General features: G+C 45.9%; 54 protein-coding genes. 47 read left to right on the forward strand and 7 right to left on the reverse strand.

Annotated elements, in window-relative coordinates; translation table 11 throughout:
* Positions 1–98 precede the first annotated feature (98 nt).
* The 4 genes from B9A22_RS18815 to B9A22_RS18830 all read left to right on the forward strand — a co-directional run bounded on the left by B9A22_RS18815 (position 99) and on the right by B9A22_RS18830 (position 7,070).
* Positions 99–5,171, forward strand: coding sequence for a hemagglutinin repeat-containing protein (locus B9A22_RS18815; RefSeq protein WP_217805993.1), 5,073 nt, complete (start codon positions 99–101; stop codon positions 5,169–5,171).
* 14 nt (positions 5,172–5,185) lie between these two features.
* Positions 5,186–5,461: a hypothetical protein gene (locus tag B9A22_RS18820; RefSeq protein ID WP_217805994.1), complete on the forward strand. Its 276-nt coding sequence runs from the start codon at positions 5,186–5,188 to the stop codon at positions 5,459–5,461.
* A gap of 367 nt (positions 5,462–5,828) precedes the next feature.
* Entirely contained in the window at positions 5,829–6,695 is an 867-nt protein-coding gene (locus B9A22_RS18825) for a transposase (protein ID WP_084577487.1), read from the forward strand.
* Positions 6,696–6,854: 159 nt separating this feature from the next.
* Positions 6,855–7,070, forward strand: coding sequence for a hypothetical protein (locus B9A22_RS18830; protein WP_084577488.1), 216 nt, complete (start codon positions 6,855–6,857; stop codon positions 7,068–7,070).
* 375 nt (positions 7,071–7,445) lie between these two features.
* On the opposite strand, the gene B9A22_RS26370 is transcribed toward B9A22_RS18830, so the two are convergent.
* Positions 7,446–7,901 (reverse strand): CBO0543 family protein, encoded by a 456-nt coding sequence (locus tag B9A22_RS26370; protein ID WP_281252408.1) that lies wholly within the window; start codon positions 7,899–7,901, stop codon positions 7,446–7,448.
* Between the two features lie 70 nt (positions 7,902–7,971).
* Between B9A22_RS26370 and B9A22_RS26375 the strand changes: the two genes are divergently transcribed.
* Both B9A22_RS26375 and B9A22_RS18840 read left to right on the forward strand, forming a co-directional pair.
* Positions 7,972–8,100, forward strand: a complete 129-nt coding sequence (locus tag B9A22_RS26375; protein ID WP_281252409.1) for a hypothetical protein — start codon at positions 7,972–7,974, stop codon at positions 8,098–8,100.
* 166 nt (positions 8,101–8,266) lie between these two features.
* On the forward strand, positions 8,267–8,446 hold the full coding sequence (locus B9A22_RS18840; RefSeq protein WP_084577489.1) for a hypothetical protein: 180 nt from the start codon (positions 8,267–8,269) through the stop codon (positions 8,444–8,446).
* Positions 8,447–8,526: 80 nt separating this feature from the next.
* Here B9A22_RS18840 and B9A22_RS26380 read toward each other — a convergent pair whose 3' ends face one another.
* Positions 8,527–8,658: a hypothetical protein gene (locus tag B9A22_RS26380; RefSeq protein WP_281252410.1), complete on the reverse strand. Its 132-nt coding sequence runs from the start codon at positions 8,656–8,658 to the stop codon at positions 8,527–8,529.
* 18 nt (positions 8,659–8,676) lie between these two features.
* A complete protein-coding gene (gene glgC, locus B9A22_RS18845; protein WP_084577490.1) occupies positions 8,677–9,909 on the reverse strand; it encodes a glucose-1-phosphate adenylyltransferase in 1,233 nt (410 codons plus the stop codon).
* Positions 9,910–10,258: 349 nt separating this feature from the next.
* Between glgC and B9A22_RS18850 the strand changes: the two genes are divergently transcribed.
* The 7 genes from B9A22_RS18850 (at position 10,259) to B9A22_RS18875 (ending at position 14,932) form a co-directional block, all read left to right on the forward strand.
* Entirely contained in the window at positions 10,259–11,431 is a 1,173-nt protein-coding gene (locus tag B9A22_RS18850; RefSeq protein WP_084577491.1) for an ATP-binding protein, read from the forward strand.
* Between the two features lie 130 nt (positions 11,432–11,561).
* Entirely contained in the window at positions 11,562–11,891 is a 330-nt protein-coding gene (locus B9A22_RS18855) for a PadR family transcriptional regulator (RefSeq protein ID WP_217805995.1), read from the forward strand.
* Positions 11,888–12,439, forward strand: a complete 552-nt coding sequence (locus B9A22_RS18860) for an HAAS signaling domain-containing protein (protein WP_084577492.1) — start codon at positions 11,888–11,890, stop codon at positions 12,437–12,439. Before B9A22_RS18855 ends, B9A22_RS18860 begins: the two co-directional genes overlap by 4 nt.
* 3 nt (positions 12,440–12,442) lie before the next feature.
* Complete coding sequence (locus B9A22_RS18865; RefSeq protein ID WP_084577493.1) at positions 12,443–13,372, forward strand: DUF4097 family beta strand repeat-containing protein; 930 nt, start codon at positions 12,443–12,445, stop codon at positions 13,370–13,372.
* A gap of 49 nt (positions 13,373–13,421) precedes the next feature.
* Positions 13,422–13,901, forward strand: a complete 480-nt coding sequence (locus B9A22_RS18870; RefSeq protein WP_139796305.1) for a hypothetical protein — start codon at positions 13,422–13,424, stop codon at positions 13,899–13,901.
* Positions 13,885–14,406: a hypothetical protein gene (locus tag B9A22_RS25580; RefSeq protein WP_176215599.1), complete on the forward strand. Its 522-nt coding sequence runs from the start codon at positions 13,885–13,887 to the stop codon at positions 14,404–14,406. Before B9A22_RS18870 ends, B9A22_RS25580 begins: the two co-directional genes overlap by 17 nt.
* 1 nt (position 14,407) lies before the next feature.
* On the forward strand, positions 14,408–14,932 hold the full coding sequence (locus B9A22_RS18875; RefSeq protein WP_176215600.1) for a carbon-nitrogen hydrolase family protein: 525 nt from the start codon (positions 14,408–14,410) through the stop codon (positions 14,930–14,932).
* Between the two features lie 119 nt (positions 14,933–15,051).
* Here the strand turns inward: B9A22_RS18875 and B9A22_RS18880 are convergent, their stop codons facing one another.
* Positions 15,052–15,273: a hypothetical protein gene (locus B9A22_RS18880; protein ID WP_084577496.1), complete on the reverse strand. Its 222-nt coding sequence runs from the start codon at positions 15,271–15,273 to the stop codon at positions 15,052–15,054.
* Positions 15,274–15,461: 188 nt separating this feature from the next.
* Between B9A22_RS18880 and B9A22_RS18885 the strand changes: the two genes are divergently transcribed.
* From B9A22_RS18885 to B9A22_RS18895, 3 genes are all read left to right on the forward strand, one after another.
* Positions 15,462–16,376, forward strand: coding sequence for a DUF2156 domain-containing protein (locus B9A22_RS18885; RefSeq protein WP_084577497.1), 915 nt, complete (start codon positions 15,462–15,464; stop codon positions 16,374–16,376).
* A gap of 241 nt (positions 16,377–16,617) precedes the next feature.
* The gene (gene speD / locus B9A22_RS18890; RefSeq protein ID WP_084577498.1) at positions 16,618–17,460 is read left to right on the forward strand and encodes an adenosylmethionine decarboxylase; all 843 of its coding nucleotides are present in this window, start codon (positions 16,618–16,620) and stop codon (positions 17,458–17,460) included.
* 37 nt (positions 17,461–17,497) lie between these two features.
* Positions 17,498–18,091: a cytochrome b/b6 domain-containing protein gene (locus tag B9A22_RS18895; protein ID WP_084577499.1), complete on the forward strand. Its 594-nt coding sequence runs from the start codon at positions 17,498–17,500 to the stop codon at positions 18,089–18,091.
* Here B9A22_RS18895 and B9A22_RS18900 read toward each other — a convergent pair.
* Positions 18,054–19,547, reverse strand: coding sequence for a Mur ligase family protein (locus B9A22_RS18900; protein ID WP_176215601.1), 1,494 nt, complete (start codon positions 19,545–19,547; stop codon positions 18,054–18,056). The genes B9A22_RS18895 and B9A22_RS18900 overlap by 38 nt on opposite strands.
* Positions 19,548–19,640: 93 nt before the next feature.
* Between B9A22_RS18900 and B9A22_RS18905 the strand changes: the two genes are divergently transcribed.
* From B9A22_RS18905 to B9A22_RS18945, 10 genes are all read left to right on the forward strand, one after another.
* Positions 19,641–20,450 (forward strand): VanW family protein, encoded by an 810-nt coding sequence (locus tag B9A22_RS18905; protein WP_084577501.1) that lies wholly within the window; start codon positions 19,641–19,643, stop codon positions 20,448–20,450.
* A gap of 42 nt (positions 20,451–20,492) precedes the next feature.
* On the forward strand, positions 20,493–21,527 hold the full coding sequence (locus B9A22_RS18910) for a SpoIID/LytB domain-containing protein (RefSeq protein ID WP_084577502.1): 1,035 nt from the start codon (positions 20,493–20,495) through the stop codon (positions 21,525–21,527).
* Between the two features lie 28 nt (positions 21,528–21,555).
* Entirely contained in the window at positions 21,556–21,690 is a 135-nt protein-coding gene (locus B9A22_RS26385) for a hypothetical protein (protein ID WP_281252411.1), read from the forward strand.
* Positions 21,691–21,732: 42 nt separating this feature from the next.
* Positions 21,733–22,596: a methyl-accepting chemotaxis protein gene (locus B9A22_RS18915; protein ID WP_084577503.1), complete on the forward strand. Its 864-nt coding sequence runs from the start codon at positions 21,733–21,735 to the stop codon at positions 22,594–22,596.
* A gap of 187 nt (positions 22,597–22,783) precedes the next feature.
* On the forward strand, positions 22,784–23,272 hold the full coding sequence (locus tag B9A22_RS18920) for a YwiB family protein (protein ID WP_245824058.1): 489 nt from the start codon (positions 22,784–22,786) through the stop codon (positions 23,270–23,272).
* On the forward strand, positions 23,262–24,929 hold the full coding sequence (gene argS, locus B9A22_RS18925) for an arginine--tRNA ligase (RefSeq protein ID WP_084577504.1): 1,668 nt from the start codon (positions 23,262–23,264) through the stop codon (positions 24,927–24,929). The genes B9A22_RS18920 and argS overlap by 11 nt, the downstream gene beginning before the upstream one ends.
* A 62-nt stretch (positions 24,930–24,991) precedes the next feature.
* Positions 24,992–25,420, forward strand: coding sequence for a DNA-directed RNA polymerase subunit delta (rpoE, locus tag B9A22_RS18930; protein WP_084577505.1), 429 nt, complete (start codon positions 24,992–24,994; stop codon positions 25,418–25,420).
* Between the two features lie 97 nt (positions 25,421–25,517).
* Positions 25,518–27,134 carry a CTP synthase gene (locus tag B9A22_RS18935; protein ID WP_084577506.1) on the forward strand — a complete coding sequence of 539 codons (1,617 nt, stop codon included), beginning with the start codon at positions 25,518–25,520 and terminating at the stop codon, positions 27,132–27,134.
* 117 nt (positions 27,135–27,251) lie between these two features.
* Entirely contained in the window at positions 27,252–28,178 is a 927-nt protein-coding gene (gene sppA, locus B9A22_RS18940) for a signal peptide peptidase SppA (protein ID WP_084577507.1), read from the forward strand.
* 14 nt (positions 28,179–28,192) lie between these two features.
* The gene (locus tag B9A22_RS18945; RefSeq protein WP_084577508.1) at positions 28,193–28,774 is read left to right on the forward strand and encodes a Yip1 family protein; all 582 of its coding nucleotides are present in this window, start codon (positions 28,193–28,195) and stop codon (positions 28,772–28,774) included.
* On the opposite strand, the gene B9A22_RS18950 is transcribed toward B9A22_RS18945, so the two are convergent.
* Positions 28,771–30,510 carry a DUF6044 family protein gene (locus B9A22_RS18950; protein ID WP_084577509.1) on the reverse strand — a complete coding sequence of 580 codons (1,740 nt, stop codon included), beginning with the start codon at positions 30,508–30,510 and terminating at the stop codon, positions 28,771–28,773. The genes B9A22_RS18945 and B9A22_RS18950 overlap by 4 nt on opposite strands.
* Before the next feature lie 335 nt (positions 30,511–30,845).
* Between B9A22_RS18950 and B9A22_RS26390 the strand changes: the two genes are divergently transcribed.
* The 6 genes from B9A22_RS26390 to B9A22_RS18975 all read left to right on the forward strand — a co-directional run bounded on the left by B9A22_RS26390 (position 30,846) and on the right by B9A22_RS18975 (position 34,956).
* Complete coding sequence (locus tag B9A22_RS26390; RefSeq protein WP_281252413.1) at positions 30,846–31,067, forward strand: response regulator; 222 nt, start codon at positions 30,846–30,848, stop codon at positions 31,065–31,067.
* Positions 31,068–31,105: 38 nt separating this feature from the next.
* Positions 31,106–31,264 (forward strand): response regulator, encoded by a 159-nt coding sequence (locus tag B9A22_RS26395; RefSeq protein WP_281252414.1) that lies wholly within the window; start codon positions 31,106–31,108, stop codon positions 31,262–31,264.
* Between the two features lie 173 nt (positions 31,265–31,437).
* On the forward strand, positions 31,438–32,073 hold the full coding sequence (locus B9A22_RS18960) for a hypothetical protein (protein WP_084577510.1): 636 nt from the start codon (positions 31,438–31,440) through the stop codon (positions 32,071–32,073).
* Positions 32,074–32,116: 43 nt separating this feature from the next.
* Positions 32,117–32,761 carry a fructose-6-phosphate aldolase gene (gene fsa / locus B9A22_RS18965; RefSeq protein ID WP_084577511.1) on the forward strand — a complete coding sequence of 215 codons (645 nt, stop codon included), beginning with the start codon at positions 32,117–32,119 and terminating at the stop codon, positions 32,759–32,761.
* A gap of 104 nt (positions 32,762–32,865) precedes the next feature.
* Positions 32,866–33,831: a class II fructose-bisphosphatase gene (gene glpX, locus B9A22_RS18970; protein ID WP_084577512.1), complete on the forward strand. Its 966-nt coding sequence runs from the start codon at positions 32,866–32,868 to the stop codon at positions 33,829–33,831.
* Between the two features lie 228 nt (positions 33,832–34,059).
* Positions 34,060–34,956 (forward strand): peptidoglycan DD-metalloendopeptidase family protein, encoded by an 897-nt coding sequence (locus B9A22_RS18975; RefSeq protein WP_425441425.1) that lies wholly within the window; start codon positions 34,060–34,062, stop codon positions 34,954–34,956.
* A gap of 284 nt (positions 34,957–35,240) precedes the next feature.
* Here the strand turns inward: B9A22_RS18975 and B9A22_RS18980 are convergent, their stop codons facing one another.
* Positions 35,241–36,173: a bifunctional UDP-sugar hydrolase/5'-nucleotidase gene (locus tag B9A22_RS18980; RefSeq protein WP_084577514.1), complete on the reverse strand. Its 933-nt coding sequence runs from the start codon at positions 36,171–36,173 to the stop codon at positions 35,241–35,243.
* Positions 36,174–36,488: 315 nt separating this feature from the next.
* On the opposite strand from B9A22_RS18980, the gene B9A22_RS18985 reads away from it, so the two are divergent.
* The 15 genes from B9A22_RS18985 to B9A22_RS25585 all read left to right on the forward strand — a co-directional run.
* Positions 36,489–36,887 carry a hypothetical protein gene (locus tag B9A22_RS18985; protein ID WP_084577515.1) on the forward strand — a complete coding sequence of 133 codons (399 nt, stop codon included), beginning with the start codon at positions 36,489–36,491 and terminating at the stop codon, positions 36,885–36,887.
* A 17-nt stretch (positions 36,888–36,904) separates the two neighbouring features.
* The gene (locus tag B9A22_RS18990) at positions 36,905–37,153 is read left to right on the forward strand and encodes an anti-sigma-F factor Fin (RefSeq protein ID WP_084577516.1); all 249 of its coding nucleotides are present in this window, start codon (positions 36,905–36,907) and stop codon (positions 37,151–37,153) included.
* A 109-nt stretch (positions 37,154–37,262) separates the two neighbouring features.
* Entirely contained in the window at positions 37,263–40,562 is a 3,300-nt protein-coding gene (mfd, locus tag B9A22_RS18995) for a transcription-repair coupling factor (RefSeq protein ID WP_084577568.1), read from the forward strand.
* Positions 40,563–40,751: 189 nt separating this feature from the next.
* On the forward strand, positions 40,752–41,318 hold the full coding sequence (gene spoVT / locus B9A22_RS19000) for a stage V sporulation protein T (RefSeq protein ID WP_084577517.1): 567 nt from the start codon (positions 40,752–40,754) through the stop codon (positions 41,316–41,318).
* 339 nt (positions 41,319–41,657) lie between these two features.
* Positions 41,658–43,259, forward strand: a complete 1,602-nt coding sequence (locus tag B9A22_RS19005; RefSeq protein ID WP_084577518.1) for a putative polysaccharide biosynthesis protein — start codon at positions 41,658–41,660, stop codon at positions 43,257–43,259.
* Between the two features lies 1 nt (position 43,260).
* Positions 43,261–44,730, forward strand: coding sequence for a bifunctional methyltransferase/pyrophosphohydrolase YabN (gene yabN, locus B9A22_RS19010; RefSeq protein ID WP_084577519.1), 1,470 nt, complete (start codon positions 43,261–43,263; stop codon positions 44,728–44,730).
* Positions 44,731–44,825: 95 nt separating this feature from the next.
* Positions 44,826–45,101, forward strand: coding sequence for an HU family DNA-binding protein (locus B9A22_RS19015; protein ID WP_084577520.1), 276 nt, complete (start codon positions 44,826–44,828; stop codon positions 45,099–45,101).
* Between the two features lie 148 nt (positions 45,102–45,249).
* The gene (locus B9A22_RS19020; protein WP_084577521.1) at positions 45,250–45,945 is read left to right on the forward strand and encodes a response regulator; all 696 of its coding nucleotides are present in this window, start codon (positions 45,250–45,252) and stop codon (positions 45,943–45,945) included.
* Positions 45,946–46,172: 227 nt separating this feature from the next.
* Complete coding sequence (gene pstB, locus B9A22_RS19025; RefSeq protein WP_084577522.1) at positions 46,173–46,928, forward strand: phosphate ABC transporter ATP-binding protein PstB; 756 nt, start codon at positions 46,173–46,175, stop codon at positions 46,926–46,928.
* Positions 46,929–46,947: 19 nt separating this feature from the next.
* Positions 46,948–47,604, forward strand: coding sequence for a phosphate signaling complex protein PhoU (phoU, locus tag B9A22_RS19030; RefSeq protein WP_084577523.1), 657 nt, complete (start codon positions 46,948–46,950; stop codon positions 47,602–47,604).
* Positions 47,605–47,803: 199 nt separating this feature from the next.
* Positions 47,804–50,290 carry a winged helix-turn-helix domain-containing protein gene (locus tag B9A22_RS19035; RefSeq protein ID WP_084577524.1) on the forward strand — a complete coding sequence of 829 codons (2,487 nt, stop codon included), beginning with the start codon at positions 47,804–47,806 and terminating at the stop codon, positions 50,288–50,290.
* A 94-nt stretch (positions 50,291–50,384) separates the two neighbouring features.
* Positions 50,385–50,615: a DUF2442 domain-containing protein gene (locus tag B9A22_RS19040; protein ID WP_084577525.1), complete on the forward strand. Its 231-nt coding sequence runs from the start codon at positions 50,385–50,387 to the stop codon at positions 50,613–50,615.
* 174 nt (positions 50,616–50,789) lie between these two features.
* The gene (locus B9A22_RS19045) at positions 50,790–51,149 is read left to right on the forward strand and encodes a DUF5684 domain-containing protein (protein WP_084577526.1); all 360 of its coding nucleotides are present in this window, start codon (positions 50,790–50,792) and stop codon (positions 51,147–51,149) included.
* Positions 51,150–51,175: 26 nt separating this feature from the next.
* Positions 51,176–52,930 (forward strand): ShlB/FhaC/HecB family hemolysin secretion/activation protein, encoded by a 1,755-nt coding sequence (locus tag B9A22_RS19050; protein ID WP_084577527.1) that lies wholly within the window; start codon positions 51,176–51,178, stop codon positions 52,928–52,930.
* Positions 52,931–53,014: 84 nt separating this feature from the next.
* The coding region (locus B9A22_RS25585) for a two-partner secretion domain-containing protein (protein WP_176215602.1) at positions 53,015–56,008 on the forward strand (2,994 nt) is incomplete at its 3' end.

Consider the following 56,008-nt stretch of genomic DNA (forward strand, 5'->3'; position numbering starts at 1 on the left):
GGATGATAGGGCAAACCGTTACAGAAACTAATTTCATCCAGGATTCTCCAGAGGGGAAAATAGCAGCTAGTGGAAATATATTTCTGCGAGCCGGTACCGTGAACAATAATAATAGTACGGTAGTTGCCTCCGGTATACTTGATGCTAGTGGAGTGATTAATAATATCTCACAGGGACGGGTGAGGGCAAGTACTCGTCACTTGGCAGATACAGCAATTTACAGGTCCAGTTTTTACGGTAGACTCTATTACTATGATGAAAGCGATACTGAGGAAAACCGTAAGTACGTTGATGCAATCCTTCGCTTCCATGACGAAACAATCTACGAACAACTACCAAGTTCCACCGCTCTTTTTGGTGGCGGACAAGCAGTAATCATCCATGCACCCAGTGTAAACAACATTACTAAGAATCCCACGAACGTTACTGGGGGCAATTTTTCTACTTTACAATCTACGCAACAATCCAATGTGCCGAAAATCCAAACTGTCCTAGGAAATACCACTTTACAAGGCAACTCAACACTGGCTCAAAATGGTGGTACTACAATAAACCCTGGTAATACACCAGTAAATAACCAGACATCGATAGGACAATCTGGGCAAAGCAGCTCAGTGACGGGCGTAGGTAGCGGAAATAACAATATATTGCAACAAATGGGGTTAGATTCGACAGTTAACCAAATTGGCAATGGGGGAAACTTTTCAAATTTACAATCTACGCAACAATCGAAAGTATCGGAAATTCAAAGTGCATCAGGAAATACCACTTTACAAGGTAATACAACCCTAGGACAACCTGGAGGTACTACCGTCACACTTAGTGGTACGTCAGGTAACCAGGTATCGGTAGGTCAATCAGGACAAAGCAGCACTGTTTCTGGAGTCATGAACAGTAACAGTATGAACATCACTTTGCCCTCCAATGGGCTTTATACCATCCATACAGAACCGAAAAGCCACTATTTGGTAGTGACTGATCCACGATTTGCTAATTATCAAAATTTCGTTTCAAGCGACTATATGCTGCAACACTTGGGGTTAGATCCATCAAAAACTATGAAGCTAATCGGTGACGCCTTTTACCAGCAAAAACTGATTCGCAATCAGATTAGCGAGTTGACAGGCCAACAATTCCTCAACGGTTATTCCTCTAATGATGAAGAATATAAAGCTTTGATGGATAGTGGCGTGAGTTATGCTAAGCAGTTCAACTTGCAGGTGGGAGTGGCATTGACAGCTGAACAAATGGCGCAGCTCACTTCCGATATGGTGTGGATGGTCGAACAAGAGGTGCAAGGCCAAAAGGTGCTTGTTCCAGTAGTCTACCTTTCACATTTACAAGATGGCGATTTGCAGCCAAGTGGTGCTGTGATTAAGGCTAAAAATATTCAGATTACGGCAGAAGAAGATATAGTCAACCAGAATGGGACTATTACAGGTGGACAAATTGGACTCGTAGCTGGTCGCGATATTAAAAATGAGACTGTGACCTATGAAGCAAAAACCGGAAATAAATTATACGGAAATGATTCAAGAACAATAGCGGGGCAAACTGCGACAATTAGTGCGCAGGGTAGTTTAAGCGTCGCAGCCGGCCGGGATATATCCATTATCGGTGGGCAGGTTTCGTCCGGACAAAATATCGCCCTCAATGCTGGCCGCAACCTGGAAGTAGGAGCAGTAGCTACTGATCATAAAGCTACCGCAGGAGATTATCACCTAGAAACCACAAATAATATTACCAGCAGCATCAAGGCCGATGGTAACCTAGCTATGATCGCAAAAGAGGATATCAATCTGAGTGGCGCCCAGGTTGATGCTGGCAAAGATCTTACTCTTAAATCCATAGCCGGTAATATTAATTTAACTGCAGTCAAGGACGAAGAGATACTAGATGACAAGGTAGGTACACGCAAGAACTGGAAGAAGACTCACACTGATGATGAAACCGTTATTGGCAGTACCCTGCAAGGTGGCAGTAACGTAATTATTGCAGCAGTTAATGCCAGTAACAACACGGCAAATACCAATGGTGGAAATATCACTATTGCAGGTAGCAATATTTATAGCGATAGTGGTGCAATTATTATCACAGCGGATAAGGATGTGAAAATCCAAGAAATAAAGGAAAAACATGAATCACTCGTTCAAACTCATAAGAAAAAAAGTGGATTCTTGTCATCAAAAACAACAGACAAACTCGACTATTCTTTAGTCAATGAGGTTAAAGGAAGCACCATTTCGGGCGACTCAGTAGATATCAGTTCAGGTAAAGACCTTACCGTTAAAGGAAGTAACGTTGTTGCCACAAACGATGTTACGCTTCATGCCGATAATAACGTGAACATTACTTCTGCCCAGGAAACCGGACAAGATGAACACTACAAACGTGTGAAAAAATCAGGTTTATTCAGCGGTGGTGGCCTCGGCTTCACGATCGGTAAGCAGACGGAAACGACAACGCTGAATGAGAAAGTCAAAGGTGAAATCGGCAGCACCATAGGATCAATTGCAGGCAATGTCTCAGTCACGGCAGGTAACAAAGTAAACAGCGCAGGCAGCACTTTTGCCAGTGGTAAAGACATCAACATCACCGGCAGAGATGTCACCATTGATAACACAATCAATACCTATGATAGTCAGTACAAATACGAATTTAAACAAAGTGGACTCAGCGTTTCATTAGGTGGCGGGGTTATAGATGCCGGAACGAGCCTCGTGGGAAATGTAGGCCGGGCGGGTGAGGTTGAGGATGAACGCCTCAAAGCCCTCTACGGTTTCAAGGCACAACAGGACCTAAAGAAACTCGGGGATCAACTGGAAGGTAATTTCAAAGATGGCCTGTCCATCAACGTCAGCCTTGGCAGTAGTAAAATGACTGTCGAGCAAAATACCCATGTTGAGACCGTAAATACGTCCAACATTACCGCAGGCGGCGATGTCACCATCAAAGCCACCGAAGGCAATGTGAGCCTTAAGGCGACGAGCGTCAATGCCACCGATGTCACTCTTGATGCAGCAAAAGACATCAACATCGAGTCAGCTCAAAACAAAGAACAGAGCAACAGCAAAACCAATTCCTCTTCTTCCTCTATAGGAGCTTCTTTCGGCTTGGCGGGTTCTTTTGGCGGATTCACCGGTAGTGCCAACTCTAGCAAGGGTAAGGAAAATGTAACAATCAGTACCAATACTGAAAGTGTAATCAATGCTAGCGGCACCGCGACACTAAAGTCTGGTAACGATACCAATATTATTGGCTCCCAGGTCAAAGGCGAAAAAGTTGTGGCCGATATCGGTGGCAATCTAAATATTGTCAGTCAGCAGGACAGCGATATCTTCACATCGAAGAATCAGAGTGCGGGCTTTGGTTTTGGAACCGATAAAATTAGCGGCACCCATGGTTCTGCCAACAGAGGTAAAACGAACTCTGAATACAGCAGCGTCATTGATCAGGCAGGTATCTACGCAGGTAAAGATGGTTTTGATATCACGGTGGAGAAGAATACTGATCTGCAGGGGGCGGTCATTAGCAGCGAGGCTCCAGCAGTAAAGAATGCTTTAAAAACCGGCACCATAACCTTCTCGAATCTAGAGAACAGAGCTAAGTATCAAGCAAATAGCGTTGGAGTTGGCTACGCAGCAGGTAAAGATGCCAATGGGAAAGCTGTTACTGATAAAGACAAAGGACTAACTCCCAATATTGGAGTATCTGCAAGTGGAGATGCCTCAAGTACAACGCAATCTGCAATTTCACCAGGAACGATTGAAGTTAGGAGCAATCCTAATCAGGATCTAAGTGGAATCAACCGTGACCCATCGGGCGCAGTTAATGCTTTGGGTAAGATATTCGATAAGAAAACAGTTCAAGAAAAACAGGAATTAGCTAAAGTATTTGGCGAAGAAGCCTTTAAGGCAATTGGAGATTTGGCTGCTTCGTTTCAAAAAGAAGCGAAAAGTAAGTATTCTGAATCAACAGAGAAACTTTCTGCTGCTCAAGATGCCTTAAAAGCGGGTAATATTGAACTAGCCAAGCAGCTATATCAAGAAGGTACAAATTTAAAGATGGAGGCGGATGCTCTCACCAGTAAATGGAGTGAAGGCGGCTCTGCTAAAGTTGCTCTTAATATAGTTGCTGGAGGGTTGATGGCTAGTCTAGGTGGTAGTAGTTTTGCTTCTGGGGCGACTGGTGCTGCATTGAATGAAGCTATTCAAGGAGAATTGTCTAAGCTTAATGATCCTGCGGTACGGCAGTGGGCTAGTGCTATCATAGGAGCGACAGCATCGAAGGTGGTCGGAGGTGATGCCCAAACCGGCGCATCTACTGCGGTAAGTGGAACTAGGAATAATTCACTTGATCCCGATCATGAACTTAGCCAAAGACAATTACAAGACGAGAAGGAAGAAAATCAGCAACAATATGACCAATTAACTGGTGATCTAAATAATTCAGTAGCCAATGGTAACCAAAATTTAGTAGATAGCGGGAAGTCTTCCCCTGATCTACTTAAAGAACTAGGTAACAGGATAAATGCATTTAAGAACCAGCAACAGCAAGAGCAATTCGTTAGAGACGTGCAGACGGCTTCAGAAACCTTAAAGATGATGGGCAAATCCCAAGATGATCCTAATTATTACGCTTTACTACAGCAAGAAGTAGAGAGTTTGCAGGATGCACGTGAAGCCGTAGAAGGATTTACTAGCGGAATCAAAACGGTAACTGGTAAAATATTCACTGAGATTGCGGCTTTAAAGGTAGCGAGTAAAGCTGACACAATTCGTAAGGTGGGTAATGATATTCTTGACCAGATGGAGGCTGCTGGCGGACATACTTTAGAAAGGCATGTCGCCCAGACAAACGAGGAACTTATTAAAAGAGCGATTCAGGAGGATGTTGAAGCAGCTACTTCATTCACTGACAAGAGCACAGCAACAAAGGCAATACAAGAGAATTTGCGCAAAAACGCAGACGATATTGCCAAGTGGTTGAATGAATCCGATACAGGAAGGGCAATATTCGATGTATCTAACAGTTTCCCAGTAGGGAAAGGCGTTCTCCAAGATAGCAAGCATGTGATTTATGATCTGGGCATCTCCAGAGTTGTATTGGTACGAGATGCGAGTCAAGAGCTAGGATTCAGAGTTTTAACGGGCTTTCCAGTTATTAAATGAGAGGTGGTAGTCTATTGAATGCGAGACTTGGCACTTTTAAGTACTTTCTAGAGTGCTACTTTAATGTAAGTGCTAACTACGATGAGTTGACGCTAATTATAAAAGAGTTTAATTCGGGTGAGAATACAAAGTATCGGAAACAACTTTATACAGAACTAAGCCTAATAGAGCAACAAGAAGATTGGGATATGATCAGGGAATTTGTTAGAAAGCATGGGGGAAGAAAGATGGATGAAGAAAGACTTAAATGGTTCATCCATGAACTTCAATACGGTATAGAAGTGTCTTAAGTGATCGAGCAAAGCTTGCACCGAGTCAGGGGACAGTTTGTAGTCAACCTGAACAGAGAAACTGTCGAAAATGAAAAAGGTTCCGTATAGCAATAGAGGTCAACGGACATAACGCTGACCTCTATTGTTTTCTCAGAGTGTCCTGTAGTGACACCTAACTCATAGGTGAATAATAAATGGCAGCAAAGTGGTGTCTAGCAGACCTCCTGGTAATATAGATGTCACTTCTTTTTACCACAGGAGGGAGGCGGCGCTCGTATTGTTGTTTTACGGAGGACTGTTGGGGTCAGGCTTGAGTTATAAAAATTGACTTATAATAGAAGACCTGCTAAGCTTGAAATCAAGTAAGATTTGGTAGGTGAGAAGGATGGCAAGAAAACCAAGGGTACACTATGAAGGTGCAATTTATCACGTAATAGCCAGGGGAAATAATAGGTCCCGTGTATTTGAAACAGATGAAGAAAAAGGTAAATACCTAGAGATCTTATCAGACTATAAAAAACGATATAGCTTTCAATTGTACGCCTATGTAATTATGGACAATCATGTCCACTTACTCATCCAAATAGGGAAGGATCCATTGGCAAAAATCATGCAAGGTATCCAACAGAGATATACGCAGTATTATAATTGGCAGCACAAACATAGCGGACATGTATTTGAACAACGCTACAAGGCCTTGTTATGTGAGAAAGAGAGCTATGTAATGACTCTTATATGCTATATTCATCAGAATCCAGTACGAGCAAACATATTGGAGGGAGTCAACTATAGATGGAGCAGCCATCCATCCTATGTAAAAAGGGCACGGGGGTTAGTAAATGTAGAATTTATATTGGATACATTGAGCTCTAATCCTATTAAGGCAGTAGAGAAATATCTGGATTTAGTAGGGGTTGCTGTTAACAAGCCGGAATATAACAATGAGAGCGTACAAGGTAAAGAAGATCAAAAAGTTTTCCTAAAAGAAGAAAAGGAAAAAAGACGGACGGAGCTAACATGGGAACAGTTAATAGAGAACATTACTGTAGAGGAAGAAGTAAATCCAGAGATGCTGTTAGGGAAGTGTCGGATACGACAGGTGGTAGCAGCCAGAAAACGACTGATATATGAAGTGATAGATAGGAATCTAATGACAAGGACGCAGTTAGCCAAAATGCTACAGATGGACCCAGCCAATATTACAAGAATTTGGCAAGCGTTAATGGACAATCAAGAAATAAATGCAAAATAAGTTAATTTAATATATAACTCAAGCCTGACCCTAAGATGCTCCTAAGATGCTCTAAGATGCTGCTCTCTAAGATGCTGCTCTCTAAGATGCTGCTCTCTAAGATGCTCTCAAATCAATGGCATTGATAATAATACCGCTGTTACGGCTTCTACTAATGAAATGTTTGGCGGTATTGCCTATAAGGCTGCTATTGCTAACAATGTAGACGGCTATGCATCATATATTCGTTCCAGCAATGTAGAAGACGGAAAAGTCGGCCTGAATTATCATCTTAACAATAATGCCACAGTTGATTTAGGCTATCGTTATTTTGAGAATGAAGGTTTAGGTTTTAAGGCCAAAGGAACTAGTGTGGGCGTAAATTATAAATTTTAATAACCGAAAAATATTAAAATGGGACTGATAATCTGTGATTATTGGTCCTGTTTTTTTATATGGGTGGAAGGGAAGATGCTCGAAAGGTGAAGAATTAGAGGGGTGTCGTGAACAGATTAGCTCGGCTGATAGTGCTATTTCGTGAAACCGACACTAATAAATTGGGTCGGTGGAATAACAAAAAAAGAGCAGCTTGCGCCACTCTTAGTTGGATGGGTAAGCAAATTATTGTTTGCGGGATCAATCACTTAAATGCGGATATGAGGAGGCGCCATCTCATGACAGTTAAACGGTAGATGAAGCAGTTATTGAAAGAGAATGCGTGTCTAGACTTGGAGGATGAGGAGAAAAAGAGGGGTAGCAGCTAGACTGAAGTTAACAAGATAATTTCCTTAAGCCTAAAACCTTATGAAATTCATAGAATAACCAGAATAGAATCCAATCGGCTATATAGGAGTGCCATAAAGTCCAACCAAATGAATGTTCCATATGTCCTGTTATTAGGTGGATGTACTCGATAAGAATTGCTAGTGTTGTCCACAGAAACCAATAGAAAAGCATATTCCATATTGATTGCTGTTTAGGGAGCCACTGGATGAACAGATAGGTTGCTGCTGGAAATATCTCGAATTCGTCGCCCAATTCTAGAAATAGAGGAGGTACGCCATCGCAGAGGTACTCCCAGTATGGGTAGTGCTCAACAAGTATGTCTGACACTACTCCGAGAAAAGACGCAAAAATACAAACGGGAAGTATCTCTTTCCAACGTCTTCTATCAGCTAATATAAGCCAAATGGACCATACAATTATGAACCGTAGAATATAAAACACTATCAATCACCTAAACTAGCGTAGCCTAAATATGAATCCTTAATACCTGAGAAAGGGAAGGAGGCTAATTATGAAAGCCATAAACAATCCTGCAAACGTGGGCAAGCGTAATTGCCTGCCGTTCTGGGGTTGTTCGCAAACCAGGTTGCTGCTCAAGAATTCTGGCGAAAGGCCAGGTATGACAAAGCCGCCAGTGTAAAGTTCCAGCGATGGTAGTATGTTTAAAGTATTACAAAAAGCCTTGAAAGCTAGTAAAATCAGCGGAAAGTAAATAAAAAAAGAGCCCTCGGGCTCTTTTTTACATTCTACAACCTGAATATTTTACCAACTAACGCTAATTATAAGAGAAACGAGTGGAGGTAAATATGAATTCTGTTATTTGGATGAGTAGAGATATGTTGGAACAAATAATTGATTCCAATGGGGAGTATGTATTGACTAAGGCTGGTACGACACAGGTAACTCAGCTTGGGCAAACAGTAACGGAAGCTAAGGAGAAACTTAAAAATATTGGTAGGGCGGATATCGTAACGCAACTATACTAAGAGCCTCCAGGCTCTTTTCTTTTAACCAAAACTAAGTAAACAAATAAAAACCTGGGCAATAAGCCCAGGCCTAAAGAGGTTTAGTCTCGGTGATAGATTTGCCAGTGATGCATAGCTTTTAAACCAACATACACTACGGCACCTACAGCCAGGACTTTTAATAATGGTGAGTCGCCACAGCAGTCGCGATGCGAATGATGATGACATAACATTATTAATCACCTCCTGATCTAGTTTGTCACTACAACAATTCCAGACTCTGTGACGATATAGCCTTTACGTTGATCTTCTTCATGGTTATAGCCTATTTCCGCCCCATCGGGAATTTTTATATTTTCGTCTATTATTGCTTTTTTTATCTTTGCGTGTCTACCTATTTCAACGTTATCAAAGAGAATTGAGTCCTCAACAAGACTGTAGCTGTTAACCTTACAACGAGGTCCAATTATCGATCTTCGTACTGTACTGCCGCTGATTATGCAGCCGCCGCACAGATGAGAGTTGAGGCTTTGACCGCGCCGGCCCTCTTCATCGAAAATAGTTTTGGCAGGAGGGAGATTGCTCTGATTAGTAAGTATCGGCCATTTATAATTATAGAGATTCAGTTGAGGAACTACATTGACGAGATCCATATTAGCATCGTAATATGAGTCAATTGTCCCTACATCCTTCCAGTACCCTTTCTCTTCATGCCTCATCCCGGGAATTAAATTGTCAATAAAATTATATGCAAAAACTCGGTCATCTCTTTCGAGCATCATTGGAATGATATGTTTGCCGAAATCAAGGTCGGCATGTTTTTTCTTGCCTTCTTTCAGCACCTCGATGAGCTTTCTTGTGGAAAAAATGTAATTGCCCATTGAGGCAAAACAAGTATCTCTTTCCGGAATTGTTACAGGTTCTTGGGGTTTTTCTGCAAATGCGGTTACTCTGAAATCTTCGTCTACAGAAAAAATTCCAAATCGCTTAGCTTCTTCAATTGGAACTTCAAGAGCAGCCAAGGTAATATCCGCTTTATTTAAGATGTGATAGCTTATCATCTGGCTGATATCCATTTTGTAAATATGATCGCCGCCGAAGATTGCCACATAATCCGCATTTGCGGATTCAATAAATCTTAGGAATTGAAATATTGCATCGGCAGTACCCTTAAACCATTCTTCACTTGCACTACTTGTCTCAGGTGAAATGGTGTCATAGAATTCTCCAAGGCCGGTCCATTTGGCCCATGACTCCTTGATGTGTTTATTCAATGAATAAGCCCGGTATTGCGTTAAAATATAGACTTTCTTAATACCTGAATTAAACAGGTTGCTTAATACAAAATCTATTATTTTGTATTTTCCGCCAAAAGAAACACAGGGCTTGGGTCTGTTCAACGTAACAGGGCTAAGTCGTTCCCCTTTACCTCCCGCCAAAACCATTGCTATCGTGTTTCGCGTAACGTTGCCTATCGTATACATCTCTTTTCCCCCTTTCTAAAAATTCTAAGTAAATTCAATCAAATCAGATTATTATTATCTATTATATTTCCTGAATTTATAGTTTTTTCCTGCTTGACAAAAAAAATCCATCAGACTAGGATTCTTAGCCGAGTTTTTTAACGGCGAAAATGGCCTCAGCCTTGCACTGGTGCAAGAAGCAATGGGACGGCTCCGTTGCGTTTTCTTTACCTGGCTTGAATACAGTTAATATTACGCGAAATGCGACACCATGCTAAATCAAGATATAAGGATTTTTTGACGGAAATATTGATAATTGATGAATATAAGGGTATAATCTCGGTAATAATCGTTTTAAGAGGGTGATTTTATGATAATAAATCCCTATACACCTGGAGCCGGATTAGTACCAAATTATTTAGCTGGCCGTGATGACACTATTGAAGAAGCAAAAGAATTTATTTCTTATGTTGCTCATGGATATCCCACTCGTTCTATTGTTTACTATGGTCTACGTGGTGTTGGAAAAACGGTACTATTAAACAAAATTGAAGATATTGCAGAAGAAAATAATGTCTTATATGAGCATATTGAAGTATCAGAGCGTTCTTCTTTTAAAATTGCTATTTCGTTACATATCCAAAAATTAATCAAGCAAATGAGCGTTAAGGAAAAAGCTAAGAGTTATGTACAAAAAGCAATGTCTGTATTAAAAGCTTTTAAAATTACTTATTCTCCAGAGGGTGAGGTAAGTATCGGTTTACAAGAAGATGTGGTTGCAGCGGTAGGTGTATCCGATACCGGGAATTTTACCAATGATTTGACTGAATTGTTTGTGTCGATGGGTACGCTTGCGAAAAATAGCGAAAGTTCCGTATGCTTATTTATCGATGAAATACAATATTTAAAAGATAATGAATTTGAAGCATTGATTACTGCGTTACATAGAGTTAATCAAAAAGGTCTGCCGGTTACCTTGTTTGCGGCAGGGTTACCTAAAGTGACAAAGATTGCCGGGGATATTAAGTCTTATGCGGAAAGATTGTTTAGATTTATATCGATAGGCTCTTTAGAACCAGAGGCAGCCAAGCTTGCCCTGGTAGAACCGGCCAAAAAAATAGGCGTAACCTTCACCGCTGAGGCGATTGACGAAATCTTAAGAATTACAGAAGGATATCCCTATTTTCTACAGGAATATGGAAAACAGGTTTGGGCCTTTATCAAAAATGAAAATATTGATATTACATCAGTACGGGAAGCGTATCCATCCTTTGAGAAAAGCCTGGATGATAGCTTTTTTAAGGTTCGCTACGATCGGGCGACACCAAAGGAAAAGGAATTTATGCATGCTATGGTAGCGTGTGATGGATTGCCATGTACGATTGCTCAAATAGCTGGTAAAATGAATACCAGTGTGCAAAGTATTTCACCAGTTAGAGGACAACTAATTTATAAAGGATTTATCTATGCACCGGGATATGGGGAAGTAGATTTTACTGTACCTCAATTTAATCAGTATCTAAAACGAATCCATAATAGTTAATCATATAATTTTAAAATGCCATGAAGCTCATATCCCCCTCCATGTATCAGGAGGGGGATATATTTATACTCAGTACCTTGCAATGTCATATAGTGAGTGATACTATATAGATAAATGAATCGTCGGGGAGGTGGTAATTATTAATGTCCAGTTCAAAAAGGGCGTCTTGGAAATGTGTGTGCTTGTTCTGGCAGCGGAACATGATACTTATGGCTACGAGTTGGCCAACAAGATATCGGAAAAATTTCTGATTGCTGAGGGGACGATTTACCCGCTCCTGCGGCGGATGACGCAGGAAGGGTATTTTGAAACCTATTTAACAGAGTCGACAGAGGGGCCGCCGCGGAAGTACTATCGATTGACAGCCAAGGGGCGTGCGTATCTATTGGAGATAGTCAAAGAATGGCGATTGTTTTCACGGGGAGTTGACAGCATTATTGCGGAGGGGTTGAAAGAATGACGAAACAGGAATTTTTGGGCAAGCTGGAAGAACTTTTGGAAAAAATGCCGGAAGTGGAACGCAAAGACATCCTATATGACTATGAGGAACATTTTCAAAACGGGATGACCAGTGGAAAGAGTGAGGCGGAAATTGCTAGTTCGCTTGGTTCACCGCAGGCCATAGCCAAAGAAATAATGGCCGGTTATCATGTCGCACAGGCGACAGAAAACGTTTCGGTGAACAATATTGCAAGGGCTGTGCTGGCTACAGTTAGTCTGGGGTTTATTAATCTGGTTTTCGTCATTGGACCTCTATTCGGCGTGATGGGGGTGCTTTTTGCTTTTTACGCTGTTGCGGTTGTACTGGTAGCCTCGCCGGTACTGATGCTGGTTGCAGCAGGAATGCCTTCTGAACCGACGGGTATTCTGGCCTGGATATTTACGTCGATGGTTACCGTAGGAGCCGGCTCTCTGCTTGGCATTGGCATGATTTTTGTGACCCGGTGGGCAGGTAAGGTGTTCTTAAAGTATTTACAGTTCAACATCCGGATCATAAGGGGGTCATAAAGAATGGATGGGGTTTTAAAGAAAGTCGCCATTGGCGCATTTTTACTTTTTTTGATTGGTGTAGCTGGAAACGGCGTACTGTTTGCACTTGGCATGTGGAATTATAATAATGCAGCAGGCTATAGAGAATTGTCGGATACGTATGTTGCCAAGTCAGCCGGAGCTAAAAGTATCGACTTAAAAATTACCTCTGGTGATGTCCGGATAGTACGAGCCGATGTGGACAGACCTACCGTCAGGATATGGAGGTGGACGACTGATGAAAGCTTGCGGCAGGAAGAGCTAATAAGCGAAGCGGTCCAGGGGGATGTGTTGCACCTAAAAATTGGTGATAGCTGGCGAAAAGCCAATCATTATCTGTTTATACCATTCAAACATAGGAACAATCGCTTTGAAGTGCTGCTGCCCCAGGCAGAGTATGAAACAATTGTTATTAATGCCAGTTCGGGAAGGGTGCAGGTGGAAAACCTGGAGGCAGGTATACTGACCGCCAGAATGAGTTCCGGGCAATTTAAACTGGAGAACTGCCGGGCTAGTGAGATAGCATTGACTGCTGATTCCGGGAGTTTCGACATGATTGACTGCCAGGCAGCAAAGATAAGCAGCCGGGTTTCAGCCGGCCACGCCCGGTTTGAGAATGTTAAGGGAAAGCTTGATATATCAAGCAGTTCAGGACATATTGATGTAGCTATGGATGAGATTCTTGACGATGTACTGATTAGGAGCAGTTCCGGCTTTGCGGATATAAAAATTGGTCATGCCCGTACTCCGTTCCGATTGGAGGCAACGGCATCCACCGGGAAGCTAGACATTGAGTTGCCCCAGGCCGGACAGCGGGTACACAGCACTAACTCATTCAAGGGCAGCGTCGGGGAGGGAGAAGGCCCGCTAGTAAAAGTGGAGGTCAGCTCCGGAAAGGCAAAAATACGGTAGTTTGGGAAAAAACGGAGAAATCATGTCAAAGGTGGGGGGGGATAAAACCATGGCGGCGAAGGTGACGGTAAACAGTGGGCAGGCAGACCTGTGTTATTATGTTGATTGGCTGCGGGTGCTGGGAATTATTGTAGTATTTATTTTCCACAATACTAGATTTTTTGACCTTATAGACTGGGAAGTAAAAAACAAGGAGGTCTTGTTAGGGCCGACTATCTTTTTGGGGGCAGGCAAGGCATTCCTGAATTTTGGAAACACCTGGCTGAACAGATTAAATGAAGCTGTAATGCCTTTTTATATGTTGCATCAGACGATTATACTGATCGTCGGATTCCAGGTAATTCAATGGCCTGTTGGCATACCTCTCAAGTATTCTGTTATTAGTTCAACGTCCCTGGCCGTTGTCGTTGGGATATATTATGTACTAATCATGAGGTTTAAGGTTACGGCTGTTATTTTGTATGAAGCCTGTAAAAAAGCTCGGCACGCTTTGAGCGGAAGGACCATGATAAATGTCTATAAAAAATAGATTTAACAGTGGAGTTATGGGCAAATATAGTAATCTATTGAACTTTATTTTTGCGGTGGTGCTTAGTTCGCTAGCCTATTATTTGTCTACAGAGCTTTGGATTTTCGCATGGTTGGCACCGTTGCCGCTTTGTATTTACGCATTGGAAACATCAGTAATTCTTACTATGTGTGCTGGGTTTATCACACATTTTATCGGCGCTTCTAATCCTCAGGCGGTGCTTCCTAGTGAAATTTTTTTATTTGAAACTTTTGTGAATGCTGTGGCATTTACAATGATGCTTTGTATATTCCGCTATATTACCATTAAAAGGAAGTGGTGGACTGCAAATTTCGTTTTTGCCAGCGGCTTTACTGCTTATGAATTTATTACATCGCTTTATTCTCCTAATGGCACTGTTGCTAGTCTTGCATACACTCAAGCATCGAATTTACCTGTTATTCAGATTGCCTCGATTACCGGTATTTGGGGTATGCCGCTTATACATACCGGCTCAGGGTCCTAGTTTGAAAATCGGTATTGCTGCTGTATCGACAACGTTAGAGCAGTATATTCCTGTGGTGACAAATAAGGACCAGCAGCAAGTGTCAGACACTATCCAGCGTTATACCCGAGATATTGAATTGCTTGCACAATCAGGCGCAGAAGTTATACTGTTACCGGAAAAGGTTTTAACTCTGCACGATCAGTACAATATTTTGCAGCATTTAAGTACAACAGCTCGGCAAAATAAAATTCACGTGATCGTTGGCTTAAATAACCGGGATAACGCAAGATTTTATAACTCTGCCTATGTGTTCGCCCCAAATGGAGAATTACTACTAAAATACGATAAACAGCATCTGTTACCAGCTTATGAAGGGAAATATACTTCTGGAGACACTCTGGGGCTTGTAAAAACATCAGCAATGGGGATATGGGGAATTGAAATTTGTAAAAATATGGATTTCTTACAAACGGCTCTTACATATAGTCAGCAGGAAATAAACATGCCACTAATACACTGCCAAAAGAGAATTGGATGTAGCTAGACTATTTGAGGGGCCAGACGGAGCGCGACTGGAGTTTGTGCAAAAAGTATAATACAATAGAAGCAGGACGGTTTTTGATTTGCATATAGCCTGCAAGTCGAGAACCGTCCTGCTTTTGCCTAGCCTAGGCCGATGCCAGGCGGGTGCTTGGGTGCATTTTCTGCTAGTGGGCATTTTTCGAGTGGACATTCGTCACTATAGTCGCATTCAATGTCTTCAACCTGGTAGTGTGGAGCAGCCACGCCTGGAATGCGAGTTTCCCGGTAAACGGCAATAATGTTATGACGCCTTTTAAGATGGGGACAAACGCCATATAATAGAGCAGGGGCACGTTTGGTCATAGAGTCACCTCCGTAGCTTATTGCGTGTTAGTAATCTGAGGCATATAATAGAGAGTATTACACAAAATGCTTTAGCGGAGCGTTAAGCTTTGCTCTCCTGTAAGAAAGTATAACTTTCCGTCTGGATAAGGGCAGCATCGGCTTCCTTTGTCGCCAAAGGCTCGGCACAAGCCGTACTTTCTTTAAGTATGATAAAATTAGGGGGTCTTAGTATCAATTTCCAGGATATCACCTTGGCGCAAAAAGCCTTATTTGATCAGTATTTTAGGCAACGCCGTTACGAAAACGCTCATCTTAACTTTACCAACTTATTTATGTGGCGCAATATATATTCCATCAAATGGACTGAAGTAAACGGTTATTTGGTGTTCAAAGCTGGTTATGGCAATCAGCAGTTTTTTCTTCAGCCAATTGGTCCTGCTGAAGGCGCGAACCCTGTATTGGAAGCAATGGCTGCGCATTTCAGGGAGCAAAACCTGCCGTTTATCATCCGGGGGATGGAAAAGTTCATGGTCGATGCTCTTGAAAAGTGGCGGCCTGGTCAGTTTGAATTAAACGGCGACCGTGATAATTATGATTATGTTTATCATAGCAAGGATTTAATTGAATTAAAAGGTAGAAAATATCACAGCAAGAAAAACCATATCAACAGTTTCCGGCGCAACTACAGCGACCATCAGTATATGGCGCTCACGCCTGAGTGGGTTCCCCATTGTATTGAAAACCAGCTTGAGTGGTGTAGGAAAAAGGGTTGTGATGACGATCCGACATTACGGGGCGAAAGAGATGCAATTATTGAAGTGTTAACCCATTGGACTGAGCTTAATTTGAAAGGCGGCCTCATTACGATTGGTGGCAAAGTAGAGGCATTTACCTTTGGCGAGCCGCTTAACAGCGACACGGCAGTCATTCATGTAGAAAAGGCTAACCCCGATATCCGTGGGGTCTATCCGGTCATTAATCAAAAGTTTTGTGAGAATGCTTGGCAGCAGTTAACCTATATCAACCGCGAAGAAGATATGGGTCTGGAAGGCCTGCGAAAAGCCAAAGAATCGTACTATCCAGTACACATGGTTGAAAAGTTTGTGGTAACTTTCAAATAGTAAATCAACTACCGGGCAAACTATCTAAGATGAACGTTAACAAGACCTGTAGCTTTAAGCTACAGGTCCAAAAATTTTCCGTAAAACAACCCTATATTTTCCGGCTTAGTGTGGTATAATTTTTAAAGGATTTTTTGTTACTTTATAGAACTATCTGCGTTTATATGGCGAAAAATACTATGGTACGCTGCGGCGTTTTTGGTTGTAGTCAATTTTATCTGTGAGGAGAAGAACAAGCAAGATGGAAATTAAATCAATTAAAAAGTTAAAGCTCTACGGATTTAATAATCTCACCAAAACAGTCAGTTTTAACATGTATGATATCTGTTACGCGAAAACCCCGCAGCACCGTCATTCTTATATCGAGTATATTGATGAGGAATATAGCGCCGAACGGCTGACTAATATTTTGACAGAAGTAGCAAATATGATTGGGGCTAATATCTTAAATATTGCCAAGCAGGACTATGATCCGCAAGGGGCCAGTGTCACCATGTTGATTTCAGAGGAGCCGGTGAACCAGCCTGGGGAATTGCTAAATAGCGAGGACTGCGGGGAGTGCGAGCTGAATGAGCCAATGCCTGAGGCTGTTGTCTGCCATTTAGATAAGAGCCATATCACTGTCCATACGTACCCTGAAAGCCATCCAGATGAGGGGATTAGTACTTTCCGGGCAGATATTGATATCTCAACCTGTGGCCAGATTTCGCCGCTCAAGGCACTCAATTTTCTGATTAATACCTTTCACCCGGACATCGCTGCTATTGACTACCGGGTGCGGGGATTTACCCGCGATGTGAATGGGAAAAAGTTTTTTATTGACCATAAGATAAACTCTATCCAAAACTATATTTCCAGTGATAATCGTGACCTGTACCAAATGATTGACGTTAATGTGTATCAAGAAAACATCTTCCACACCAAGATGCTGCTGAAAGAATTTGACCTGGATAACTACTTGTTTGGGACAGCCAAAAAAGAATTAATGGCCGGTGAAAAGAAAAAAATTAAACAGCGCCTTAAAAAAGAGATGGCTGAAATTTTTTACGGAAAAAATATCCCTAAAGTCAGTCTTAAATTGTGAGTACATTAAAATCCCCCATTTGGGGGATTTTATTTTTATGAAACTACTATTGCATCCGCTTCCTGTTCGTATTTTTCACTGGATCATGTTTTTTGCGGTAATGTATCTGGTGATCACTGGGTTGTATATGAATGACCCCTGGGGTAGTCTGCCATACGGCTTGGTGCGCAAAACACACAATATTGCCGGGATAATCCTTATGCTAAACCTCTTTGGGCAGATCTACTATTATGCTGTCACTGGAAAATACACGGAAATTCTGTTTACACCACGCGACTTGCCCAATTTACGCAGCTTTTTCCGGTATGCGTTGTTTATCACCGAAAACCACCCCAATTATGGACGCTATAACCCTGGACAAAAGGTATTGTTTACCTCCTGGGGCCTGGCTGTCTTGTTGGCAGGTCTTGCGGCATTGCCGTATTTCTTTCCCGAGTATGCTCCCTGGCTTGCCAGACCGTTTGGTGGGCTCATGGGAGTCAGGATTACTTTTTATACGATTACTATGTTCTTTTTGGCGACCATTCCGCTCCATTTGTTTCTAGTATTTACTGAAGAGCCGGCTAAGCTGCAAGCCATGTTCTCGGGGTATGTTAACAAAGAGCCTCAGCTGAAAGAGGCAGGTGAGTGAGGTGCTGAGGTGCTGATGATTTTGCTAAGGCCATCAATACTTGCCGTCCGGCGTCCATCCCCTGGGCACCAATAAGTACAATAAGATCGCCGGGACCAGCGTTATCCAGAACAGCTTTGATGGAGGCTGGCAAGGTACTCATGTAGGTATAACTAATTTTTTGGGTATCAAGGGTGGATAAAAAAGCCAATCGTTCCTCATCTGTTACGGCATCGGAGTGACTAACGTGACCGGTACTTGCGGTAATCATAAGCTCAAATGGCAGTGTCTGCTGCTGGTTGGCAATGGCTGCAGCATTGGCTGCATTGATGGCCGGCCCGCGTTGGCCGCGAATAGCATTAACGACAAATAGCCGGTTATAACGAAATGCCCCAATGGTATCAAAGACGGCGTCAATGCTGCCAGGATTGAGGGCGGTATCGTCAACAATGGTAAGACCTGAGGTGTGGAAAACATCCATGCGTCGCTCGACACCTTTAAAGGAGGCCAGCGTGAGGGCAATCATTGCAGGTGCAATCCCATGGACAAGTGCGGCAGTTGCCGCAAGCACTGCATTTTCAACATTGTGACGTCCGGGGAGGGGCAGCTTGAAATAATGCCTGCCTAGAGGCAGTTGCTGGCCGCTAATTGCTACCACAGGATTGTTTATTTCTAACATAAAGGTACTGCTATAGGCTGTACTCTGAGTTACCCGGGCAGAGATGTCTGCCTGGCTGTTGACGCCGACTGTAATGAGATGGCCGGCAAAACGGGTGGCCATCTTATTACAGTAAGGATCCGCAATATTAATAATTAGTGGTGTTTCAGGACTCAGCAAGCCCAAAAACTTTGTTTTGGCTTCCAGGTAGCTGGCAAAGCTGCCATGAAAGTCAAGATGGTCGGCGCATACGTTTGTTATGAGTCCTGCCGAAAAGCGCACATGGGCTACACGGTGCATATCAACACCTTGCGCTGATACCTCCATCGCGGCATGTGTTACCTTATTCTGCCGCATTTCTGCCAGGTAATGCTGAACGCTAACCGCATCTGGCGTTGTAAGGGTACTGGGAAAAGAACTTTTCCCGGTATTGACGCGAACCGTGCCGATGAGGCCGGCCCTGAAGCCAGCTTGACAAAAAATATGCTCAAGCATGCAGGCAATGGTCGTTTTGCCATTAGAACCTGTTACCCCAATGAGATTCAGTTTGTGTGAAGGCTGATCATAGAAAGCAGCTGCCAGCTCAGACAGTGCCAATCTGGCATCAGGTACGGTTATGACCGGAATGCCGACTTGTGGCAGGTGCTCAGGGCAATCGGTCACAATGGCCAATGCGCCTTTGGCGGCAGCCGTTAGACCAAAAACATTGCCGTCTGTTTTGCGCCCGCGGATAGCGACAAAAATTGAGCCTGGTCTTACATTGTCCGAATGGCAGGTGATTCCTGTGGCTTTAGCAGCAATATCGTAAAAAGCCTGCATAGCACTTCCCCCTTGCCCGCAAACATGATACTCCATGGTATTCACATTACCTGCAGGAGGTGAAAGCTAATAAAAAAACTTTTCATTGCGTTGATGTCTGTTGGTCTGTTCATGAGCACTGGCTGTGGTCTGAATGCTCCGGCTCCCAAACCGGAAAGTAAGTTGGTTCCAGAGGGTGTCATTGTCGCAGGTCAGCCAGTTGGCGGCATGTCTGCTGAAGAAGCAGGAAATGTGCTGACAAATTTGGCCAAGGCCAAAGATGTGCCGGCAGTGAACGCCGGGTTTGATCCAGTAACAGGGGAGGTGATGCCTGAAAGGCCAGGGCAGCGGCTTGATGTTGCAGCAACCATGAGCGAGCTGTTAGCTGCTGGCGCTGGCAGCAGCGTCACTCCGGTGTACCAGCCCTTTTTGCCTGATATAACCCGTGAGGCTTTGGCCCGCGCCCGCCGGTTGAGCACATACACTACGCCTATTTTAGACAACAGTCCCGGTCGACTGGTCAACATTCGGCTGACAGCTAAGCTGATCAACAATGCCTTAATTGATCCAGGACAAGAGTTTTCCTTTAATAAAATAACAGGCGAGCCGACTGCGGCCCGTGGTTTTCAGAGTGCTGCTGTATTTGGTGATAATGGGGAGAAAGAGCAAGGACTGGGTGGTGGTATGTGCCAAGTCTCATCTACCTTATACAATGCTGCTCAAGCGGCTGAACTAAAAGTGACTGAACGTCATCCCCATTCCCAGCCTGTTGCCTATGTGCCACAAGGCAAAGATGCTACAACGTACACGGATAAAGATCTCCGGTTTCTCAATACTACGCGCTGGCGGCTGATAACCAGAGCCTTTGTCCATGAGGAAGGCTCCAAGCTTACAGTTGATTTGTGGGCACTGCCTGGCGCATAACCCTAAAGCTGCTTTGGCATACTAACAATGAGGTGGGAGCGCATGAAAAAATCAACATTCAATACCGCACTAGTTGTAGGAGCTTTATTACTATTCATGACGGGAGCATACACAGTACTCAAGCCTCCCGCCCAAAAACCAACACCAACACCGACACCGACGGCACCTACTGAGCAAGCACCAACGCCGGCTCCGGCAGCACCTGCGCCGCAGCCGATTCCAGGGGTACCGGCCTTCGATGTCTCAAAGTATCCTAATGAGCCGCAAGTAAGGGTGTATATGGCTGATAAAGGCTCTATCACCACTATGGCACTGGAAATGTATATCGAGGGCGTTATTGCGCAAGAGATGGAGCCTGACTGGCCGATGGAAGCGTTAGCTGCTCAGGCCATTGCTTCACGGACGCTGACAATCAGCGCGATTGAGGCGGGGACAATCAAGAGACTGCACAATGCCGATGTTAGCACATCCAAGGAAGAGCTTCAGGCCTATGCGCCGCAAAAAGTCAACGATAGTGTGCGCCAGGCCGTAGCAAGTACGCGTGGTGAGATATTATTGTACGCGGGTGGTCTTGTCAATTCAATCTATAGTTCTTGCAATGGGCAGATTGGCGCGACCAGAGAAGAAAGCTTTCCCAAAGAAATTGCTCATCCGACACCGTATTTTCAGCCGGTAACTGACAACTGCTTCAAATACGCTCCGGAGAATGTAAAATCTTGGACAGTTAAAATCCCCGGCTCTCAGGTGGCGGCGGCTATCGGCTATAATGGCAGCCCTGCAGATATCCGGATTCTGGAGAAAGGGCCTTCTGGCCGTATTCTCTACATCGGTGCAGGTAGCAAAAAAATGTACGGTTCTGACTTTCGTCGCGCCGTTGGCTATGACCGGCTGAAATCGACGCTAATCACCGAAATGACGTATGAGGGCGGCAATTTTGTATTCAAGGGTCTAGGCTGGGGTAATGGTGTCGGGTTATGCCAATGGGGTGCCTATACCTTTGCCAAAGATGGTAAACAAGCCAAAGATATTATTAAACACTATTATCCTGGTGCTGAAGTTAAAAAACTGTGGAAATAAAATAAGATAGTGAATTTTAATTCGGTTTTTGCATACATTAATTACGCGGGGTAGTATGGCGGCTACCTCCCGGGGTAGCGCCGCCTGTCTGGTACGCACGGACAGGCGGCGCGATTTATTTTCCCGCCAGAAGAAAGGGTATTTTGCCGGCTGTGTTGAATAGTTTTAGCAATTAGATTTGCGGATAACTGGAGGTGCGGCGCACGTGGCAGAATACAAAATCAATCAAGAGATTGCCGATGAAATTACCCGGTTTGTCTATGCCCAGACTGGCTACCATACCATCGTATGTAATGAGAATGCCGTGATTATTGGCGATTCAGCAGGAACACGGCTGGGGATAACCCATACCGGTGCGCAAAGGATACTTCGTGGCGAGGTTGATGCTGTTTTTGTCGGTCCTGAAGATGTTGCCAAAAACCCCAGTATGAAAGAAGGCCAGAACTACCCGGTGTCGGTTGAAGGTGTACGGGTAGGTACCTTTGGCATTGCCGGTAAAATGGAATATACTCAGCCGATTGCCAAGGTGGTCACTGCTCTATTTAGCTCGCGGCTCAAAGGCGAGGCTGATGCCAACCGGGTTCAGCAGGTAGCAGGCACAGTATCTGAAAACGTCCAGCAGGCCGCCGCCGCTATTGAGGAAATGTCGGCCTCCTCTGAGGAAATGGCAGCCACCACCGACAGAGTGGCCAAGATTTCCGATGAGACAGTAAAAAAAGTCAAAGAAACTAATAAAATTATCGACATGAGCCGGAGTATTGCCACTCAGACCAAGCTTTTAAGCCTTAATGCCTCGATTGAAGCCGCCCGCGCCGGCATTCATGGCCGTGGCTTTGCTGTGGTCGCTCAGGAAATGCAGAAGCTGGCTCAATCAAGCGCTGAGGCTACGGAAAATATTAATAAAATTCTTGGGGAGATTCAGGCCTCAATAACAAGTGTCATCGAAGGTATCAACCAGTCAGCTGCCGTTTCTGCCGAGCAGGCCCGGGCCATGCAGGAAATCATCCACATGGTAGAAACGGTACAAGCGTCGACTACCACCTTGGTGCAGTCTTTTAAAAAAAAATAATTGATTTTTTAAACCACAAGTGAGATTGCCACGCTATCGCTCGTAAAGGCCAGGGAGGAGTACATCCGCTCCCCATGTCATTGCGAATTATACTGAAGCAATCTCGCTTTACATTTTCTTAAGTTTTTTTTGCAGAGAATATTGGCAGCAGCTTTCGACTACGCTATAATATTATAGTTAAGGTACTTTGAAAGGATTGAGTCTGATAAAGGCGCTAAACGGCAATACTGGTATTGACCATGTACTAATTACTGTGACCGGCTCCCAGCGGGACGTTCATGGTGAAGAAAATACAATTGAGCTGTTTACTCATGGGCGTAGTCAAGTAAAAAACGGTGTCCACTATATCAGCTATCAGGAGACTGAAATTAGCGGCATGGAGGGCGCCACTACGCTGCTGAAAATATATACAGACCATGTTATCCTGGTCCGCATGGGGCAAGTAGACCAGCGGCAGGAGTTTCGTATTGGCGAACGCTGTCTTTCCAGCTATGTTACACCCTATGGTACTATCCAAATGGGTGTGCGGACGACAAGTCTCACAGTAACCCGCACCGAGGATAACAAATGGGTTACCGGAGTACATATAAAATACGAACTTGAAATTGATGGACAGTGGCAAAGTGCCAATACGCTTAATGTCGTTGTACAGGGGGATAAGAAGAATGGACATTAAACAACAGTTAACCGACGCAATTGGACAAGCAGCTGCCAAAGCAATGGCTGAAGGGATATTTAGCATTGAACTGCTGCCTGACATAGTGCTCGAAGTGCCGCCGCAAAAAGAGTTTGGCGACTATGCCACCAACTTTGCCATGCAGTCAGCCAAGGCGGCGAAAACTAACCCGCGTGTCATTGCTCAGGCGATTGTTGAGCGGCTGGACGCACCCTGGCTGGAAAAAGCTGTGATTGCCGGCCCGGGTTTTATTAATTTTTATTTAAAGTCAGATTGGCTGTATCAGGAACTGGTCCAAATATTGGCTGCCGGTGATGATTTTGGCCAGACTGATGCTGGTCAAGGGCAGCGGGTTCAGGTGGAGTTTGTCAGTGCTAACCCTACCGGACCCTTACATGTGGGTCATGGACGGGGGGCGGCTGTCGGCAGTGCACTGGTCAACCTATTAAGGGCAGCCGGTTACTATGTTGAGGCTGAATTCTATATAAACGACGCCGGCAACCAGATTGATAATCTGGCAGCCTCAGTCAACGCCAGGTATCTCGAGCTTCTGGGTAAGCCATCCCAATTCCCCGAAGACGGCTATCACGGACGTGATATTGTTGATACCGCGCAAAGAATTATTAACCATCATGGCGACAAGTACCTGGCTCTGCCTGCGGACGAACGCCTGGCCGAATTCAAAGAACTGGCGCTCGTTGAAAAGCTAGCCGGCCTCAGAGAGGATTTGGAGCAGTTTGGCGTTGCGTTTGATGTCTGGTTTAGCGAACGTACTCTCCACCAAAGCCAGGCTGTGGCTGCGACCTGTGAACTGTTAAAGTCTAATGGTACTATGTATGAAAAGGACGGGGCCTTATGGCTCAAGTCGACAGTTTATGGCGATGATAAGGACAGAGTGGTCATCCGTGATAACGGCGTACCTACTTACCTTGCAGCTGACATTGCCTATCACCGCGACAAATTTGTCCGCGGTTTCAACCGGGTTATTAATATCTGGGGTGCTGACCACCACGGCTATATCAGCCGGGTTAGAGCGTCCATTGCGGCTATGGGGTATAACCCCGACAACCTTGAGGTAATTATCCTGCAAATGGTCAGCTTGTATCAAAATGGTGAACTCGTCAAAATGTCCAAACGGACAGGTCAGGGTGTGACCTTAAGCGAGCTGATTGAAGAAGTCGGCCGGGACGCAGCCCGTTTTTTCTTCATCATGCGTTCAACTGACAGCCAACTTGACTTTGATCTTGATTTAGCTAAATCCCGTTCAAACGATAATCCGGTGTATTACATCCAATACGCGCATGCCCGGATTTCGAGTATTTTCCGGCAGGTGCTTGAGGTTGGGCTGTCAATACCTAGTGCTTGGGATCAGGTAGATTTAGCACTGCTGACTGAGCAGGCTGAGATTGACCTGATCAAGAAAGTGGCGATACTGCCTGAAGAAGTGACAAGTGCTGCCCGTGAACGTGCACCACATCGCATTGCCCGCTATGCGCATGAGCTGGCAGGCTTGTTCCATACCTTCTATAACCAATGCAGGATTATTGGTGTAGAACCTGAGTTGCAGGCTGCTCGTCTAGCGCTTGTAACAGCTGTAAAGTCGACAATTAAACAGTCGTTGAAAATCCTGGGAGTAGCCGCTCCTGAAAAAATGTAGCAGGAATTTACCTCTGCATGTTGAATAGAAGAAGCGGATTGTTAAGTGCGGAGGGTTAAATTATGGTAAATAATACATCAAAAAATGGGCTAGAGGAAATTACTTTAGCATATCAAATTCTAAAAACTGCAGGCCATCCATTATACTACCGGGAGTTAATTGACCGGGTAGTTGCCGCAAAGGGCAGTACCGTTCGTCCGCCGGCGCATGTTATCGCAGAAATTCACACCCAAATTAACCTGGATAGCCGTTTTGTCCATACTGGCAAAAGCACCTGGGGCTTGACCGAGTGGTCACCACAACGTATTAGTCTCCGCGAGGTTGAGGATACTGCAGCTGCCAGTCAGGGTGATATACGGCGGGAAAAACTTTTTGCTGCTATTCAGCAGGATTTTGATCATGAGGAGGCCGGCCTCGCGGAAGAGCCGGCTGATTTGCTTGAAGGCGATGCCGAACTTGAGGAAGATGAAGAAGAGATTGAAATCAACTAATAAAATCATTAAATGTTTGGCATAATTAGGTTAGAAAAATTGAGAATGTTAGTGGATTATTAACCACCATGGAGAGTTAGTAGGAGGATATTTTTTTATGGCTAAGTATATTTTTGTGACCGGCGGCGTGGTATCTTCACTTGGTAAAGGGATTACGGCTGCGTCGCTCGGGCGTCTCCTGAAAAGCCGCGGGCTTAAAGTCACCATTCAGAAGTTTGATCCGTACATAAACTTTGACCCAGGCACCATGAGCCCTTATCAGCATGGCGAGGTATTCGTCACTGAAGATGGCGGTGAGACAGACCTAGACCTTGGCCATTATGAACGGTTCATTGATATTAACTTGAGCAAGAGCTCAAATGTCACAGCCGGCAAGATATATTGGTCAGTGATCAATAAGGAACGTAAAGGCGATTACCTCGGCAGTACAGTCCAGGTAATTCCTCATATTACCAATGAAATAAAAGAACGCATCTACCGGGTTGGTAAAGAAGACAATGCCGATGTAGTTATTACCGAAATCGGCGGTACTGTTGGCGATATTGAGAGCCTGCCGTTTCTGGAAGCCATACGCCAGGTAAAAAAGGAAGTAGGTAAAGGCGGCGTACTCTATATTCACGTTACGCTTGTGCCTTATATCTCAGCAGCAGGTGAGCTCAAAACCAAGCCTACCCAGCATAGTGTAAAAGAACTTCGTAGTATCGGCATCCATCCTGATGTCATTGTGTGCCGTACTGAGCATGAAATCTCCCCGGAGATGAAAGAGAAACTGGCCTTATTCTGTGATATTGACGGCGATGCCGTTATCCAGAACAAAAATGCGGCCAGTATCTATCAAGTGCCGCTTATGCTGGAGAAAGAAGGCCTTGACCGCATCGCCATGGAGAAACTTAACCTTGCGGACACTGGGGCTGATATGACTGATTGGCGGCAGATGGTGGACAAGATTATGCATCCGTCCCAAAATGTACGCATTGCTATTGTTGGTAAATATGTCGCACTGCAGGATGCTTACATGAGTGTATCTGAAGCCTTGCGCCACGGCGGTATCGCCAATGATGCTGCCATTGAAATAAAATGGATAAATGCTGAGGATATTGAAGACGGACAGACAGATCTAGCTGCATATTTTGCTGATATTGACGGCATTCTGGTGCCAGGCGGCTTTGGTGACCGGGGTGTAGAAGGCAAGCTTAAAGCCATCCGCTATGCCCGCGAAAACAAAATTCCCTTCTTTGGCTTGTGCCTTGGCATGCAGTCAGCTGTCATCGAATTTGCCCGTAATGTTTGCGGTTTAACTGATGCTCATAGCTCAGAGTTTAATCCAGACACCCCTTATCCTGTTATTGACCTTATGCCAGAACAGGCAGCTGTGGAAGACAAAGGTGGTACCATGCGCCTTGGGGTTTATCCTTGTAAAGTTATGGAAAATACGCTTACCTATAAGGCTTATCAGGACGAAATTATTTACGAACGCCACCGTCATCGCTTTGAATTTAATAATGCCTATCGTGAGCAGCTGTCCTCAGCAGGTCTGTTGATCAGCGGTACGCTCCCTAACGGGCGGCTTGTTGAAATCGTTGAAATAAAAGATCATCCTTGGTTTGTTGGCACCCAGTTCCATCCGGAATTTAAGTCGCGTCCGACTAATCCCCATCCGCTATTTAGGGATTTTGTCAAAGCATCGCTAGCCAATAAGCGGGGTAAGATATAATGTAAAAAACTGTTGGAGGTTTCTCCAACAGTTTTCTTTTAAAGCAGAAGGCAAAAGAATTATCTACAGTGCTTTACGTATCCTTCGGGTATTTACCAATTTAAAGGAGGTAGGCTTGTGTTTAAGAAGTCAGTCGTTCTTTTCTTAGCCTTACTTATCGGCATATCTATGATTGCCGCACTGTTTACCACTCCCGGCCTTAAACAAAGGAAACTGGCTAATAGTGACAAATTAGCCATCATCTATGTCGAAGGAATGATTATTGGTGGCCGCGGTCAAGTCGGTCTATTTACCGAGGGTGGTGGTACAGACCACCTGATTCGCCAACTGCATGCTGCCAGGGATGACGCATCTGTCAAGGCAGTTGTGCTTAGAATCAATAGCCCTGGCGGCACAGTACCCGCCTCGCAGGAAGTTGGGGAAGAACTAAAAAAACTTCGGGCTGCAGGCAAACCGGTCATCACCTCAATGGCTGACATGGCAGCCTCTGGTGGCTATTGGCTGGCGGCCTGCACAGATAAAATCTATGCCAACCCCTCCACAATTACCGGCAGCCTTGGCGTATACATGCCATATTCCAATTGGGAAGAATTATACAAAAAAATTGGAGTTCGTCAGGAAAAAATTAAGAGCGGGCCGCATAAAGATATTCTATCACCTGATCGTCAGCTGACAAATGAGGAACGTGCCATCATTCAGGATATGGTTGACGACATGTACAATCAATTTGTTGAGGTAATTGCTGAAGGGCGCCACCTTGACCCGGCGAAAGTACGCCAATTGGCAGATGGCCGTATTTATACAGGGCGGCAGGCCAAAGAACTGGGTCTTGTCGACGAACTAGGCAACATGTATGATGCCATTGACGGCGCAGCTGCCATGGTTGGGATTCAAGGAAAGCCTGAAATTGTTGAATATGGCAAAATGGGCGCCATTGAAGCGCTGCTAGGTGCTCAGGACAGTTTAAATACAGACCAGATAATGCTTAAGCGTCTAAAAGAAATGCTCTCGGCCAATCAGTCGGCCATGCCCCAGAGCTATTAAGGGGAGGGGATTTAATGGGCAGTTTTCTTGAGACCGTCTATGATGTATTGTTTAACCCTAAAGAGGCTATGCAGATTATTGCCGAAAAAAAATTGACCGGGCAAGCGCTGGTCATGTTTACCATAGGCATGCTTGTTCCGGTTTGGGCAGTATATGCTGGTATTAAAGATACAACAGGCGTTCCGGCCGTCGGTTTCCTCTTTATTCTCCATGGCATCGGCAGTTTACTCTTCTGGGTAATCAGTGCAGCTGTACTCACCTTTGTTGCCGAGCTCTTCGGCGGACGAGGAACGGCAGTTGGCTTGTTTGCTGCCTTAGGTTTTTCTCACCTGCCCAGGGTAGTTGTCATGCCGTTATGGGTAATTGCCTCCCTGTTGCCAGCAGGTATCCAGGGAGCAGCTTTCGGTGTTATTGGCGTAATTGTTGTTATTTGGACACTTTCTCTCCATGTGGCCGCCCTGCGGGGCGCTCATGGTCTGTCAGGCATCAAAGCCGTCCTAGTGCTTGTGGCGCCGATGCTGGCCTTAATCGGAACCATTACCGTGCTCGTTATTTTTGCCGGGTCAGCCCTTATACACCTTCCATTTTATGGCTAACGTGCCTGGTAGAGGTAAATCTCCCAAGGCGACCACGGCTCAGTAAACCGCTGTAAAAAGTCAAGACCATTTTCTCGATAATTGGTTATTTCGGCGGCCGATAAGATATATTGGCCGCCTAATTTTTTGAAGGCCGCTATGTCAAGCTCCATAGAGGTAAGCTTTAGCTGATAAGACCTTCTTACCTGGTAATATTCAAGCTCAGCAGGAAAGAGATAACAGGTTATGCCCCAGTTATCAAAATATCGCTGCCAGAAGGGATTCTTGTCCAATTCTTTGGCCATGATTTGCCGGAAGGCGTGCTTATACTCAAGTGGATAAATATTGAGCCGTCCATCAAGTGTATAGAAGCCGTTATATTGGGTAATGGCTGGATAGAGGCCAATGCTGGCAACACGGTATTCTTGCTTTGGTTGACCAATGTAGTGATCTACCTGCTTAAGTAGGCTGTCTGCAAAAAATTCTCCATAGCTGATATTCTCATACAGCCAGGCGTTCTCCATAACGGAGACGCCTGTTTGCTCTTTAATGACCAGTTGGTACTCAATATTATTACCAAATAAATACCCCAGCTGCAGTACAAGTATAAGCGCTGCCAGCAGTCGGCCAATGTACCGGATATTGGCGATAACAGTTAAGCTCAGGGCAAAAATAGTATACCATAGGAGTGGATGCAGCCAGTGAAACCGTTGGATCTGGAAAGTATTAAAAAAACTGATGCCTGCGACTGTTGTCATAAAGAGCTCTGAATAGCGCAGTCCATAGAAAACTGACAGGCAGAGTGCCAGAGCTAATAACAGCACAATTAATTTACACTCGCGTTTCTGTCGCCAGCCAAGAACCAGTGCCAGCGGCACGGCGATAAAGAGAATATATCTGTGTAAACTGACAGCATGATATTGCCCGTTGATAAAGTTCTCCATAATGAGCGCCTGGACGCCTGGCCAATCCCGGGATTGCCCTAGGAGAACCCGGTTAATTTCCTCACGGCTTGATACAAAACCTTCACTAAAAAAAGCATTATAGATAAGCCATACTTCAGTTATACAATAAGCACCAGCTAAGAGCGCGATCGCTCCCCAAAATTTGGGGCGGTTCTGGCGGGTTCGCCAGTAATCGTACAAAGCAGCCAGCCCAAGTGCAGCCAGGATAAACACACCCACCAGCGGTAGTGACGAATACAAGGAAAAAATAATAATGATTATGGCGGGTATTGTCATTTTTTTAGCATTAAATGCATTGAGCATCGCATAGAATAGTAAGGGCTGTCCGGCAATTGACAGTCCGTAGACGGTGTAAAAGGGGATGGTAGCAAAAGATGCCGCGCCCGCCCACGCTAGCCAGGCCTGACGCTGATCGGAGATAACATAGTGCCTGAGCAAAAGAAACATGCCAATAAATGCGGTGCTATGTACAAGCAGCATATTGACAAGATAAGCGCGGAACGGCGGTAAAATGAGATATAGCCAGGTAATAATGTTAAACCCGCTTGGAAGACAACTCCGCGGTAATTCACCTAGCATTTGACTAACGGTTCCTGTAAGGTCAAATGTTTTACCGCTATTTACCAGAACTGTCCAAGCGGTAATCCAGTCAAGATTATCGTTGATGGTAAAGTGAGCATTTTGCCGCAAAATAATAAATGGGGCTAGATAGGCCCCGAGTACACTTGTAAAAATAAAGGCAGCTTTGTGCCTTACCAGGAAATTGAAAATAGTATGCAGTAGCCCAAGCATAATTACATCTACCTCGTTACGGAATTATTTTTGTCCTGTTAGAAAGTATAACTTTCCGCCTGGATAAGGCAACATCGACTTCCGCTTTCGCCAAGGCTCGGCGCAAGCCGTGTTTTCTTTAAAATTAAGAGTGGGTTAAGCTCTCATTATTACAAATTTTAGCATAAATCCAGCCAGTTTAAAAATAATTCCATAATAATTAGAAAAAAAACAAAATAATTTCTATTTTCTTCCAGAAATTAGCAGGAAAAATTCAATTAATTGCGAATATGGTTATATTAGGAAAATAACGGATATCCGAACGAATTTTATGGAGAAAGCAAGGTGCAGAGACTATGGGTAAGTCCCAGGCTACTATTCTAGTGATTGATGACCAACCTGGAATTAGAAGATTGCTTACTGAAGTTCTCCAGGATGAAGGTTACAGTGTTATGACAGCCGCTAATGGCTATGAGGGTATACAGGTTGCGACAGATACGAAACCAAATGTAATTTTAATGGATATGAAGATGCCTGGTATGGATGGAATTGAAACATTAAAGGAACTGAAACATTAAAGGAACTGAAACGGCACGGGCAGGGTGATCAGGTAATTATGATGACTGCCTACGGCGAACTGGATATGGTTAACGAGGCTCGGGAAGCAGGCATGCGAGATTATATTACCAAACCGTTTGATATTATGTCCTTATGCCAGATCATTGAGGCACATATCGACAATAGTTTTGAGACACGCCAGCGGCTAATTGGCTAAATCAAAGGGATGACCCGGGGCATACAGGCCCCGGGTTAATTACTGCCGTCAGCTTTAGACCTTAAAGGATTGGGCAACTGCGGTTTGCTTTACCTGAAGCTGCCAAGTTAATTAAGTTAGGCAGGAATTTTTCCGCTGGTGGCGAAGTATAGGGAGCAAGGGGGGGATATCAATTGGTCATTAGCGCTGTTTCCACGTTGGCGCTTTATTGCGCACGGTGTGGTAATATTGAATTGCATAATGTCTCCCGGTTTGTTATTAATAACTCTCGGCGTCAGCTTGTCTGCAGCTGCGGTCAGGTACAAGGTGCCATTGCCAGCGCGGGGCGGCATCAGTATTTATTGGATATTCCCTGCGTAGTGTGTGAGACCAATCACTTAATATTTCTTGACAGCAAGCTGTTCCTGCAGCCGAAGGCAAGTAGGATATATTGTGCCCAGGCTAATCTTGAGCTTGGTTTTATTGGCAGCCCTACCGCTATTGCCGAAACCATTGCCAGACATAAGCAGGAAGTCGCTAGCATAGCCAGTGAAATGGCGCAGCAGCCAGACGGTCAAGGGATAGAAAACTCGCAAATTTTATTGGAAATTTTAAATAAAATTCATGATATTGCCGAGCAGGGAGGGGTATACTGCTGTTGTGGCAATTCAGATGTTGAAGCCGAGGTGCTTGTCGATGCCATCGAAATCTCCTGCAGTCAATGTGACGGGCGGCTGGTTATCCCTGCTAAAGACGAGCACGACTTGGCGCAGGTGTCTGCCATGGGCATTATTGAACTAGTTCCTCTTAGACGTACTAGCCGTAAATAAGCAAGGAAAATAGAATGTTAAAAGAAAAGTGAGTGAGGTTACAGTGAAATTTTTTCTTGATACAGCCAATATTGTCGAGATCAAAGAAATTTTGCCAGTAGGTATTGTGGCCGGTGTGACCACCAACCCATCACTGATTGCCAAAGAAAAACAGGATATTAAGGCAGTAATAAAAGAGATTGCTTCACTGACGCCAGGACCGGTAAGTGCCGAGGTAATCAGCACCAAATTCGAAGAGATGCTGCCGGAGGCGCGTGATCTGGCTAAGCTTGGCGATAATGTGGTCATTAAAGTTCCTATAACCATTGATGGTTTAAAAACAGTAAGTGCCTTGGCCGCAGAGGGGATCAAAACCAATGTTACTCTGATTTTTTCAGCCAATCAAGCGCTTTTGGCTGCCCGGGCGGGTGCTGCTTTTGTCAGCCCGTTTGTAGGTCGCCTTGATGATATTAGCCAGGATGGTATTGGACTGATCAAGGATATAGCCGATATTTTTGCCATTCACGGTATTGAGGCAGAGATCATTGCCGCCAGCATCCGTCATCCTCTGCACGTTACCCAAGCAGCGCTGGCGGGGGCTCATATCGCTACTGTGCCTGCCAAAGTTTTGGTATCGCTCTTAAATCACCCGCTGACTGACGCAGGGATTGAACGCTTCCTGGCTGACTGGCAAAAAGCCAACATGTAAGACTGTTGATAACTTTTCGTTTCTGAACAGTCTTGGAGAGTAGAGGTTGCCGGGCCGAGGCCCGGCATAAATTTTCCTCATAAGAATTAAGGAGATGTAACACTATGGAACGTGAACTAGCACTGGAATTTGTACGAGTTACTGAGGCTGCGGCTGTTGCCTGTGGTCGTTGGATGGGACGCGGAGATAAAATTGCCGCAGATCAGGCGGCTGTAGATGCTATGCGTGCTGCCTTTGATACGGTAAATATCAGTGGGCGTGTGGTAATTGGCGAAGGGGAAATGGACGAGGCTCCCATGCTTTATATTGGCGAGGAAGTTGGTCACGGCGGCCGCGCAGTAGACATTGCCGTTGATCCATTGGAAGGGACTAATCTGGTCGCCAAAGGTCTGCCTGGCTCTATTGCCGTGCTGGCCATAGCGCCACGCGGCTGCTTGCTGCATGCGCCAGACATGTATATGGATAAAATCGCTGTTGGGCCGCGGGCCAAAGGAAAGATTGACATAAATGCCCCTGTGATAGAGAATCTGAAAGCTGTTGCCTCGGCGCTTGACCGCTCGGTAGAAGACCTCACGGTTGTCATTCTCGACCGCCCGCGACATGCTTCGATTGTTAAGCAAGCCCGCGATGCTGGGGCTAGGATCAAGCTAATTACTGATGGTGACGTATCGCCAGCTATTAATGCGGCTATTGAGGGTACCGCTGTCCATATGCTCTTAGGCATCGGTGGCGCACCTGAAGGGGTATTGGCAGCAGCTGCCATTAAATGCCTGGGTGGAGATATGCAGGGAAGACTATGGCCGGAAAGCGATACCGATATAGAACGGGCTAAGGCCATGGGGATTGCTGATATCAACAAAGTATTTACAATAGACGATTTGGTAAAAGGTGACGAGGTCATTTTTGCGGCTACTGCCATTACTCAGGGAGACCTTTTGAACGGAGTACGGTATTTTGGCGGTGGTGCCCGCACACATTCGATTGTAATGCGTGGCTCGACCGGTACTGTGCGGTTTGTTGACGCCATCCATAAGTTTGATAAAAAACCTATGCCAATTAAGCGGGCATAGGTTGTAACGAAAATACGAGATTGCTTCACATATGTTCGTAATGAAAAGAGGGCCTGTTCCCTGTACCGTCATTGCGAGCCATAGTGTGGCAATCTCGTTTTCTTTAGGTATGTCTACAGAAAAATAATCCAAGTCATGCATATTTTGAGGGCCTGTCGCTTATGCTAATACTGGGGATAGTTTAGGTCAACAGCCTACTAATGTTGACTGATAAGCCTAGTAAGCGAGGTGACGATATTGAATTTGCTGAAAATGAATGCCAAGCAATGGGCCTATGTGGGCGGGGTTGCATTACTGGCTGGTGTATGGGCAGCTCCCAGTGGCGTGCAGTCACTGCCTGAAGCACCTGTGGTGACTGTACCGTCACGGGTCGAACAACAAGCTATTCAAGCGCCAGTTACTGCACCTGAGACCAGCAAGCAAGTCATCCAGCAATATACTGTTGTTGCTGGCGATACCTTGAGTGGAATAGCCGAGCACCACGGCATTGACCTTGAGACACTTACGGCAGCCAACCCCGGCACCAGCGACCTTATCCACCCCGGCGACCAGTTAGTCATCCTCCCTAATAAGGGCGTTATGCACCAAGTAGATACTGGTGATACTTTATGGGATATTGCTCATACATACGGTGTACAGGTTGAAACAATTAAATCTGCTAATGGGAAGAGCAGTGATGATGTTGCTGCTGGCGAGAAACTCTTTATTCCCGGCGCACGCTGGGCCAGAGCTGACACAGCGGTAGCACGGGCATCCTACAGCCGTTTTATTTGGCCGACTAGAGGCGAAATCTCCTCGCCATTCGGCTGGCGCTGGGGGCGTCTGCACGCTGGCGTTGATATTGCCAATGACATTGGTACTTATGTCATGTCCGCCCGGGCTGGCCGGGTTATCTGGGCCGGCTGGCGGGGTGGCTACGGCTATGCCGTTATGATTGATCATGGCAGCGGTTATGTAAGCTTATATGGTCATCTTGACGACTACTTTGTCGAAAGGGGCCAATACGTACGAGCAGGCCAGCGGATTGCCTCAATGGGCAACACCGGCAACTCAACCGGACCACATCTGCACTTTGAAGTTCAAAAAGATGGGCAGCCAGTAGACCCAATGGGATTACTGCCGTAAAAAATAAATTGCCACGTCGCTAAGACGTGGCAATCTTTTTTTATTTATACGCTGTGTTAAGACTTCGCATGTGTCTGAGCCAATCGGGTGAAGGAGACTCTCCACCATTCCCCAGTATCCCGATGTTTCAGCAAAGCTGAAACGAGTCGCTATTCCTTGAAGTAATGAATTGCGCCGCGAACGTTCAGAGTGCCCCAGATGCGAGGCGGAAGGAGGACGTGAAGCGCGGCGTACTGGGAAGTACGTTAGCAAGCGCCCGGACTGACAACGAAGCAGGTGGGGTGCTATGGACGTTTGCTTATGTGTTGTAGTGTAGCATCATGATAAGGCCACGCCGCATCCGCCATCGCCTTATCAACCGGAGCAACTACTGCATAAATGCTTGTAGTTTCAGTTTGTTTCAACATCCATTTCTTATTAATCTTTTCAAAAGTAAGCTCGGTCCGGCTTAAGCTGCTGCCGAATTTACCGGGGGAGGCAGCCATAACTCCGTTAACTTCCAAACCGTTATTTTTGACGATAATTACAGCATCCACTTTATTGTTCAGCTTTTTAACTGTAGCGTTAATTGCGGCTGTCTGATCGCTAAACTTAAGTCCGGTATAATTCTGTGGGGTGCTGTCAGGGCTGGCTGCCGATACGCCGATAATGCCGATACGGATCTTTTCTTTCTTTTTATCTTTGCCTACTTCAAATTCTTTAATCGTGTACGGTTTTATAGCAGATCCGAGGCTGCCGGAACTATGGACGTTAGCTGCCAGTGCAGGAAATTTCGCAGCAGCGAGTGCTTTGGATAAGTAATCAGGCCCGTAGGCGAATTCACCTTCACCAAGCACAAGTGCGTCATAGTCCAGATAGTTGTACATGGCAATCATCGGAATAGGAAGTTTGGATGGCTCGGTGGCAAAATAGCGAGTCAGGGGCGTGCCTGAGAGCGTATTGCCAGCATCGACTAAGAGGGTGTAGGGGTTACCCTGGCGTTCTTTTTTCACCAGACTCGAAATTTTAACAAGGCCAAAATCGGCAGACCCGGGAAGATTATAATCCCAGTTAATGATATGGCCGTTCAGGCCGGCAGTTGCCAGCACAGTCACCTTAACTGGCGCAGGCGGGGCTGCAGGCTGCTTCGGAGCAGCCTGAGTAATTGTTGGCAGGCACCAGATAACAGCTAAAGCCAGCGCTGCCAGCCGTAATAATTGCTTACAAGATTTTTGCAAAACTATCCCTCCAAAATATGAATTCAATGAATCATTGTTAATCCGATGACTAACCCGCTCTAAGACTCCCATCTTCTACAAGTGGGAGTTAAGAGCGGCTAAGTCCCTGGATAAGGGCGACTAACCTTCAGATGGGGTTAAAACCCCACCTGAAGCTAAGTCTACTTTATGATTTCGCCGTTTACAACCTTTTTTCCTGTCGAATATTCCCTGACAAAGCAAAAATTACCGGATAGATACAGCGCAGTATATAGGCCTGTTTTTTCGGGGAATAATAGTTGTACCATTGAAGAATAGTGAGATTGCGAGGTATTCATGGCCTATGTGATCGCCGCGCTGATGGCCGGCCTGAGTTTTCTATTGAACAAGCTGTTTTTGCGGTATATTGGGCCGATAACAGTCATAAGCCTGGGACCGATTACTGAAGAAGCGGCCAAAACGCTGTTTGCGTATTATCTAGGGGCTGGCATTATTGACGTGCATATGGTATTTGGCGTAATTGAGGCCACGTATGACTGGCACCAGGACGGCGGTAAGAACCTGACTGCCCCGCTGCTAAGTATTGCCGGGCACAGTCTGTTCGGGGCCGTTACCGCCGGCATACTGTTTGTGACAGGCCGTGTATGGCTTGGTTTGGCTGCAGGTATTATAGTGCATCTAGCCTATAATGTTACTGTTGTCAGGCTGGTCTCTGGAAAAATGACCAAAAACTAACAAGAGAGGGAGCATCTGTGAAAATTTTTTATACTTGCGAATATTGCGGCGATCATATCGATACATTAGAAGTAGATCAGGTAGATGAGACCAAGTTTGGGTTTGATTGCTTGACTGCTCAGGAACGTCAGGATATAATTAAGACTGATGTCGAGCAAAATGCTATCCATGTTAAGTCGCTCTGTGATTTTTGTATTACCTCGATGGGACTTGACGATAATGTTTCACTAGGCATGCCTGCCATCAACAAAGGCTATATACACTAAACATAGTGATTATTTCTTAAACACATATATATAAGGGCTTTAGCCTAGGCTAAAGCCCTTTTGGTACTACCTGGACTGGTGAGAGGTACTTTTTATGGGAGAAAAAACAATGCTGACGCTATTTGCCGCCTTACATGAGGATAAGCAGCTTATAGCAGCTCAAGCCGCCTTTAGGGCGGTGGATGCTCAGAGTGTAATCTACGGCGTAACCGGTTCGCAAAAAAGTGTGCTTATGGCTGCTGCATTTCAGGCTTCGCCCCGGCCGACAGTCATAATCACCGCCGGTCACGAGGCAAATGAGATGCTGCGAACTGATTTTGCTGCACTCTTGCCCTATGTGCCGGTAGTAGAACTACCGGCTATTGACATTGTCACCTTTGCGGCGGCTGCCAAGAGCGTTGAGCTGGCGGCAAAACGTATGGATGTTTTGAGCCGCATGGCGCGGGGAGAAAAAATTATTGTTTTGGCAGCTGCTGAAGCTGCTATGCAGAGAGTACTTCCCAAGCAAGAATTCTTGAACAGCCGGATTACGGTTAGCAGCAGCGGGGTGGTAAGTCGTGAGGAGCTGATCAGCTCTTTGGTCGGGTTCGGCTATGAGCGGGTCGACCAGGTAGACAGCGCCGGACAGTTTAGTGTACGCGGCGGTATTATTGATATTTTTGCTGTTAACCGGAGCTTGCCGCTCCGGCTTGAACTATTTGGGGACGAGGTTGATTCGTTACGTGAGTTTGATCCGACCAGCCAGCGTTCGGTAGCAGATCTGGCTTTAGCAGACATTATGCCGCTGACTGAACCTGAATCAAGTGGTAAGCCTGCGGTTTTTGCCTCCTACCTGCCGGCTGGCTCTTGTCTTATTTTAGACGAACCGGCACGAATCAGAGAGCAGATGACCAAAATCGTCAAAGAAAACCCGGATATAAAACGCCGGGTCTTTGGCTGGACTGAAATGACGGCTGCTTGTCAAGCGTATAATGTAGTCTATTTATCACTCTTGCTGCAGAAAATCCCAAATACGCAGCCTACGGAAATTATTAGCATTACAGCCAAAGGCATTGCGCCATTTCATCGCCAAATTGACATGTTGATTACCGAAATCAAAAATTGGCAGGATAAAAAGTACAACATTGCCTTATTTATGCCTAACTGGGATAAGGCGGAAAATATTCGTCAAAACCTCTTTGACGAGGGAATAACAGCAATTATGGCTCAGACAGGGAATATGCCGCTCATTCCTGGTACGGTCATTGTGCTGGCAGGTACACTGTCAGGTGGCTTTGAGCTGCCGCAGGCCAAGCTGGTTGTTTTAACTGAGCTTGATATATTCGGACGGCAGAAGAAAAAACGCCGGCCCCGTGTTGGCAAGGACCAGCAGATTACTTATTTTCGTGATATCAATCTTGGTGACTATGTTGTTCATATCAATCATGGTATTGGTAAGTATGTTGGCGTCGAGACACTGGAAGTCGGCGGCGTTCACAAAGATTATCTGCATATCCGCTATGCGGGTGATGACAAGCTATATGTGCCGACCGATCAGGTAGGGCTTTTACAAAAATATATCGGCGCCGAAGGTGAAGTGCCGCGCCTCAGCAAAATGGGCGGTAGTGATTGGCTCAAGGTCAAAACCAAGGCCAAAGCCGCTGTCGCTGACATGGCTAAAGAACTGATTGAACTATACGCCCAGCGCCAATTGCAGGTAGGTTACGCCTTTGGCCCTGACACGCCCTGGCAGCGAGAGTTTGAAGACGCCTTTCCTTATGAGGAAACACCAGATCAACTGCAGGCCATTACAGAAGTAACTCATGATATGGAACAGCCGCGGCCTATGGACCGGCTATTATGCGGCGATGTCGGTTTCGGTAAGACCGAGGTGGCCATTCGTGCCGCCTTTAAAGCTGTTATGAGTGGCAAACAAGTGGCTGTGCTGGTACCTACCACTGTCTTAGCGCAGCAGCACTATCAGACGTTTAGTGCGCGCTTTTCCGGTTTTGGCCCAGTCGTTGACGTTGTCAGCCGATTCCGGAGTGCGCGGGAGCAAAAGGCGACCCTGCAAAAACTGGCGCTTGGACAGGTAGACGTGCTCATTGGCACTCATCGCATTTTGCAATCAGATGTAGTGTTCCAAGATCTGGGACTCCTGATTGTTGACGAAGAGCAGCGGTTTGGCGTAGCCCAAAAGGAAAAGATGAAAAAACTCCGGTCTAACCTGGATGTGCTTACCCTTAGTGCCACCCCGATACCGCGCACTCTGCATATGTCGCTGGTAGGTGCGCGTGATATGAGCATTATTGAGACGCCGCCTGAGGACCGTTTCCCCGTACAAAGCTATGTTGTTGAATATAATGAAGAGATCATTCGTGAGGCCATTGTTCGTGAGCTAAAACGTGGCGGCCAGGTGTATTTTGTTTACAATAGAGTACAGACTATTGATAAAGTACGCCAGCGCTTAACCGAAATTTTGCCTGATGCTACAATAAAAACAGGCCACGGACAGATGCCTGAGGAACTATTAGAGCAGGTTATGCTGGACTTTTATGAAAACCGTGACGATGTGCTTATCTGCACAAGTATTATCGAAAATGGCCTGGATGTACCTAATGCCAATACCATTATTGTGTATGATGCCGATCATTTTGGTTTGTCCCAATTGTATCAGATGCGCGGGCGGGTTGGGCGTTCTCATCGCATGGCGTATGCGTATTTTACCTACCGGCGGGACAAAGTACTTACTGAAGTGGCTGAGAAACGGCTGCAGGCTATCAAAGAATTTGCCGAACTGGGCTCAGGTTTCAAAATTGCTATGCGTGATCTTGAAATCAGAGGCGCAGGCAACATATTAGGCCGCGAACAGCACGGGCATATTGTGAGTGTCGGCTTTGAAATGTATTGCCGTCTGCTTGATGAAGCAGTTGAGGAACTCAAGACTGGCAACACTGTTTCGCTGCCTCCAGACACAACCATTGAACTCAATATCGATGCCTATCTGACTGGCGACTATATCAGTGATGCTATGCATAAGATTGAGATATACCAGCGGATTGCTGCTGTGCGCCAGGAAGCACATTTGATTGAACTGATTGATGAGCTAATCGACCGTTTTGGTGAGCCACCACTGCCTGTCACCAATCTCTTAGCTGTTGCCAGGATCAAAAATATGGCGCGACAGATTGGTGTTCGCACAATTGCCGAGCGGGGCGGATGGGTGGAAGTTGTTTTCGGCGATACACCCAATGTGGCTGATGGTGGGTTAGTAAATTCCAGGAATCTTTTTCCAGGTAAACTAGCCTTTATTCCCGGACCGCCTGAAACCATGCGACTGGCAACTTCGCGACTTACCATGCCGCTCCTAGAAGCGTTAACTAAGTTATTCTGTGTATTAACAGGGTTGACATACGTGGAAAAAGTGTAAACTTATTCCACGATCGCAAGCCAGAAAAATGAATAAAACGAGTCTGCTGGATATATACTACTATCAATGAATGATTAGGATATTGCTAAGGAAGGGCCTGATTTATTCGCTGTATAGGTTTGCTACGATTGGCACACGAATTTGTTTCATCTTAATTAGTCTGCAAAAGCTGTAGAAAGGGGGATACTGGTGAAGGCAACCGGAATTGTACGCAGAATTGATGATTTAGGCCGAGTTGTAATACCAAAAGAAATCAGACGAACTCTCAGAATCCGTGAAGGTGATCCGCTGGAGATATATGTTGATCGTGAAGGTGAGGTAATACTCAAAAAATATTCGCCGGTAGGAGAACTTGGGGACTTTGCTAAAGAATATGCCGACTCGCTATTTGAGGCCATTGGCCATATTATCCTGATCGCTGACCGCGACAACGTAGTAGCTGTCGCCGGCGCCTCTAAAAAAGAGTTCTTAAGCAAGCCACTTGGTCCAGCTGTTGAAAAAGTAATGGAAGAGCGCAAGACTACTCTCATTGCCAATCCAGGCGAGTACAAACACTGCAAAGGTTGTGCCTCCCAATGTGAGGACGACGAAACCTGCAAGTTCACCGCTGAAGTCATTGCTCCAATTATTGTTGAAGGCGATGCCATCGGCGCAGTTATTATCTGCTCCAAAGAGCCAGGTGCCCAAATGGCTGACATGGAGGTTAAACTAGCCGAAACAGCTGCAGGATTCCTGGCAAAGCAAATGGCTCAATAACATTCACACAGCATAAAATGACAAGTAGCGGACAATAACAATTACTGTTAGGTTCGCTACTTTTATATTACTTTTAGCCGTACTTCTAAAGCGATTTATCCGATGACTAACCCACTTCCTGTGCCCTTTAGGGTATAAGACTCCCGCTTCTATAAGCGGGAGTTTAGGAGGCTTCCCTGGAAGTTGGGCGACTAACCTTCAGATGGGGTTAAAACCCCGTCTGAAGCTAAGTCTACTTTATTTTATACGCAATTATATATAGTGTTTTATTGACAATAAGATTTTGCTATAATAGTAAAGATGGCCGGTTAGGCCAAATTTTGGAGAGGAATGACTCGTTTGAGTAAAGATACATTTTTAAAAGGTGCGTTTATCCTGACAGTCGCTGGTATTGTTGTAAAAATAATCGGCTCAGTGAACCGAATTCTGTTATCCCGCCTTTTAGGCGGCGAAGGGGTAGGCCTATACCAGATGGCGTATCCTATTTACCTCTTAGCGCTTAGCGTTTCATCGGCAGGTATTCCAGTAGCCATTTCCATAATTGTGGCCGAAAAGCTGGCTCGTAGCGACTACCGCGGGGCTAACCGTGTATTTCGCATTTCTTTGGGTGTGCTGGCAGCCACTGGCCTGTTGTTCACTTTTCTTTTATACTATGGCGCAGGCTGGTTGATTGAACATAATTTTGTCCGCGATCACCGGGCGTATTATGCCATTGCTGCTTTAGCCCCAGCTATCTTTTTCGTCACTGTATTATCCAGTTACCGCGGGTACTTCCAGGGACTGCAGATGATGACACCGACAGCCGTCTCGCAGATTTTTGAACAGCTTTTCCGCGTGGTTACGATGATTGCCTTTGCGTATATCCTGTTGCCGCGAGGACTTGAGTTTGCTGCTGCCGGAGCCAGTTTTGGCGCTGGCCCAGGTGCTGCCGCCGGCCTCTTAGTACTATTGTACTTTTACTGGCGTCACAAACCTGGATTCAAGCATCAAATGGATACCCAGCCGCAAATCACTCAGGAGTCCAGTCTTAGCATAGTTGGACGGATTGTAAAATTGGCACTGCCTGTATCATTAGCTAATATCATGTTGCCGGTGGTGTCAAATATTGACCTATTAATTGTGCCAGCCAGGCTGGAGGTGGCAGGCTATACGGTAGAACAGGCCACAGAACTGTTTGGTTATCTCACCGGTATGGCTGTGCCGCTTGTTAACCTGGCAACAATATTGACAGCATCTTTGGCTGCCAGCTTGGTGCCTGCCGTGTCCGAGGCATATACCCTGGGGAACAGACAACGAATTTATCAACGTACAGCAACAGCTATGCGTATTTCCAACTTGATCACCATCCCGAGCTTTGTGGGTATGGCGCTCTTGGCTACCCCGATCTCCCTGATGCTGTACGGAACACCTAACGCCGGTTTGGCCATCGCAATACTGGCAGTAGGCATTTTCCTCTTAGGTATACACCAGGTAACAACTGGTGTATTGCAAGGATTGGGCCATACCGCTATCCCTGTGGTCAACATGGCCATTTCGGCTGTTGTTAAAATCATTATGAGCTGGGTATTGACGGCTATACCGTCTCTGGGCATCATGGGCGCGGCATGGGCCACTGTTGCCGACTTCGGAGTGGCTGCACTATTAAACATGTTCTTTGTGTACCGCTATGTTGGTTTTAGTCTTAATATTAAAGATACCTTTAAAGCGATAGTGGCATCAGCTGTTATGGGTGCAGTTGTGCTGCTGGCCTATGATCTGATTATGAGCCATACGCTCCATAATACGCTGGCTACCTTAGGGTCAATTACTGCTGGGGGCGCTGCTTTCGGGATTGTCTTGCTACTAGTAGGTGGTATCGAGGCCCGTGATATTGAACAATTGCCTCGTATCGGCGGTAAAATGGCTGATATTTTGATTAAATTGAAATTATTGAGGCGATAATATGGGAATAACTATTGCTGGGCTTGGTCCTGGCAGCTTTAAACACATGACGCTGGAGACATGGGAGCTTTTGTCAGGCACTGGCACCTTGATTTTACGTACGGCTAAACATCCATGTGTAACAGTACTGAAAGAACGCGGGGTTGTCTTTACTAGCTTTGACCATCTGTATGAGGAGGCTGAGGACTTTGCCAGCCTTTATCAACAAATAGCCAATGAAGTCATCCAGTTGGCCAGGCAGGGGGAGTCAATTGTCTATGCCGTACCTGGAAGTCCGTTAGTGGCAGAAAAAACAGTTGAACTCATCAGTGCACAGGCGAGAGCAGCTGAGGTCCCTCTTACTATCATCCCCGCCATGAGTTTTCTGGAAGTGCTATATACACGGCTTGGAGTTGACCCCATTACTGGCCTGACAATTATTGATGCTGCTGATTTGGTCACATTGCCGCCTGATCTTGTTACCGGTCTCATTGTTACCCAGGTATACAGCCGTCAGGTGGCGTCAGAAACCAAGCTGGCACTTATGGATTACTATGGTGATGAATATCAGGTCACTGTTGTCCGCAATCTAGGCTTGCCTGATGAGAAGATAGAAAAGATTATGCTATTTGAGCTTGACCGCCTGCCTGTTATCGATCATCTTACCAGTGTCTATGTGCCGCCACGTCCCGCGCGGAGCAAGGTTTTCTCCCTTGATCCTATTGTTGATGTCATGGCGCGTTTGCGGTCGCCAGGAGGTTGTGTATGGGATATTGAGCAGACCCATCTTAGTCTGCGCCGTTACATTGTTGAGGAAGTGTACGAAGTGCTTGAGGCCATTGAGTTGGCTGATGGTGTCAAATTATGTGAAGAGCTTGGCGATTTACTGCTCCAAATCGTGTTCCATGCCCGTGTCGCCGAAGAGAGCGGCGGTTTTACCATGCAGGATGTTGTCGATACTGTTACTGAAAAAATGGTACGCCGTCATCCCCATGTGTTTGGTGAAATAACAGTGCGTGATGCGGCTGAAGTTGTCGTTAACTGGGAACAGATTAAAAAGCGGGAAAAACCCGGAGAGCGGCCAAGGGTGCTTGACGGCATCCCAGTAGGCTTGCCTAGCTTAATGACTGCTTACAAGCTGCAGGCCAAAGCGGCTAAGGTGGGGTTTGACTGGTCTGAGATTGGCCCGGTGTGGGACAAGATTACTGAAGAATTGGCTGAAGTTCGGGAGGCAGCCGCAGCGCCTGAAGCCGAGCGTGGCCAGAAAACTGAGGATGAACTCGGAGACGTGCTGTTTGCTGTGGTCAATTTGGCGCGGTTCATGGGGGTTGATCCTGAGACTGCCTTAAACCGTACCAACAATAAGTTTAGACGTCGGTTTAGCCATATTGAGACCCGGCTGAGCGAGCAGGGCAAGAGCTGGGAGAGCATGGATTTAGCCGGACTTGATGAATTATGGAAGGAAGCCAAGGAAAAAGAAGCAGGAGAATGAGTTTTTTTGCCATTTTTTTTAATATCAGCAGGAATAAAAAGTTACGTAGCGAATAAAGCTAATCGTAATCGATTTACGTTAGGGGGAGCAAGATTGTGAATAAAACTGACCTTGTCAAAGCAGTAGCTCAAAAGGCCGACATGACTCAGAAAGATGCTGAAAAGGCTATTAATGCAGTATTTGCCGCTATCGAGGAAGCTTTAGCCAACGATGATAAAGTACAAATAATCGGATTTGGTACTTTTGAAGTAAAAACCCGCGAAGAGCGCAAAGGGCGCAATCCACAGACTGGCAACGAGATTACCATCCCGGCTTCAAAGAATCCGGTATTCAAAGCAGGCAAAGGCCTGAAAGACACCGTAAACGGCTAATTGCACAATGGACAAGACTACCACAAAACCAGGTTATATACCTGGTTTTTGTTTAAATACCCACCCCTTATTTCCTACCGCCAGTACTAGTGCGGTAGTGGCATAGTAACCGCAGCTTTTCAAAGCAGTTAATGAGGAGAGAAGTTTTATGACAGGCAAGATACTAATTGTTGATGATGAACTAAACATTCGCGAACTCATAAAATTTAACTTGGAGAAGGCGGGTTATAAAGTTCTTGAGTCAGACGACGGGCAGGCGGCGGTAAACATCGCCAAAACCAACCGTCCTGATCTTGTCGTCCTTGATCTTATGCTTCCAGGCATGGACGGCCTTGAAGTATGCCGAGTGCTAAAAAACTCCCGGGAGACAGCGGCTATCCCTATTATTATGCTCACTGCCAAAAATGAAGAAATTGATAAAGTAATTGGTCTTGAATTGGGTGCAGATGATTATCTGACCAAGCCGTTTAGTCCGCGGGAACTCTTGGCCAGGATTAAAGCTGTGCTAAGGCGCAGCCAAAAGGATAGTTCAGCTGGTGGAGAATTAACAGTCGGCAAACTCAAACTTAACTTTAGTCGCTATGAGGCCTATTTAGGCTCGGTAAAACTAGAACTGACGCCTAAGGAATATGAGATGCTTAAGCTGTTTATCACCAACACAGGCAAGGTATTTACCCGTGAACAGCTTCTTGAAAAGGTATGGGGCTATGAGTACTTTGGTGACACTAGGACGGTAGACGTACATGTGCGGCATTTGCGAGTCAAGTTGTCGCACGACAATGATATTGCCGAATCCATTGAAACAGTACGTGGTGTCGGGTATCGGTTCCGCGATTCAGAATAAGATAAGAGCGAGATTGTGCAGCAATCTCGCTCTTATCTTTGCCCTGTAGGAAAGTATAACTTTCCGTCTGGATAAGGGCAACATCGACTTCCACTGTCGCCAAGGATCGGCGCAAGCCGTGTTTTCTTTAGAGTAAGTTTCTAAAAAAATTAACAAGATATTAACATTCGCGGTGCTGTTTTTATGTTATATTGCTTATGAGAAACTACAGGAGGCTAGACTAGCTTATGAATGCTAAAATTCAAGTAAATAAACTTAAGTTATATTATGGAGATGTCCTGGCCCTGAAAAAAATCTCTATAGATATTGCAGAAAACAGTGTCTTAGCCCTTATTGGTCCGTCTGGCTGTGGTAAATCCACCTTTTTAAAGACGCTAAATCGCATGAATGACTTGATTGACAGTGTCAAAATTGAGGGTGAGGTATTACTTGACGGCGAAAATATATATCACCCTAAAATTGATACAGTAATGCTGAGAAAGCGGGTCGGGATGGTTTTTCAGCGCCCTAATCCGTTCCCGATGTCGATTTATGATAATATTGCTTACGGTCCGCGCATTCACGGGTTAACTAAGAGGTCGCTTCTTGATGAAATTGTGGAAAAGAGCCTTACAGGTTCAGCTCTCTGGGGCGAAGTAAAAGACCGGCTGCATTCCTCGGCTATGGGCTTATCAGGTGGTCAGCAGCAGCGGCTATGTATTGCCAGGCTGCTGGCAGTAGATCCAGAAGTGCTGTTAATGGATGAGCCGTGTTCAGCACTTGACCCGATATCCACAATGAAGATTGAAGAATTGGTTACAGAGCTTAAATCAAGTTATACTATTGTCATGGTAACCCATAATATGCAACAGGCAGCCAGGGTATCAGACTACACCGGTTTTTTTCTAAACGGGGATTTAGTAGAATATGATAAAACTGATGCCATCTTTACCCGCCCGCAGGATAAACGGACCGAAGACTATATTACCGGCCGCTTCGGTTAGGCTTAGGAGGATTTGCACGATGACAATGAGACATAGTTACGATCAGGAATTGGAACATCTGCGCCAAAGCCTGCTGGATATGGGAAAAGCAGTAGGGGGCGCGATTGAGGATGCAGTAATCTCACTGGCCAGGCAAGATCTAGAATTAGCCCGCAGGGTTATGGATTTTGATGACCAAATTGACCAAATGGAAGTTGATATTGAAGATAAGTGTATGGTGCTAATCGCCAGACAGCAGCCGATAGCCCGCGATCTCAGGATTATTGGCACAGGGCTTAAAATAACGACAGATTTAGAGCGGATGGGAGACCATGCCTATGATATTGCCAAAATCACGCTAAGCATGGCTAATCAGCCGCTGATTAAACCTCTTGTCGATATCCCGCGCATGGCGCAAATGTCCCAGAGAATGCTCAAAGACGCGTTGGAAGCCTATACTGCTTTAGATATTCCCCTTGCTGAACAGGTGTGTTTAAACGATGATGAGGTTGACCACATTTACCATCAGGTGTTTCGCGAACTGCTAACCTACATGATGGAAGACCCTAAGACCATTACCCAGGCAACTCAGCTAATTTTTGTAGCCCGCTACCTGGAACGGATTGCCGACCACGCCACCAATATCGCCGAATGGACCATCTACTTGGTCACAGGGCAGCGCCGGAGAAAGAAATAGTAAGGCAGCAACGCATAATAAAAATCTTGCCAAATTCTGTATGAATCTGGCAGGATTTTTTTCATTGTATAGTAAATATTGTACAAATATGTAAAAGTGAAAATTTGTGATGGTGAACTAAAGACTATCCCCAAAATATATTCTTTGCGGATAGCCTTGGATTGCCATAAACTATGAATATTGCTCAGGAGGCGCTTTCATGTCTATAAACGATGCCAGGACAATCTATATGCGCAAACCGGTGAATCAAGCCCTGAATAAAATATGGGAATATCCGTTGACTGTGGTGGAAGCGCCGATGGGTTATGGTAAAACGACTGCGGTGAAGGAGTATTTAAAGAGAAGTCGCGCTGAGGTGTTGTGGCAAACATTATTGGATGAGTCAGCGACCGTTTTTTGGAAGAGGCTTAGCCGTCTGTTCAGAAAGTTTGATCCAGCTGCCGCAGATAGTCTTGCAGGAGTGGGGGTTCCCAGCAACAGCGTATTTTTGGAAGAGGCTATCCGCATTGTCGAGGGGATAAAGTTTCCGGCAAGAACGGTCATTGTATTTGATGATTACCATTTGGTGTCGTCTCAAGATGTTGACCAATTTGTTGAATTTCTTGTCAAGTCCGAGATTCCCAATCTACATATCGTGATCGTATCTCGCAGTGTTTTTGGCGAGAACACGAGCGAGCTTGTCCTCAAAGGGTATTGCTGGGTTATCAACAAGAGCTATTTTGTGCTTTCGCGGGAAGAGATCGTCGAGTATTGCAGGCTGTGCGGAGTAAAGCTCAACCCAGAAGAAGTGGAGTTTTTGGTCTCCTATACTGAAGGTTGGATCAGCGCGGTATATCTTTGTTTACTGGGTTTTCTGCAGGACGGACGGATTGAGCATCAGGTCAGTCTGTATGAGTTGATAGAAAAGGTTGTCTATCGGCGGGTTTCAGCAGAAGCCCGCGAATTTTTGCTGAATATCTGCATTTTTGACAACTTTACCTTGGAGCAGGCCGAATACATGTGGCGCAAGGACAATGTCGAGACGCTGCTGCGACAACTAGCGGCAAACAATGCCTTCATCCGGTATGAGCAAGCCACTAGAACGTATTATATACATAATATCTTCTCAAGTTACCTGCGACGAATTTTTGATCGGCAGGGTTTAGACAGGAAGCAGGCTGTTTGGAGTATGGCAGGGGAATGGCATGTAAGCGTCGGTGACTGTATCCATGCCCTGGATTACTTTTTTAAAGCCGACGATTTCGAAGATCTGTTAACCGCTATTGAAATTGATAGAGGCAATGGTATATGGAGTGAGCATAAAGAAAAACTAATCCGGTATTTCCACGATTGCCCCATGGATATAAAAAGAGGGCATCTGCAGGCCTGTCTGATCTATGCCATCAATCTATTTTCGTTTAATGAGATGGAGTTGTTCGCACAGCAGTGCGAAGAAATCGGTAGATACATCGAAGTTATGCCAGGTGAAAAGGAGCAGGAGAAGGACCAGCTTGCTGGAGAACTCGAACTTCTGTGTAGCTTTGCCAAGTATAATCACATAGCCGGGATGTCTGAGCATATCCAAAGGGCTGACAGCCTGATGAAAGGGCCATCGGAGTTCATGGATAGAAATAGTTCATGGACATTTGGTTCGCCGTCTGTAATGTATATGTTTTATCGTGAGAGCGGACATCTTGAACAGGAAGTACTTGATTTGAACGTGGCTATAACGCAGTATTGCCGGTTAACAGCCGGACATGGTTCCGGTGCGGATTCTATGATGCAGGCTGAGCGGTATTATCACATTGGCGATTTTGAGAATGCGGAAATCGCGGCACATAAAGCCCTATATATTGCCCGATCACAGGAACAAACGGCGATTGAGCTGTGCGCACTGTTTCTCCAATTGCGGCTGGCGGTTGTGAAGGGAGATGCAGTATATATGATGAGCAGCCTGCAGCAAACGAGGGAAGGAATTAAGCAACAGAAACTGTATCTGTATCTTCATACCTGGGATATGTGTGAAGGATTCATCTATTCATATCTCAATCAGGAGAAAAAAGTTCCTGCGTGGATTGTGAACGGTGATTTGCAGGATCGGTCAATCTATTTCCCCAGTTACGCTTTTTTCAATATTGTTTGGGGCAAGGTGCTGCTAATCGATGGTCAATACCTGAAGCTAATCGGTTTAGCCGAAAGGTTTATTGATATCGCAAGTATTTTCCCCAATTTGTTGGGCCAGGTATATACCTATATTTTTGAGGCAGCGGCCAAGTTTAAACTGAGGCGTCATGAGGACGCCCGGATAACGCTCAAAAAAGCTCTGGATATCGCAGCTCCCGATCAGGTTATGATGCCGTTTGTGGAAAATGGTGAGTATATTGTCGATATGCTTACCGAGCTGGAAAATAGCGGGCATTACCCAGAGTTGATTGGCAAGATACGCGAGATACTTCCGTCAATTGAAAAAAACAGGGAAACGATGTCGGCAAAATTTAGCAGCGGTGACAGCAAGCTGCCGCTCACCGAGAGGGAATGGACGATCGCTGAGCTTGTCGCAACAGGCTTGCCAAATCGGGCTATCGGACAGACATTGCATATAGCCGAAGTAACGGTGAAAAAAGCGTTGCAAAACATTTATGTAAAGTTGGGCGTTAGCAGCAGAACGGCTCTTGCCAAGATAATGATCGAGCACAAGACTGGTTGATGGAAAAGTGTATACTTTCGGATAGTATCACAAAAGGCTAATTCATTTTATTATTAAAATGAATTAGCCTTTTTGATTTCAGCGAGGTGATTTTATGGGGAAAATCACAGAAGTGATCCTCGGCGATGATTATTTAGTTACAGTTCGATTTGATAACAACCACTCGGTGACCATCAATATGAAAAAAAAACTGCATACAGCCCGGTTTTCTGAGCTGAGAGACAAGCAGGTGTTTAACGCGGCAAAAACCGACGGGAAATCGGTACATTGGCCAGGAGGAATATCCATCGCTATCAGCGAGATTATGGAGATCGTCATAAAGTAGACTTAGCTTCAGGTGGGGTTTTAACCCCATCTGAAGGTTAGTCGCCCTTATCCAGGGACTTATCCGCTCTTACTCCCGCTTGCAGAAGCGGGAGTCTTAGAGCGGGTTAGTCATCGGATAAAATGAGAACAGGAGACCGGTGTAAATGAATAATGGAAATATGGAGGGGAAATTATGGACATTGTTTTACCGTTGGTTATGTATATTGTCTTTTCTTACGCGTCGGGGAAGATTGGGGAAAAATTCCACGTCGGATCAATGGGGCAATACTTTATTCCTATTTACAGCCAGCTACTGCTCTGTAAATGCGCTCAAATTTCTCTGTGGTGGGTTCTCGGTATGTTCGTGCCGATTGTCAACCTGGCAGTTATTGTCTATATCTATGGTACGCTTGCACAACGGTTAGGAAAAAGTTTTTGGGTGAACGGCCTGGGATCCCTTATTTTTTGCATAACAGTTTTTATTATGGCCTGGGATGACTCAAAGCCGGTTAATGCACTGCCGCCTGCTCCGCCGACTGTGACCAGGGTATAAATTTATAGGTATTTTTTGTTACATAAATGAATGCTGGTATTACCCTTGTAAAGGAGAGGAAGTTAAAAATAATGGACAACAGAAGGCAACGCAAAAATAATCGGCCAATCAACCACTGCCTCACGGCTGGACTAGTCCTTTTTATGGCAACCGCGCCGCTCACCGCACTGGCGCTGGAAGGGCCTGACGCCGGCAAAACCCTCGAAGGGCTCAAAAAACCCGGACTGGCTCAACCGCAGAAAGACTATAAAGACATCGTTATCCAGCAGCCCCCGTTATCGGACAAGGCCGACAACACTACCCGCTTTCCTATTGACAAGTTCCGGCTGACTGGTGAAATTCCTATTCCTGAAAGCCAACTGCAAGCACTGCTGCAAGACTCGCTCAATCAGGAACTGACCTTGGCCGATCTCAACACACTGGCAGCTAAGATCAGCACTTACCTGCACAATCAGGGCTATATCGTAGCCGCCGCCTACATACCGGCTCAAACTATCCAGAATGGCATTGTCGAACTTAATATCATTCCCGGCAAATATGGAAAGATCATCGTTGAAGACAACAACGTCCTAGCTTCCACACAAGCCAAATCCCTTATAGCCTCATTAAAACCGGGTAACATCATCCGTAAACCAGACCTGGAACGTGCTTTGCTCCTCCTAAACGATCTGGCAGGTGTCCAAATAAAAGCTGTCCTCAGCCCGGGAATACAGTCCGGAACCAGTGACCTTACAATTGAAATCAACGCAAGTCGTGAAACTAACGGCGTTATCTACTTCGACAACTACGGCAACAAATTTACCGGCACCAACCGTCTGGGCGTAGCTGTCAACTTGAACAACCCCTTTCACCAAGGTGATACTCTGGCCTTCAGTGGCATAACCACCGGTTCTGGCCTCAATAATTATGGCCTGTCCTACCAACTGCCGCTGGGCGGCGGCTGGAACTGGGGTGTCAGCTACGCTCATACCCGCTATGCCTTAGGCAAAGATTTCGACAGCCTTGATGCCTCCGGTACCGCCGATACTACAGGTATATATATATCCTATCCCTTCCTGCGCTCTTATAACGCCAACATAAGCGGGCGCATCGGCTATGACCACAAAAAACTCGTCGACGACATTGGCGCAAGCGATACCCACACACCAAAACAGACCAACGCATTAAGCATTGGTCTAACCGGCAACTGGCAGGAAAAAGGCACTGCCTATACTGCCTACGACCTGACCTATACCAGCGGACAGCTGGGATTTGACAACAGTGTTGACAGTGACAATGACGCACTGACTGCCCAAAGCCAGGGCAGCTACCACAAAACCGTACTGAAACTGAACCGACGCCAATACCTAAGCAACCGTCTGAGCCTGGGTTTGTTCTTCACCGGGCAATATGCCGGGAAAAACCTCGATTCCTCAGAAAAACTCTCATTAGGCGGAGCCAACGGCGTACGTGCCTATCCGCAAGGCGAAGCCTGCGGTGACCAGGGCTACCAGTTTACCGGCGAATTCGACTGGCAGCTGCCGCTCAAAAACAGCAAAGACAATCTGGCACTGGCCTTGTTCTATGACCAAGGCAGCATTACCACCAACAAAAACCTGTGGAACGGTGTAACCGGCGATAATCACCGCACCTTGTCAGGCTTAGGCATGGGAATCATTCTGAATAGAGCTGAAGAATATTCCTTACGCATGGACTACGCCTGGAAGCTTTCTTCTGCAGCCGCCACCTCTGACACCGACAAGAATGGGCGTTTTTGGTTGCAAGCTTTGAAGTATTTTTAAGGAGAGTGAATCTGTCGAATGAGAAGGAAATGGCTGCGTACATGGCAGCGAAACGAACCCAGAGAGACAAGCTTATCCCCTGGTATGAGAAAAGCAATTTTGCTGACGGTACTGGCGGCGGGAATTTTCCTATTTCCAGTCACTGGTGCGAACGCCAGCCCGAGCGGTGGACAAATCGTCAGTGGTTCGGGACAAATCAGCCAGCAGGGCGGCAACTCCACAATTACGCAAACCACCGACAAACTTGGCATCAACTGGCAGAACTTCAACATCGCTAAGGGCGAAACCGTCAGGTTTATTCAACCAAGTGCTAACTCTGTCGCGTTAAACCGCGTCCTTGGCAGCGATGCCTCAGCTATTTACGGTACACTCAGCGCCAATGGCAAAGTGTTCCTTATCAACCCCAATGGCATCTTGTTTGCCCCCGGCTCCCAGGTCAACGTCGGCGGCATTGTGGCTTCCACTATGAACATGACCGACAGCGACTTTCAGGCTGGACGCTACAAACTGAGCGGCAACGGAAAAGGCTCGGTCATTAACCAAGGCACCATCACGGCAACTGACGGCGGCTATGTCGCCCTCTTAGGCACCCAGGCGAAAAACGAAGGCATCATTACTGCCAATCAAGGCACAGTCGTTCTCGCCGGCGGCAAAGCTGCCACCCTTGACTTCACCGGTGATGGACTCTTGAATTTGGCTATTGATCAAAAAGCACTGGCTGCCAGCGCAGCCAATAGCGGACTCATTCAAGTCAATGGCGGGCAAGTGGTGATGACCGCTGGTACAGCTAATACCCTGGCCGGTACTGTTGTCAACAATAGCGGCGTTATTAAAGCGCAAAGCGCTGTCAACAAAAACGGTGTCATCATCCTGGATGGTGGCCCAAACGGTACAGTGACAAACAGTGGTATACTGGACGTCAACGGCAGGAATGCCGGACAAACCGGCGGCACCATCAAAGTGCTTGGTGAAAAGGTCGAACTAACCGGTCAGGCTAAGCTTGACGCATCAGGCGAAGCCGGCGGCGGCACAATTCTTGTCGGCGGCAACTACCAGGGTAAAGGGACAGAACAAAACGCCATCACGACCAAAGTAGCTGCCGGGGTCAGTCTTAACGCTGACGCCATCACTAGTGGCAACGGCGGCAAGGTGGTGGTGTGGGCTGACGACACCACCACCTTCGCCGGTAAGATAACTGCCAGAGGGGGCTCAGTCAGCGGCGACGGCGGCATGGTCGAAACCTCGGGAAAAAACACTCTCAGTGTAAGTGGCGCGGTCAACGCCGGAGCTGTCAACGGCAAAGGCGGGAGTTGGCTGTTGGATCCGACTGACTATACCATTGATACGGCGGCGGCCAGCAGCCTTAAGATAGCTTTGGATGGTGGCACCAGTGTTACTGTGACCTCCAGTAGTCCTGGAGCAACAACTGGCAATGGCGACATCCACGTCAACTCGGCACTAAGCTGGACAGGCGGTGGTTCGCTGACTTTAAATGCTTCCAGAAATATCAACGTCAATGCCGCTATTACGGACGGTGGTGCAGGAAATCTGCTCTTTACGCCGGGCAGTGCGGGTAACCTGCTGGTCGGCAAGAATGGATCAGTCCGCCTGATAGGCGGCGGAAACCTGTTTATTTCTGGCAATCAATACACGCTGATTAACGATTTAGCGGGCTGGAATGGTATGGGGCTGTCCGGCTATTACGCCCTTAATACCGACATTGACGGTGTGACTGCTGTGAAAGGCACATCATCGAACCCTTTTCTCGGCGTACTTGAGGGGCTAGGGCATAAGGTCACAATTAACATTAATTCTGGCAGTGGTTATGTCGGTTTATTTGGCAGGACCGAAACCGGCGCTCTTTTGCGCAATGTTGGTGTTAGTGGGTCAATAAGCGGGACGGCTAACCGCGTCGGCGGCTTAATTGGGAGTAATTATGGAGGCAACATTATCAATTGCTACAGCACAGTTGGCCTGAACATGACCAATGCCACTGATATCGGCGGATTGGTTGGCAGGAATGCTGGGTTAGGCATTAATACCGGAGAGATTATCAACAGCTATAGCACAGGAACAGTGGCTTCGGCGAACTCAACGAATGCCGGCGGCTTGGTAGGGGCAAATTCCACTGGTGGCAGCATCAAGAACAGTTATAGCACGATCGCCATGAACAACGTACCAAGCTGTTATTATGTAGGTGGTTTGGTGGGGCATAACACTGGCACAGTTGATAATTCCTACAGCACGGGCGACGTGACAGGCGACATTTATGTCGGTGGCCTGGTGGGATATAGCTCAAATGCTATTCGGTATTCCTTCAGTACCGGAAAAGTGACCGGCAATCCCGCAGACAGTGGCGGCATAGCTGGAGAGTACGCATCGGGACCAGATCTAATCTCGAATTGTTTCTGGAACACGACCGTCAACGCTGGACTAAATGGTGTTGGTGAGGGGACTACTTCTGGCGCAATTGGTAAAACAGCAGATGAAATGAAGATGGCAGCTACTTTCGCATCCTGGGATCAAAGTGTGTGGAAATTCTACGATGGCAGCACCATCCCTTTGCTCAAGTCATTCTTACAGTCGGTAACGGTTACGGCTAATTCGACTAGCATGATCTATAACGGAACGATATATAACGGCAGCGCAGGAGTTACTTATTCATCGCCTGTTACACTTTCCGGCACACTGGCTTTTACCGGTGCAGACAAAAATGTGGGTACCTACACCATCACCCCCACTGGCTTGTATACTGATCAGCAAGGCTATGACATCCAGTTTAAAAGCGGTACCCTGACTGTGACTAAGGCCCCACTAACGGTAACCGCGAGTGGTTTAAATAAGGTCTACAATGGTCTGACTGACGCGAGTGTGACCTACGGAGGATGGATAAGCGGCGATACGTTGACTGCCAGCGGCGCAGCATCCTTTATTGACAAAAATGTGGGAACAGCTAAAACAGTCAATGTGAGTGGGATTGTCTTAAGTGGTGCAGATGCCGGGAACTATAACTTGCAGAACACAACAGCATCCACCACAGCTAATATTACTCCAGCGGACCTGACAGTCACGGCAATC

Source organism: Sporomusa malonica (genome assembly GCF_900176355.1).
Classification (GTDB): domain Bacteria; phylum Bacillota; class Negativicutes; order Sporomusales; family Sporomusaceae; genus Sporomusa; species Sporomusa malonica.

What these genes read in the sequence shown, in the direction of transcription:
- B9A22_RS18825 (WP_084577487.1), top strand. Translation starts at nt 5,829, where the DNA reads ATGGCAAGAAAACCAAGGGTACACTATGAAGGTGCAATTTATCACGTA.
- B9A22_RS18830 (WP_084577488.1), top strand. Translation starts at nt 6,855, where the DNA reads ATGTTTGGCGGTATTGCCTATAAGGCTGCTATTGCTAACAATGTAGAC.
- B9A22_RS26375 (WP_281252409.1), top strand. Translation starts at nt 7,972, where the DNA reads ATGAAAGCCATAAACAATCCTGCAAACGTGGGCAAGCGTAATTGCCTG.
- B9A22_RS18840 (WP_084577489.1), top strand. Translation starts at nt 8,267, where the DNA reads ATGAATTCTGTTATTTGGATGAGTAGAGATATGTTGGAACAAATAATT.
- B9A22_RS26380 (WP_281252410.1), bottom strand. Translation starts at nt 8,658, where the DNA reads ATGTTATGTCATCATCATTCGCATCGCGACTGCTGTGGCGACTCACCA.
- glgC (WP_084577490.1), bottom strand. Translation starts at nt 9,909, where the DNA reads ATGTATACGATAGGCAACGTTACGCGAAACACGATAGCAATGGTTTTG.
- B9A22_RS18850 (WP_084577491.1), top strand. Translation starts at nt 10,259, where the DNA reads ATGATAATAAATCCCTATACACCTGGAGCCGGATTAGTACCAAATTAT.
- B9A22_RS18860 (WP_084577492.1), top strand. Translation starts at nt 11,888, where the DNA reads ATGACGAAACAGGAATTTTTGGGCAAGCTGGAAGAACTTTTGGAAAAA.
- B9A22_RS18865 (WP_084577493.1), top strand. Translation starts at nt 12,443, where the DNA reads ATGGATGGGGTTTTAAAGAAAGTCGCCATTGGCGCATTTTTACTTTTT.
- B9A22_RS18870 (WP_139796305.1), top strand. Translation starts at nt 13,422, where the DNA reads ATGGCGGCGAAGGTGACGGTAAACAGTGGGCAGGCAGACCTGTGTTAT.
- B9A22_RS25580 (WP_176215599.1), top strand. Translation starts at nt 13,885, where the DNA reads ATGTCTATAAAAAATAGATTTAACAGTGGAGTTATGGGCAAATATAGT.
- B9A22_RS18880 (WP_084577496.1), bottom strand. Translation starts at nt 15,273, where the DNA reads ATGACCAAACGTGCCCCTGCTCTATTATATGGCGTTTGTCCCCATCTT.
- B9A22_RS18885 (WP_084577497.1), top strand. Translation starts at nt 15,462, where the DNA reads ATGATAAAATTAGGGGGTCTTAGTATCAATTTCCAGGATATCACCTTG.
- speD (WP_084577498.1), top strand. Translation starts at nt 16,618, where the DNA reads ATGGAAATTAAATCAATTAAAAAGTTAAAGCTCTACGGATTTAATAAT.
- B9A22_RS18895 (WP_084577499.1), top strand. Translation starts at nt 17,498, where the DNA reads ATGAAACTACTATTGCATCCGCTTCCTGTTCGTATTTTTCACTGGATC.
- B9A22_RS18900 (WP_176215601.1), bottom strand. Translation starts at nt 19,547, where the DNA reads ATGCAGGCTTTTTACGATATTGCTGCTAAAGCCACAGGAATCACCTGC.
- B9A22_RS18905 (WP_084577501.1), top strand. Translation starts at nt 19,641, where the DNA reads ATGTCTGTTGGTCTGTTCATGAGCACTGGCTGTGGTCTGAATGCTCCG.
- B9A22_RS18910 (WP_084577502.1), top strand. Translation starts at nt 20,493, where the DNA reads ATGAAAAAATCAACATTCAATACCGCACTAGTTGTAGGAGCTTTATTA.
- argS (WP_084577504.1), top strand. Translation starts at nt 23,262, where the DNA reads ATGGACATTAAACAACAGTTAACCGACGCAATTGGACAAGCAGCTGCC.
- rpoE (WP_084577505.1), top strand. Translation starts at nt 24,992, where the DNA reads ATGGTAAATAATACATCAAAAAATGGGCTAGAGGAAATTACTTTAGCA.
- B9A22_RS18935 (WP_084577506.1), top strand. Translation starts at nt 25,518, where the DNA reads ATGGCTAAGTATATTTTTGTGACCGGCGGCGTGGTATCTTCACTTGGT.
- B9A22_RS18945 (WP_084577508.1), top strand. Translation starts at nt 28,193, where the DNA reads ATGGGCAGTTTTCTTGAGACCGTCTATGATGTATTGTTTAACCCTAAA.
- B9A22_RS18950 (WP_084577509.1), bottom strand. Translation starts at nt 30,510, where the DNA reads ATGCTTGGGCTACTGCATACTATTTTCAATTTCCTGGTAAGGCACAAA.
- B9A22_RS26390 (WP_281252413.1), top strand. Translation starts at nt 30,846, where the DNA reads ATGGGTAAGTCCCAGGCTACTATTCTAGTGATTGATGACCAACCTGGA.
- B9A22_RS26395 (WP_281252414.1), top strand. Translation starts at nt 31,106, where the DNA reads ATGATGACTGCCTACGGCGAACTGGATATGGTTAACGAGGCTCGGGAA.
- glpX (WP_084577512.1), top strand. Translation starts at nt 32,866, where the DNA reads ATGGAACGTGAACTAGCACTGGAATTTGTACGAGTTACTGAGGCTGCG.
- B9A22_RS18985 (WP_084577515.1), top strand. Translation starts at nt 36,489, where the DNA reads ATGGCCTATGTGATCGCCGCGCTGATGGCCGGCCTGAGTTTTCTATTG.
- mfd (WP_084577568.1), top strand. Translation starts at nt 37,263, where the DNA reads ATGCTGACGCTATTTGCCGCCTTACATGAGGATAAGCAGCTTATAGCA.
- yabN (WP_084577519.1), top strand. Translation starts at nt 43,261, where the DNA reads ATGGGAATAACTATTGCTGGGCTTGGTCCTGGCAGCTTTAAACACATG.
- B9A22_RS19020 (WP_084577521.1), top strand. Translation starts at nt 45,250, where the DNA reads ATGACAGGCAAGATACTAATTGTTGATGATGAACTAAACATTCGCGAA.
- pstB (WP_084577522.1), top strand. Translation starts at nt 46,173, where the DNA reads ATGAATGCTAAAATTCAAGTAAATAAACTTAAGTTATATTATGGAGAT.
- phoU (WP_084577523.1), top strand. Translation starts at nt 46,948, where the DNA reads ATGACAATGAGACATAGTTACGATCAGGAATTGGAACATCTGCGCCAA.
- B9A22_RS19035 (WP_084577524.1), top strand. Translation starts at nt 47,804, where the DNA reads ATGTCTATAAACGATGCCAGGACAATCTATATGCGCAAACCGGTGAAT.
- B9A22_RS19040 (WP_084577525.1), top strand. Translation starts at nt 50,385, where the DNA reads ATGGGGAAAATCACAGAAGTGATCCTCGGCGATGATTATTTAGTTACA.
- B9A22_RS19045 (WP_084577526.1), top strand. Translation starts at nt 50,790, where the DNA reads ATGGACATTGTTTTACCGTTGGTTATGTATATTGTCTTTTCTTACGCG.
- B9A22_RS19050 (WP_084577527.1), top strand. Translation starts at nt 51,176, where the DNA reads ATGAATGCTGGTATTACCCTTGTAAAGGAGAGGAAGTTAAAAATAATG.